50 protein-coding genes (1 of these 50 only partly in view) are annotated in these 57,671 nt (G+C 50.0%); 31 read left to right on the top strand and 19 right to left on the bottom strand.

All coding sequences use genetic code 11. From position 1 onward, the window contains the following. A protein-coding gene (locus tag CRO57_RS06450; RefSeq protein WP_170955972.1) for a DUF934 domain-containing protein crosses the window boundary here: on the top strand, positions 1–301 show its 3' portion. It extends 236 nt beyond the left edge of the window; the window shows 301 of its 537 coding nt (coding positions 237–537); its start codon lies off the left edge, out of view; the stop codon is at positions 299–301. A gap of 79 nt (positions 302–380) precedes the next feature. Here the strand turns inward: CRO57_RS06450 and CRO57_RS06445 are convergent, their stop codons facing one another. The 5 genes from CRO57_RS06445 to CRO57_RS06425 form a co-directional block, all read right to left on the bottom strand. Continuing rightward, positions 381–1,586 (bottom strand): molybdopterin molybdotransferase MoeA, encoded by a 1,206-nt coding sequence (locus CRO57_RS06445; RefSeq protein ID WP_097152491.1) that lies wholly within the window; start codon positions 1,584–1,586, stop codon positions 381–383. A 55-nt stretch (positions 1,587–1,641) separates the two neighbouring features. After that, on the bottom strand, positions 1,642–2,127 hold the full coding sequence (gene moaC / locus CRO57_RS06440) for a cyclic pyranopterin monophosphate synthase MoaC (protein WP_097152490.1): 486 nt from the start codon (positions 2,125–2,127) through the stop codon (positions 1,642–1,644). Between the two features lie 102 nt (positions 2,128–2,229). Continuing rightward, on the bottom strand, positions 2,230–3,030 hold the full coding sequence (gene trpC / locus CRO57_RS06435) for an indole-3-glycerol phosphate synthase TrpC (protein ID WP_097152489.1): 801 nt from the start codon (positions 3,028–3,030) through the stop codon (positions 2,230–2,232). 68 nt (positions 3,031–3,098) lie between these two features. Then, positions 3,099–4,115 (bottom strand): anthranilate phosphoribosyltransferase, encoded by a 1,017-nt coding sequence (trpD, locus tag CRO57_RS06430; RefSeq protein ID WP_097152488.1) that lies wholly within the window; start codon positions 4,113–4,115, stop codon positions 3,099–3,101. 174 nt (positions 4,116–4,289) lie between these two features. Then, entirely contained in the window at positions 4,290–6,164 is a 1,875-nt protein-coding gene (locus tag CRO57_RS06425) for a peptidylprolyl isomerase (protein WP_170955971.1), read from the bottom strand. A 303-nt stretch (positions 6,165–6,467) separates the two neighbouring features. Between CRO57_RS06425 and tpiA the strand changes: the two genes are divergently transcribed. The 5 genes from tpiA (at position 6,468) to CRO57_RS06400 (ending at position 11,085) form a co-directional block, all read left to right on the top strand. Continuing rightward, positions 6,468–7,226 carry a triose-phosphate isomerase gene (gene tpiA, locus CRO57_RS06420; protein WP_097152486.1) on the top strand — a complete coding sequence of 253 codons (759 nt, stop codon included), beginning with the start codon at positions 6,468–6,470 and terminating at the stop codon, positions 7,224–7,226. A gap of 203 nt (positions 7,227–7,429) precedes the next feature. Continuing rightward, a complete protein-coding gene (secG, locus tag CRO57_RS06415; RefSeq protein ID WP_097153245.1) occupies positions 7,430–7,810 on the top strand; it encodes a preprotein translocase subunit SecG in 381 nt (126 codons plus the stop codon). 278 nt (positions 7,811–8,088) lie between these two features. Beyond that, complete coding sequence (locus CRO57_RS06410; RefSeq protein ID WP_097152485.1) at positions 8,089–9,720, top strand: CTP synthase; 1,632 nt, start codon at positions 8,089–8,091, stop codon at positions 9,718–9,720. Positions 9,721–9,881: 161 nt separating this feature from the next. Next, entirely contained in the window at positions 9,882–10,718 is an 837-nt protein-coding gene (gene kdsA, locus CRO57_RS06405; protein WP_097152484.1) for a 3-deoxy-8-phosphooctulonate synthase, read from the top strand. Positions 10,719–10,902: 184 nt separating this feature from the next. Next, positions 10,903–11,085, top strand: a complete 183-nt coding sequence (locus tag CRO57_RS06400) for a hypothetical protein (protein ID WP_097152483.1) — start codon at positions 10,903–10,905, stop codon at positions 11,083–11,085. 102 nt (positions 11,086–11,187) lie between these two features. On the opposite strand, the gene CRO57_RS06395 is transcribed toward CRO57_RS06400, so the two are convergent. Then, positions 11,188–12,174, bottom strand: coding sequence for a DUF1835 domain-containing protein (locus CRO57_RS06395; RefSeq protein ID WP_097152482.1), 987 nt, complete (start codon positions 12,172–12,174; stop codon positions 11,188–11,190). Between the two features lie 78 nt (positions 12,175–12,252). Here CRO57_RS06395 and CRO57_RS06390 point away from each other — a divergent pair, with 78 nt between their 5' ends. The 3 genes from CRO57_RS06390 to CRO57_RS06380 all read left to right on the top strand — a co-directional run bounded on the left by CRO57_RS06390 (position 12,253) and on the right by CRO57_RS06380 (position 15,324). Further along, on the top strand, positions 12,253–12,765 hold the full coding sequence (locus CRO57_RS06390) for a GNAT family N-acetyltransferase (RefSeq protein ID WP_210200770.1): 513 nt from the start codon (positions 12,253–12,255) through the stop codon (positions 12,763–12,765). 122 nt (positions 12,766–12,887) lie between these two features. Then, the gene (gene eno, locus CRO57_RS06385) at positions 12,888–14,168 is read left to right on the top strand and encodes a phosphopyruvate hydratase (protein WP_097152480.1); all 1,281 of its coding nucleotides are present in this window, start codon (positions 12,888–12,890) and stop codon (positions 14,166–14,168) included. 211 nt (positions 14,169–14,379) lie between these two features. Further along, complete coding sequence (locus CRO57_RS06380) at positions 14,380–15,324, top strand: hypothetical protein (RefSeq protein WP_141401196.1); 945 nt, start codon at positions 14,380–14,382, stop codon at positions 15,322–15,324. Positions 15,325–15,960: 636 nt separating this feature from the next. On the opposite strand, the gene CRO57_RS06375 is transcribed toward CRO57_RS06380, so the two are convergent. From CRO57_RS06375 to CRO57_RS06365, 3 genes are all read right to left on the bottom strand, one after another. Continuing rightward, positions 15,961–16,536, bottom strand: a complete 576-nt coding sequence (locus CRO57_RS06375) for a UbiX family flavin prenyltransferase (protein WP_097152478.1) — start codon at positions 16,534–16,536, stop codon at positions 15,961–15,963. Beyond that, positions 16,533–18,095 carry a UbiD family decarboxylase gene (locus CRO57_RS06370; RefSeq protein ID WP_097152477.1) on the bottom strand — a complete coding sequence of 521 codons (1,563 nt, stop codon included), beginning with the start codon at positions 18,093–18,095 and terminating at the stop codon, positions 16,533–16,535. The genes CRO57_RS06375 and CRO57_RS06370 overlap by 4 nt, the downstream gene beginning before the upstream one ends. Before the next feature lie 200 nt (positions 18,096–18,295). Further along, a complete protein-coding gene (locus tag CRO57_RS06365) occupies positions 18,296–21,091 on the bottom strand; it encodes a DUF2339 domain-containing protein (RefSeq protein ID WP_097152476.1) in 2,796 nt (931 codons plus the stop codon). Positions 21,092–21,518: 427 nt separating this feature from the next. On the opposite strand from CRO57_RS06365, the gene CRO57_RS06360 reads away from it, so the two are divergent. The 4 genes from CRO57_RS06360 (at position 21,519) to CRO57_RS06345 (ending at position 25,829) form a co-directional block, all read left to right on the top strand. Then, on the top strand, positions 21,519–21,830 hold the full coding sequence (locus CRO57_RS06360) for an FtsB family cell division protein (RefSeq protein ID WP_097152475.1): 312 nt from the start codon (positions 21,519–21,521) through the stop codon (positions 21,828–21,830). A 168-nt stretch (positions 21,831–21,998) separates the two neighbouring features. After that, positions 21,999–23,051 carry a pyruvate dehydrogenase (acetyl-transferring) E1 component subunit alpha gene (pdhA, locus tag CRO57_RS06355; RefSeq protein WP_097152474.1) on the top strand — a complete coding sequence of 351 codons (1,053 nt, stop codon included), beginning with the start codon at positions 21,999–22,001 and terminating at the stop codon, positions 23,049–23,051. Positions 23,052–23,076: 25 nt separating this feature from the next. After that, positions 23,077–24,465, top strand: coding sequence for a pyruvate dehydrogenase complex E1 component subunit beta (locus CRO57_RS06350; protein WP_097152473.1), 1,389 nt, complete (start codon positions 23,077–23,079; stop codon positions 24,463–24,465). A gap of 11 nt (positions 24,466–24,476) precedes the next feature. Next, positions 24,477–25,829 carry a pyruvate dehydrogenase complex dihydrolipoamide acetyltransferase gene (locus tag CRO57_RS06345; protein ID WP_097152472.1) on the top strand — a complete coding sequence of 451 codons (1,353 nt, stop codon included), beginning with the start codon at positions 24,477–24,479 and terminating at the stop codon, positions 25,827–25,829. A 58-nt stretch (positions 25,830–25,887) separates the two neighbouring features. On the opposite strand, the gene CRO57_RS06340 is transcribed toward CRO57_RS06345, so the two are convergent. Further along, the gene (locus CRO57_RS06340) at positions 25,888–27,108 is read right to left on the bottom strand and encodes an MFS transporter (protein ID WP_097152471.1); all 1,221 of its coding nucleotides are present in this window, start codon (positions 27,106–27,108) and stop codon (positions 25,888–25,890) included. A gap of 169 nt (positions 27,109–27,277) precedes the next feature. Between CRO57_RS06340 and lpdA the strand changes: the two genes are divergently transcribed. The 4 genes from lpdA to CRO57_RS06320 all read left to right on the top strand — a co-directional run bounded on the left by lpdA (position 27,278) and on the right by CRO57_RS06320 (position 30,669). Beyond that, positions 27,278–28,675 carry a dihydrolipoyl dehydrogenase gene (gene lpdA / locus CRO57_RS06335; RefSeq protein ID WP_097152470.1) on the top strand — a complete coding sequence of 466 codons (1,398 nt, stop codon included), beginning with the start codon at positions 27,278–27,280 and terminating at the stop codon, positions 28,673–28,675. Positions 28,676–28,849: 174 nt separating this feature from the next. Next, positions 28,850–29,089, top strand: a complete 240-nt coding sequence (locus CRO57_RS06330; RefSeq protein WP_097152469.1) for a GlsB/YeaQ/YmgE family stress response membrane protein — start codon at positions 28,850–28,852, stop codon at positions 29,087–29,089. Positions 29,090–29,205: 116 nt separating this feature from the next. Continuing rightward, positions 29,206–30,186, top strand: coding sequence for a lipoyl synthase (gene lipA, locus CRO57_RS06325; protein ID WP_097152468.1), 981 nt, complete (start codon positions 29,206–29,208; stop codon positions 30,184–30,186). Positions 30,187–30,210: 24 nt separating this feature from the next. Next, positions 30,211–30,669: a type II toxin-antitoxin system RatA family toxin gene (locus tag CRO57_RS06320; RefSeq protein ID WP_097152467.1), complete on the top strand. Its 459-nt coding sequence runs from the start codon at positions 30,211–30,213 to the stop codon at positions 30,667–30,669. Positions 30,670–30,736: 67 nt separating this feature from the next. On the opposite strand, the gene ppk2 is transcribed toward CRO57_RS06320, so the two are convergent. Next, a complete protein-coding gene (gene ppk2 / locus CRO57_RS06315; protein WP_097152466.1) occupies positions 30,737–31,765 on the bottom strand; it encodes a polyphosphate kinase 2 in 1,029 nt (342 codons plus the stop codon). Between the two features lie 438 nt (positions 31,766–32,203). On the opposite strand from ppk2, the gene CRO57_RS06310 reads away from it, so the two are divergent. Further along, positions 32,204–32,998, top strand: a complete 795-nt coding sequence (locus tag CRO57_RS06310) for a tetratricopeptide repeat protein (protein WP_097152465.1) — start codon at positions 32,204–32,206, stop codon at positions 32,996–32,998. Positions 32,999–33,163: 165 nt separating this feature from the next. After that, on the top strand, positions 33,164–34,528 hold the full coding sequence (locus CRO57_RS06305) for an MFS transporter (protein WP_097152464.1): 1,365 nt from the start codon (positions 33,164–33,166) through the stop codon (positions 34,526–34,528). 80 nt (positions 34,529–34,608) lie between these two features. Here CRO57_RS06305 and xth read toward each other — a convergent pair whose 3' ends face one another. Continuing rightward, positions 34,609–35,394, bottom strand: a complete 786-nt coding sequence (xth, locus tag CRO57_RS06300; RefSeq protein WP_097152463.1) for an exodeoxyribonuclease III — start codon at positions 35,392–35,394, stop codon at positions 34,609–34,611. 62 nt (positions 35,395–35,456) lie between these two features. Then, the gene (gene erpA, locus CRO57_RS06295; protein WP_097152462.1) at positions 35,457–35,798 is read right to left on the bottom strand and encodes an iron-sulfur cluster insertion protein ErpA; all 342 of its coding nucleotides are present in this window, start codon (positions 35,796–35,798) and stop codon (positions 35,457–35,459) included. Positions 35,799–36,018: 220 nt separating this feature from the next. Between erpA and CRO57_RS06290 the strand changes: the two genes are divergently transcribed. The 12 genes from CRO57_RS06290 to CRO57_RS06230 all read left to right on the top strand — a co-directional run bounded on the left by CRO57_RS06290 (position 36,019) and on the right by CRO57_RS06230 (position 51,251). Then, a complete protein-coding gene (locus CRO57_RS06290) occupies positions 36,019–37,236 on the top strand; it encodes a deoxyguanosinetriphosphate triphosphohydrolase (protein ID WP_097152461.1) in 1,218 nt (405 codons plus the stop codon). An 88-nt stretch (positions 37,237–37,324) separates the two neighbouring features. Then, positions 37,325–39,082 carry an arginine--tRNA ligase gene (gene argS, locus CRO57_RS06285; protein ID WP_097153244.1) on the top strand — a complete coding sequence of 586 codons (1,758 nt, stop codon included), beginning with the start codon at positions 37,325–37,327 and terminating at the stop codon, positions 39,080–39,082. 71 nt (positions 39,083–39,153) lie between these two features. Next, positions 39,154–41,739 carry an SPOR domain-containing protein gene (locus tag CRO57_RS06280; protein WP_097152460.1) on the top strand — a complete coding sequence of 862 codons (2,586 nt, stop codon included), beginning with the start codon at positions 39,154–39,156 and terminating at the stop codon, positions 41,737–41,739. 329 nt (positions 41,740–42,068) lie between these two features. Continuing rightward, entirely contained in the window at positions 42,069–42,839 is a 771-nt protein-coding gene (locus CRO57_RS06275) for a segregation and condensation protein A (protein ID WP_097153243.1), read from the top strand. A gap of 61 nt (positions 42,840–42,900) precedes the next feature. Continuing rightward, complete coding sequence (gene scpB, locus CRO57_RS06270) at positions 42,901–43,635, top strand: SMC-Scp complex subunit ScpB (RefSeq protein WP_097153242.1); 735 nt, start codon at positions 42,901–42,903, stop codon at positions 43,633–43,635. 134 nt (positions 43,636–43,769) lie between these two features. After that, positions 43,770–44,885 carry an ABC transporter ATP-binding protein gene (locus tag CRO57_RS06265; protein ID WP_097152459.1) on the top strand — a complete coding sequence of 372 codons (1,116 nt, stop codon included), beginning with the start codon at positions 43,770–43,772 and terminating at the stop codon, positions 44,883–44,885. A 101-nt stretch (positions 44,886–44,986) separates the two neighbouring features. Then, positions 44,987–45,211: a twin-arginine translocase TatA/TatE family subunit gene (locus CRO57_RS06260; protein ID WP_097152458.1), complete on the top strand. Its 225-nt coding sequence runs from the start codon at positions 44,987–44,989 to the stop codon at positions 45,209–45,211. Between the two features lie 52 nt (positions 45,212–45,263). Next, complete coding sequence (gene tatB / locus CRO57_RS25355; protein ID WP_097152457.1) at positions 45,264–45,779, top strand: Sec-independent protein translocase protein TatB; 516 nt, start codon at positions 45,264–45,266, stop codon at positions 45,777–45,779. Further along, on the top strand, positions 45,779–46,579 hold the full coding sequence (gene tatC / locus CRO57_RS06250; RefSeq protein WP_097152456.1) for a twin-arginine translocase subunit TatC: 801 nt from the start codon (positions 45,779–45,781) through the stop codon (positions 46,577–46,579). The genes tatB and tatC overlap by 1 nt, the downstream gene beginning before the upstream one ends. A gap of 276 nt (positions 46,580–46,855) precedes the next feature. Further along, on the top strand, positions 46,856–48,136 hold the full coding sequence (gene serS, locus CRO57_RS06240) for a serine--tRNA ligase (RefSeq protein ID WP_097152454.1): 1,281 nt from the start codon (positions 46,856–46,858) through the stop codon (positions 48,134–48,136). 82 nt (positions 48,137–48,218) lie between these two features. Beyond that, positions 48,219–48,980, top strand: a complete 762-nt coding sequence (gene surE, locus CRO57_RS06235; RefSeq protein WP_097152453.1) for a 5'/3'-nucleotidase SurE — start codon at positions 48,219–48,221, stop codon at positions 48,978–48,980. A 123-nt stretch (positions 48,981–49,103) separates the two neighbouring features. Next, positions 49,104–51,251, top strand: a complete 2,148-nt coding sequence (locus tag CRO57_RS06230) for a peptidoglycan DD-metalloendopeptidase family protein (RefSeq protein ID WP_097152452.1) — start codon at positions 49,104–49,106, stop codon at positions 51,249–51,251. Positions 51,252–51,305: 54 nt separating this feature from the next. On the opposite strand, the gene CRO57_RS06225 is transcribed toward CRO57_RS06230, so the two are convergent. The 6 genes from CRO57_RS06225 to CRO57_RS06200 form a co-directional block, all read right to left on the bottom strand. Beyond that, on the bottom strand, positions 51,306–52,919 hold the full coding sequence (locus tag CRO57_RS06225) for a polyamine aminopropyltransferase (protein ID WP_097152451.1): 1,614 nt from the start codon (positions 52,917–52,919) through the stop codon (positions 51,306–51,308). Positions 52,920–52,997: 78 nt separating this feature from the next. Then, the gene (locus CRO57_RS06220; protein ID WP_097152450.1) at positions 52,998–53,594 is read right to left on the bottom strand and encodes a hypothetical protein; all 597 of its coding nucleotides are present in this window, start codon (positions 53,592–53,594) and stop codon (positions 52,998–53,000) included. Positions 53,595–53,676: 82 nt separating this feature from the next. Further along, complete coding sequence (locus CRO57_RS06215) at positions 53,677–54,984, bottom strand: GNAT family N-acetyltransferase (protein ID WP_170955970.1); 1,308 nt, start codon at positions 54,982–54,984, stop codon at positions 53,677–53,679. Positions 54,985–54,997: 13 nt separating this feature from the next. Then, the gene (speD, locus tag CRO57_RS06210; protein ID WP_097152448.1) at positions 54,998–55,405 is read right to left on the bottom strand and encodes an adenosylmethionine decarboxylase; all 408 of its coding nucleotides are present in this window, start codon (positions 55,403–55,405) and stop codon (positions 54,998–55,000) included. A 119-nt stretch (positions 55,406–55,524) separates the two neighbouring features. Next, complete coding sequence (locus tag CRO57_RS06205; RefSeq protein WP_097152447.1) at positions 55,525–56,022, bottom strand: CinA family protein; 498 nt, start codon at positions 56,020–56,022, stop codon at positions 55,525–55,527. 239 nt (positions 56,023–56,261) lie between these two features. Then, positions 56,262–57,509 carry a bifunctional 2-C-methyl-D-erythritol 4-phosphate cytidylyltransferase/2-C-methyl-D-erythritol 2,4-cyclodiphosphate synthase gene (locus CRO57_RS06200; protein ID WP_097152446.1) on the bottom strand — a complete coding sequence of 416 codons (1,248 nt, stop codon included), beginning with the start codon at positions 57,507–57,509 and terminating at the stop codon, positions 56,262–56,264. Positions 57,510–57,671: the final 162 nt, after the last annotated feature.

The raw sequence follows: 57,671 nt of genomic DNA, 5'->3' as shown, positions 1-57,671 counted from the left end.
TGAAGCCGTGGCGGTCAACTTCCCGGCTTTTGCTGATGGCCGTGCTTTTTCATCTTCTCGTCTGCTGCGCGAGCGTTACGATTATAAGGGTGAGGTTCGCGCGACTGGTGCTTACATTCTCGATCAGATGCCAATGCTGGTGCGCTGTGGTGTGGATGCCTTTGATGTGCAGGACCCCAATGTTCGCGCCGGACTTGAGCGTGGCGAGTGGCCTGATGTAACCAATTATTATCAGCCAACTGGCAATGACGAGCAGTTGGTCAACAATCCACGTCCTTGGCTGCGTCGCAGCTTTGGCTAAGCTCTGAAGATTTAAGTGGTGAGCAAAAAGAAGAGGGCGCTTGATGCGCCCTTTTTCATGGCTGATTGTGTTTGATCAATCAGAGCACCAATATGGTGCAGCTATCGTCTTTGTTTGCTGCTGGAGCAAACGGAGGACGAATGATCAGACAATCCGCATCCGCAAAACGGGCCATCATGGCACTGTCCTGCTTGGAGAATGGATGTGCAATCCACTGACCAGTTGCTGTGTCTTTTTCAAGACGGGCGCGTAAGTAATCCTGTCGCTGGTCATTCTCGCCCAGATCCATTGCCAGCTTTGCAGTCTGCAGCGGCTGGGTCTCATTCTGCCCCAACATGGCACGGATAAGGGGTTGCAGGAAAATATGCGCACAAACCATGGAGGAAACCGGATTACCCGGCAGGCCCAGTACCTGCATGGAACCGAGATTGCCAGCCATCAATGGTTTGCCCGGGCGCATGGCGATGCGCCAGAAATTGAGATCCATTCCCGCTTCAGTCAACACATCTTGCACCAGATCATGGTCACCAACGGATGCCCCACCGATGGTGACAAGGATATCTGCGCCCCAATCTTGTGCTTCCTTGATCTTGGCAGCGATCGCGTCTTTCTGGTCCTTGGCGATCCCGAGGTTAAGCGTCTCAGCACCCACCTGTTCGGCTTGTCCCGCCACTCCGAAATTATTGGATGAGATGATCTGGTCGGCAGCCGGTGTTTCTCCCGGGGGTACCAGCTCATCACCTGTTGCGAGAATGGCAACTTTGGGTCTGCTCAGGACCGGGATCTCGGCATAATTCATGGATGCGCCGAGGGCAACTTGACGAGGTGTCAAATGGATCCCTTTGGTCAGGGTGACTTCGCCTTCCTTGAAATCAAGGCCTGCAGGGCGGATGAATTTGCCGTTTGAGACTGGCTCGAGAGCCGTAACAAAATCTCCATCACGTTCTGTGTTTTCCTGAATGAGGATGGCATCAGCACCAGCTGGAACCGGTGCACCAGTGAAGATCCGTACAGCTTCCCCATCCTTCATTTCACCTGCGAAGGAATGACCAGCTGGGACTTCTCCAATCACCTTTAGTTTAGCCGGAAGGTCTTTCAGATTATCTGCCTTGACAGCATAGCCATCCATGGCTGAGGCATCAAAGGGTGGTTGGTTGCGGGTCGCAGCCATATCTTGTGCCAAAATACGGCCTGAAGCTTCTGAGAGTGGAACGGATTGAACCTTGGTGTTTGAAATTCCATCCAACAGGTGGTTCAGGGCGTCTTCCACTTTCATCAGGGCCATGATCTGGCTGCCTTTCCTTGTCTTGATGTCTTTATGTTGCGGATTGCGGATAAGACTATTCGTCTGCTTTCCAATGGCCGGATTTGCCTCCGGTTTTCTCTAGCAAGCGGATGTCTTTCAGAACCATGCCTTTATCGGCGGCTTTGGCCATGTCATAGATGGTCAGGCAGGCAACCGATGCTGCAGTCAGGGCTTCCATTTCCACCCCGGTTTGTCCGGTGACCTTGGCCATTGCTGTGATGACAAGGCCCGGCAAATCATTGTCGGCTTCAATGTCGATGGAAACTTTGCTCAGGCCCAATGGATGGCAAAGTGGGATCAGCTCATGGGTGCGCTTGGCGGCCATGATGCCTGCAATACGAGCGGTAGCGAGGACATCACCCTTCTTGGCGTTTCCAGACAAGATCAGATCCAGTGTTTCTTGCTTCATCTGCACAGCCCCGCGAGCAAACGCTGTTCGGGTGGTGGGATCTTTTTGCGATACATCGACCATATTGGCCGCGCCGGTGTCATCCAGATGGGTCAGGCGATTTTCCGTCACGGTGTCTGCTCCTTCAAAGGGCGAATGATGTCATTGCGTCCTTCTTGCCGTGTTACAGGCTTGTTGCCTTTGTCTTGGGTCAAATGCTCGGTCTTGAAGGGTTTAAATCCCCAGAAGAGAGCGGGTGGCCTCTTCCACATCATCCTTGCGCATCAGGCTTTCGCCAATCAGGAAGGTGTTGATGTTGGCTTCATTGGACAGCAGTTTCAGGTCTACTGGTGTGAACAGGCCGCTTTCACCGACCAGCAACTTGTCATCTGGCACATGTTTGGCAAGATCAAGGCTGGTCTGCAAGGTTGTCTCAAAGGATTTGAGATTGCGGTTGTTGATGCCGAGCAAAGGCGACTTCAAAGAGGCAAGCGCACGGTCCAGTTCTTCCTTGTCATGTACTTCAACCAGAACATCCATACCCAACTCAAGGGCCGTGTCTTCCAGCACACGCGCTTCATCGTCGGTAACAGATGCCATGATGATCAGTATGCAATCGGCTCCCCACGCCCGGGCCTCATAGACCTGATAAGGCACATAGAGAAAGTCCTTACGAAGGGCGGGCAGGGATACTTCTTTGCGGGCTGCGATCAGGAAATCCGGGTGACCTTGAAAGCTTGGGGTGTCGGTAAGGACAGACAGACAAGCTGCGCCGCCATTCTCATAAGCTTTTGCGAGAACAGGCGGATTGAAGTCTTCTCGGATCAGGCCTTTGGACGGGCTGGCTTTTTTGACTTCAGCAATCAGGGCATATTTGCCTGCGTCAACTTTTGCTTTAAGTGCACCGTAAAAGCCACGCGGTGCATCATCCTGATCAGCAATTCTGGCTTTCAAATCTGCAAGTGAGATCTGCGCTTCTGCAGCTTTGACTTCTTCGCGCTTATAGAGTTCGATTTTTTTTAAGATGTCAGCCATGGGATAAGTTCGATCTTTTAGTCTTGTCAGATTTGGAGGAGGAGGGTGATTGACCCGCTCTCAATTCATTAACTTTGGTTGGAAACGGCTACCAGTTTGTTCAGTGCATTCAATGCATCGCCATTGTCGATGATCTGCTGGGCGAGCTCGACGCCGTCAGCATAGCTGTCCACTTTGCCACCAATGAGTAAGCCTGCGGCAGCATTCATCACGACGATATCGCGATATGGACCCTTTTCACCGGACAGAATAGCGCGCAGTGCCACTGCATTGGCATCGCCTGTTCCACCGCGAATGTCTTCCATTTTGGCACGTGGAAAACCGACATCTTCCGGTGAGATGGTAAAGCGAGTTATTTCACCATCCTTCAGCTGCACGATCTGGGTTTCACCAAGTGTGGAGATTTCATCGAGGCCGCCTTCACCATGGATGATCCAAGCCATCTTAGACTCCAGATTCTTCAAGGTCTGAGCGAAAGGCTCCAGCCATTGCGGATCGAACACACCGATCAAGTGATGTTTGACGTTCGCCGGGTTGGCCAGCGGCCCGAGCAGATTGAAGATGGTGCGAATGCCCATTTCAACGCGGGATGGTCCGACAAAGCGCATGGAAGAATGGTGATTGGGGGCGAACATGAAGCCGATATTGGCTTCCTTGATGCAACGGGTCACACCTTGACTGTCCTGCTCCAGATTGACGCCGAGACTGGAGAGGACATCTCCAGAGCCGGATAGAGAAGACAGAGCTTTGTTGCCATGTTTGGCAACAGAAATGCCACCACCTGCCATGATCATGGCCGCACAAGTGGAGATATTATAGGTCTTGGTGCCTGTGCCACCAGTGCCAACGATATCGACGGCATTTTCAGGGGCATCTACCGTCGACATCTTTGCGCGCATCTGAGAGACCGCACCAGTGATTTCGTCTACCGTTTCGCCACGCAAGCGCAGAGCCATCAGAAAAGCGCCAATCTGGCTCGGTGTCGCCTTGCCCGACATGATGATGTCGAAGGCTTGCCATGCTTCGGATTGGTTGAGCGCGTTGCCGTCGGCCACTTTGGCCAAAAAGGGTTTCATTTCTTCCATGATAATTTCTCCCGATCGCTCAAGGCACCAGCTTGTATCATGCTGGTCTTCTCTTTTCTGAGTGGCCTAGTTGGGCAAATTTTCAGACAAAAAGAAAGCCCAAAACTGGGCTTTCCTTGTTCTTGTGTGGACTGGCCGTGACCAGTGCCGGATTTCATGCCAGATACTTGAAGACTAACGCACCAACTGGTTCAGCAGAGGTTGGTTGATCGAGATACCGAGATCCCGCTGCAGACCACCTACCAGCTGAGACAGCAGATCATTTTCCGCATTCTGATCCAGCTGACGACGTAGAGCATCATTTTCCAGGCCGTCAGCGTTGAATTCCGGCGCAGTGATGTCAGTGACTTTCAACAGCAGCTGAGAATTCTCCCCAGCTGCGGTAGCGGTATAACCAACGGGGCCGTTGAAGAGCTGATCGATCGCACTCTGCGGAACAGAGACGCCCTGGCTCTGACGGGTCAGGTCCTTGGCTTGCTTGACCTCAATGCCTTGATCGGCAGCAATATCTGCCAAGCTCTTGCCACCATCCAGCTCGCCTTTGAGCTTGGTTGCCAAGTCAGTCAATTGAGTTCTGCGTTTGTCAGCTTTCCATGCTTCGATCACTTTGGCTTTCACATCTGTCAAAGGACGATCCTGAGCAGGAGTGATGTCGATGACGTTGTACCAGGCAAAACCGGTACTACCGATATCGATCGGGTCAGTCTCCAAATCTACATCGCTTTCAAAGATACCAGTCAACAGTTTTTCCTGTTCTGGAAGATCGGTGACCTTGTCTTCGGTTTTCAAATCACCTGCTTTGGAAATGGAAGTAATCGTGCGCAGTTTCAGGTTCAGCTTGTCGGCGATCTCTTTCAGAGTGGATCCTCCAGCGCGCTCATCTTCCACACTGTCGAACATATCCAGCACTTCGCCATTGGCACGATCGGCAGCGATTTCTGCTTTCAGGATATCCTTGACCTCGTCAAATGGCTTGGAGGCTTCCGGCTGAATTTCCGTTACACGAAGCAACAGTTTTCCGAAACGGCCATCGACTACGTCAGATACGGTGTTCAGATCCAGCGTGAATGCAGCATCTGCCGCAGCAGGATCAGTCAGCTCGGTTTTGGTTAAAAGACCAAAGTCGGCATCTTCCGGCTTGATATTGCGTTCGGTCAAGATGTCATCAAAGCTTGTGCCGTCCTTGATTTTGTCGGAAGCAGCCTTGGCTTCCTCTTCAGAACTGAAGAGGATCTGTTGCACGCGGCGCTTTTCCGGAGTACGGAAGCGGTTGGAACCGGAGTCAAAAACGATTTTTGCATCTTCATCTGATACGGCAGATGGATCCGCGATATCGCCCGGCTCCAGCTTCAACAGCTCGAAAGAACGATATTCCGGTGCGCGGAAGGCGAGCTTCTTGTCTTTGTAATAGGTTTCCAGCTCTGCATCGGTCGGTTCCGCAACTTCTGGCAGTTTGCTTTCTTCCAGAATCAGATAGTCAGCAGAGCGTTTTTCATTGGCAAAGCGATGGAAGACCTTCAGGCTAGCGGTTGGCGCTGTGGCAAGACCTGCGAGACCACCACCAATCTGACGGCGGGCTTCCAGCTTTTCACGGCTGGTGACATAGCGATCTTCTGTGGTTCCGAGGCTACGCAGTACATTCTGCATATAAGCGCGATCAAAACGACCAAGGGTTTGGAAGCTTGGTTCCTCTGCAATGCGTTTGGCCAGTTCTTCCTTGGACAGGCCGACATTATACTTCAGAGCCAGATCATCCAGAGTGCCTTCTGCAATCATGCGGCCCAGCACCTGATTGGGGATGCCAAAGGTAGCAGACTGAGAAGGGGTGATGGTGCGGCCAAGACGATTGGACAGGATGTTGAGTTCTTTGTTCAACTCTACCTGATAGTCTCGCGCATCAATTTCAGCGTCACCGACAGTGGCGACTGCACCTCTGCCGAAGCCGTTGAAAATATCAGCGATACCCCAAACGGCGAAGCTGAGAACCAACAGGCCCATAAAAATCTTGGCAACCCAACCTGCTGCCATTGTGCGCATAAATTCCATCATGGAAGGATTTGTCCTTTTCATCCGGGGGCAGGTCAGCGGACCGAATATTGGCCCAAGCTGTTTGCCACACCGCAGTGATGTCTTTCCAACTTTGGGCGGATCATAGAAAGCTCAACCTCACCCTGCAAGCTTTGCTCGCTTAAAAGAGGGGACAAATCAGGGCAGAAATCGGGTTTGTAACCAAAATTTGAGGAAAAAGGCGAGGTGGTCCACTGCAAATGCGCTGGCAACTAGCAAGGCGAGATGAAGTTTGCTATGGCAGGCCCAGAATTTTCATCGGATTTGCATGAAGGGGAATGATCCATGAGCGCTGCTATCAAGCCACTCGTCGCTGGTAACTGGAAAATGAATGGTCTGAAAGCGGCCGCATCGGAGCTGGAAGCTCTGATTGGTGGATATGACGCTGATTTGGCATCCAAGGTTGATAGCATGATTTGCCCACCTGCCACGCTTGTCTCTCAGTTCGCCCAGACTGCTGGTGGTAGTGCTGTCGCAATTGGTGCGCAGGATTGTCATGTCAATGGCTCTGGCGCTCATACTGGTGATCTGTCTGCTGAAATGTTTGCTGATGCTGGTGCGTCTGCCATCATTGTTGGTCACTCCGAGCGTCGTGCTGACCATGGTGAGAGCAACAAAGTGGTCAAAGCCAAAGCCGAGGCTGTCTGGGCTCAAGATCTGGTTGCCATCATTTGCGTTGGTGAGACTGAGGGAGAGCGCAAGAGCGGTGAGACCCTTGATGTGATCAAAGCACAATTGGCTGGCTCCATCCCTTCTGGAGCAACCGCAGCCAACTCGGTGATTGCTTATGAGCCTGTCTGGGCAATCGGTACGGGCCTGACGCCAACCGCTGATGATGTTGCGGAAGTCCATGCTTGCATGCGTGAAGAGCTGAGCAAAGCCTTTGGTGACGAAGGTTCTTCCATGCGTCTTCTATATGGTGGTTCTGTAAAGCCCGGCAATGCATCCGAGTTGATGGGTGTTGCCAACGTAGATGGTGCTCTTGTTGGTGGTGCCAGCCTGAAGGCGGCAGACTTCCTCGGTATCATGGCTGCATACAAGTAACGATTTCTACATGTGAATTCTTTGTGTGGGGCAGGGGTTGCAAAGGCATCTCTTCCCACCCAAATGCATAAAAGCGCATGGAAAGACTGGAATCCTGCGGCGGCTTGTTGTAGAAGACGCCCAAGATGAATGATAATGCGGTCGCGGTTTTGAGCGAAAATGGCTCAAAACTGCGATTTCGCTATGATAGAGACGTAAAAAGCATGGAATCGGTAATTATTGTCATCCACCTGCTTGTTGTGGCCGCACTGGTTGTTGTGGTCCTGTTGCAGCGCTCTGAAGGTGGCGCTCTGGGCATTGGTGGTGGTGGCGGCGGCGGTGGCGGCGGTTTTCTGACCGGTCGTGGTGCAGCCAACCTGTTGACCCGGACAACGGCTATTCTGGCCGCTTGTTTCTTTGCTACTTCGCTGATTCTGACCATTCTGGCCCGTGTCAGTGACAAGCCAAGCGATGTATTGGACAATGTTCCTGCACAGACTGAAACCCAGTCTGGTGAAGGTCAGCCAGCAGCTGGCGGCAATGGCATTCTGGATGAGCTGCAGCAGCGTAGCCAGAGCGGCCCACAGGTTCCAACCTCTCAGTAAGGTTGAGACTGGGCTATGTTAGATGGCCTGATCATGAAGTTTCAAACCGGCTCTCGCACGTTTTCTTTTGATTCGAGTGGGGGCCGGTTTCTATTGTGCAAGTGCTGGATCGATCCTTGCCAGGTTGCCAAGAGCCTGGAAGTCAGGGGATGGATGCGGCCTTTTTCTTGAGATCATCCGGCTCGGGGGCTGGCTTTGACTTCCGGTCGTGATTTTCTTTTGGACGGTTTGGGAATTGATTTGGCATTTCCCACCAAAGAGAAGTAATCTACGAGTCCATGGCGCGATATATTTTCATTACTGGCGGTGTGGTGTCCTCGCTCGGCAAAGGGCTTGCGTCTGCGGCTCTTGGGGCGGCTCTACAGGCACGTGGCTATTCAGTTCGGCTACGTAAACTTGATCCCTATCTCAATGTTGATCCCGGTACGATGTCTCCCTACCAGCATGGGGAATGCTTCGTGACCGATGATGGCGCGGAAACAGATCTTGATCTGGGTCACTATGAGCGCTTTACCGGTCGTCCGTCCAATCAGCAGGACAATATCACGACGGGTCGGATCTATCAGAACATCATTACCCGCGAACGTCGTGGGGACTATCTTGGCGGCACGGTGCAGGTGATTCCGCATGTGACCGACGAGATCAAGAATTTCATTCTCGATGGCAACGAAGATTATGATTTCGTGCTGTGTGAGATTGGCGGCACGGTTGGTGATATCGAAGCGCTTCCGTTCTTCGAAGCGATCCGTCAGTTGGGCAATGAACTGCCACGTGGTCAAGCGGTCTATATCCATCTGACTCTGATGCCCTATATTCCAAGTGCGGGCGAGCTGAAAACCAAACCAACCCAGCACTCCGTGAAAGAGCTGCGTTCCATTGGTATTCAGCCAAATATCCTGCTGGTTCGCTGTGATCGTGAAATTCCGGTCAGTGAGCGTCGCAAGCTTTCCCAATTCTGTAATGTACGGCCGGAAGCGGTTATTCAGGCGCTGGATGTGAAGTCCATCTATCAGGTGCCACTTTCCTACCATGCCGAAGGGCTGGATAATGAAGTATTGGCGGCTTTTGGTATTGATGGTGCTCCAAAACCGAATTTCGAGATCTGGGAAGGCATCATGGATCGCATCAACAACCCTGAAGGGGAAGTTGAGATTGCGGTTGTCGGTAAATATACCCAGCTTTTGGATGCTTATAAATCCCTGATCGAAGCGCTTTATCATGGCGGCATCGACAATAAGGTGAAGGTCAATCTGAAGTGGATCGAGTCCGATGCCTTTGAAAAGGGACAGGATCCAGCCGAACAGCTTGGTGATGTGCATGGCATTCTGGTGCCAGGTGGATTTGGTGAGCGTGGTTCTGAAGGCAAGATTGAAGCTGTTCGCTATGCACGTGAAAACAAGATCCCGTATTTCGGTATCTGTTTTGGCATGCAGATGGCGGTTATTGAAGCAGCTCGCAATTTGGCTGGGATCCAAGACGCGACATCATCCGAGTTTGGTGATGCGAGGAACAGCGTTGTTGGTCTGATGACCGAATGGTCGAAGGGCAATGCCAAGGAAACCCGTAGTCAGGATGGGGATCTGGGTGGCACCATGCGTCTTGGTTCCTATGAGGCGCATTTGAAGCCTGGTTCCAAGATTGCGGATATCTATGATTCCGAAATTATCCACGAGCGCCATCGCCATCGTTATGAGGTCAATATCGACTTCAAGGACAAGTTGGAAGAATGTGGTTTGATCTTTGCGGGCCTCTCTCCGGATGGTGTATTGCCGGAGACTGTCGAGATTGCTGATCATCCATGGTTCGTTGCGGTCCAGTATCATCCGGAGCTGAAATCTCGCCCGTTTGATCCGCATCCACTGTTCTCGTCCTTTATTTCAGCCGCTCTTGAGCAGAGCCGACTGGTCTAGGATTTGGAAATATGAGAAGGCAGGGGTTACCCTGCTTTCTTGCTTTTGCTGCCATGTTTTTGCCGCGACTGCATTTCATGGTTCAGCCGTGATTCCTTTCGCTTCGATCCTGGGCTCATATGTCTTTGCGATCTGGCCCCACCAGCACAATGAGAGCTTTTATGTCTGCACCTAACTCAGTTGTTTCTGCCGGTTCTGTCAAATTCGGTAACGATTTGCCTTTGTCTGTCATGGCTGGTCCATGTCAGATGGAAAGCCGCGACCATGCCATGGAAATGGCGGCAGCATTGAAAGAGATTAGTGACAATCTTGGTATCGGCATTGTCTATAAATCCTCATTTGATAAAGCCAACCGAACCAGTCTGACTGCGGCACGCGGCATTGGTCTGGAGAAAGCGGTTGAGGTTTTTGCGGAAATCAAAGAGAAGTTTGGTCTTCCGGTCGTCACTGACATTCACGAGGTGCATCAATGTGCACCAGCGGCAGAAGTCGCCGATATTTTGCAGATCCCGGCCTTTTTGTGTCGTCAGACCGATTTGCTGGTTGCAGCTGCGAAGAGCGGCGCAGTTATCAATGTCAAAAAAGGTCAGTTTCTGGCACCTTGGGACATGCGCAATGTGGTCTCAAAACTGACCGAAAGCGGTAATGCCAATGTCATGCTGACGGATCGTGGGACCAGCTTTGGCTATAACACGCTGGTTACTGATTTCCGTGGCCTGCCAATCATGGCAGAGACCGGCGCACCGGTTATCTTTGATGCCACCCATTCGGTTCAGCAGCCTGGCGGGCAGGGCAGTTCGTCCGGTGGTCAACGTGAGTTTATCAGTACACTCTCTCGTGCTGCGGTTTCCGTTGGTGTTGCCGGTGTCTTTCTCGAGACCCATCAGGATCCTGATAATGCGCCATGTGACGGACCAAATATGATCCCTGTTCAAGAGTTGCAGGATCTGCTCAAGACCCTCATGGCATTTGATAATCTTGCCAAAAATGGTGCTTGATAGCCCTCGTTCAATCTAAAGTATATTCGAAATCGAACAACTAAACACTTGCACTGCGACCTATTGTTGCAGTGCAAAGGTTCCGTATGGACATGTTCGTTTTAATCCTTAGTGTGCGGACAAATTTTCTACGGCAAATTTCTTACGCAGTTTGCCATATATATCTAGCACCGGGATTTAGATTATGAGCGAAGCGACAAAAACTGAATTTACCAAAGGCTCACTACTGGCAACTCTTGTTGCTTTGCTGGTTCTGGCCGGTTGGGGTATGGCCATTTTCACTTTTGGCTATCCTGCAATTGTCATTCCTGCGGTTGCTTTGTCTTTCGGTTCTTTGTTCGCTCTGGTGATCATGACCCGAGGCTGAATGGATTTTATCTGCGTTTGTAGATGCAGACCAAAAAGAAAAAGGCGGCTCCTGATATCAGGGCTGCTTTTTTGCATTTCATGAATCTATATTGAATAACGCTTAGTGGGCCTTGTGATGAATGAGACTTGCGATCTCGTCATCCCAGCGCCAGTGATTGGTACTGGTTAGCTCGCAACCGCCCCACCAGCGATGCAAACCATTTTCCATCAGAAAATCTGCCTGTTGATCCAGTGTCTTCTTGCCGAAGTCGGTCAGGTGTAACTGGGATGTAATGAATTCCTTGCGTTGATCATCATTGGCAAAGATCTTGGGTTTGAATTCTTGTGGCAGGCCGGTAAGGGCGGGACGCGTGCAGAATTGCAGATCACTGAGGATCTTGAAGAAACTCCAATCGCCAAGGAAGGCAGCTTCCTCCATATTCAGGACCTGCGCAAAGAGCATACCTGGGCGATTGACGCCACGGTCCAGCGTGTAGAGAATCTGACGTTCGGTGCGTGAAAGGCCATCTTTACCGGGCAGTTCTTCCAGACAGCGTTTCAGGGCCTGTCCCATGAAGGGAAAACCCGGAATTGGCCCTTGGCGCAGGATGTTGATCTGGTTGGGGGCATCTGCTGTTCTATAGGCTTCCCAAGCTTTGCTGGCGAACGAGAACATGCTGTCGAGCACCGGAAGACCAAGCTCCTCGAAACGACCGATGTTATCGGGAGTTTGTGTACCCAGATATGTAGGGGCTTGGACCAGAAAAACGGAATGAACCCGCTTCAGACGGGCCAGATGATCGAGAATCTGCAAGATCTGCAACTGATCATAGAGATCGTGTTCAAACCATAACTCGATCCGATCGAATTCCTGATGGTTCTTGAGGATCTCATTGCGGTCTCTGAAATCCTGAAAGATATCATCTGCGTTTTGGCTGGCGCCGTTGGCATGATGTTTGGCTCGGATTTTGGCAAACAGATCATCATCGGCATCAGGAATGGGCCCTTCATGTAGAACATCCCGCCATGGCAGGATGGTATCGCCAATGCCTGCTTCTCTCAGAATGCCCGCAGCGCTGTCGCCGTTGGTGATGATGAGCGTTTTCATAATTCGTCCTGCCAATTAATCTAGGTTTATCTCCTACCTGATTCGGCCAGTCTTGGTCTCATCCTTTGAGGTATTCAAATGATTGCAAAATCCGAACGTCTTGTGTTGCGCAAGATTGATGAGCGTGATGCTGCCTTTTTGCTCGAACTTATGAATGAGCCTGCCTACTACGCCATGATTGGCGATAGGGGATTGAGAACGCTTGATGATACCATTGAGCATTGTCGAGAAGTGTTCATGGCTAGCTATGATAAGAATGGGTTCGGCATGTATCTTATCTGCCTCAATGATGAGGGTCAGACGCCAGTTGGATTTTGCGGTTTACTCAAGCGCGATTGGTTGGAGCTGATTGATATTGGATATGCCATTCATTCCAATCACTGGCGAAAAGGATATGCGTTTGAAGCTTGTCAAATGGTGCTTGCTCATGCCTTGAATGATTTGGGTATGAGGGAACTGATGGCAATAACATCATTGGAGAATGACGCGTCGCTCTCCCTTCTCAAGAAATTGGGTTTTCATGTTACCGGTGAGAGGGTCCATCCTGAGAGCGGAGATGGCCTTCACGTTCTCCAAAAGAGACTGGTTTAACGCTATCGCTGTGCATATGGGTGTGATGCTGTAAATCTCGCATTTTTCACTAGGAATCTCGGTGGTTTTTGGGTAGACAGCAAGCATCTGAACTCCCTTGATCCACGTAATGAGGATATACCATGACCGCTATCATCGACATCTTGGGTCGCGAGATCCTGGACAGCCGCGGCAATCCAACCGTAGAAGTTGACGTTATTCTGGAAGACGGCTCTTTTGGCCGTGCTGCCGTTCCATCTGGCGCTTCTACTGGTGCTCACGAAGCTGTTGAGCTGCGCGATGGTGAAGAGCGTTATCTGGGCAAGGGCGTCCGTAAAGCTGTTGAAGCTGTCAATGACGATCTTTTCGACGCTCTGATTGGTCTGGAAGCTGAAAATCAGATCCAGATTGACGAAGCGATGCATGATCTCGACGGTACCGACAACAAAGGGCGTCTTGGTGCAAATGCGATCCTTGGCGTATCCATGGCAGTTGCAAAGGCTGCAGCAAATGCCGCTGGTCTTCCGCTATATCGTTATGTTGGCGGCACCAATGCTCGTACCCTGCCGGTTCCAATGATGAACATCATCAATGGTGGTGAGCATGCGGACAACCCGATCGATGTACAGGAATTCATGATCATGCCTGTGGGCGCCGAAACTATGGCAGATGCTGTTCGTATGGGCGCGGAGGTGTTCCACACCCTCAAGAAGGGTCTGCAGAAAGCTGGTCACAACACCAATGTTGGCGATGAAGGTGGTTTTGCTCCAAACATCGAATCCACGGAAGCTGCTCTGGATTTCATCATGGAATCCATCGAAGAGGCTGGCTACAAGGCTGGCGAAGATATCTATCTTGCTCTTGATTGCGCTTCCACTGAATTCTTCTCTGATGGCAAGTATCACTTGAAAGGTGAGGGCAAAGAGCTGGATAGCGCTGGCATGTCCGACTATCTGGCTGCACTCGTTGATAAATATCCAATCATCTCCATCGAAGATGGCATGGCAGAAGATGACTGGGACGGTTGGAAGTTGCTGACCGAGAAGGTTGGTGATCGTTGTCAGCTGGTCGGTGATGATCTGTTCGTAACCAACTCTGCTCGTCTGCGCGATGGCATCAATATGGGCGCTGCAAACTCAATTCTCGTGAAAGTGAACCAGATCGGTTCCCTGACCGAAACTTTGGATGCTGTTGAGACAGCTCATAAAGCTGCTTATACCGCTGTTATGTCTCACCGTTCTGGTGAAACCGAAGACGCGACCATTGCCGATTTGGCCGTTGCGACCAATTGCGGCCAGATCAAAACCGGCTCCTTGGCTCGTTCCGACCGGTTGGCAAAATACAATCAGCTGATCCGCATTGAAGAAGAGCTCGGCCCAATGGCAATCTATGCTGGTCGCTCCATTCTGAAAAAGCGCGACTAGCCTTTCATTCATACCCTTGGTATTTGAGTGATCTGATAAACTAAAGATCCGGCACTTCGTTCGAGTGCCGGATTTTTTTGCCCGACGAATCTCTTTTGAGAGGGGCCGATCGAGAGATATTTCCACTTGCTTAGCGCTGCGATGCATGCGACATGACAAGTCCCACCTGCAATTTCGATTGCCCTTATTTCTCATTTTCATGAGCGATGTGATGACATCCTATCTCGTCAAACTGACGCGGCTGAGCCTTTCTACATTTTGGGAACTTATCAAGATCATGCTTCCCATCATGATTATGCTTCGTGTTGCTGAAAGTATGGGCTGGATTGATTTACTTGTTCCATGGTTTGAACCAGCAATGTCGTATGTAAATTTACCTGCTGAGGCGGCGTTGATTTTCATTACATCGGCTTTGATGGGGGTATATGGCGCGATTGCTGCCTTTCCGGTTTTGATTGGTCACGAAGTAACCGCCGCTCAAATTACATCAATCTGTATGTTCATTCTGATTACGCATGCCCTGCCAATTGAACAGGCCATTGTTCGTAAGGCAGGAGCTAGTTTTTGGGGCACTGTCATCTTGCGTCTTGCCGTTGGAATTTTGGCGTGCTGGCTGATTGATCTGATCGCAAAAACAACCGGCTATTTGAATGAGCCTCAATCAATTGAGCATTTCAAATATCTTGGCCAGCCTGATGTTGGACATCTGGAATGGGCAATGACCAGTTTGCAGGGATTGGGCTTTCTCTTTATTATTCTTGTCGCACTTTTGGTTGGATTGGATCTTCTTGATTGGTTGAATGTCACCAAATGGATCAACAAGTTGCTGGCTCCATTGCTGAAGATTTCCGGGCTTGATCCATCTGTTACGCCAATCACGACAACCGGGATTCTGCTGGGGCTTTCCTATGGGGGCGGACTGATCATTGCCCGCGCCAATGATGGATCCATTTCCAAGGAAGCCAGATTCTACTCGCTTTGCTGGTTATCGCTTTGTCATAGTTTGATTGAAGATACTGCAATCATGGTCGCTGTGGGTGGAGATGTCTGGATGCTTCTATTCGGCCGCCTGGTTTTGACGTTCCTTGTTATCCGATTGCTGATGTTGTGGTTTGACAAGAATCCATTCCGCCGCAATCGGATGCTCGAAGCCTGATGAGTTCGCGTCCTAAAATTGCTCTTGTTCAGGTATGACGTAAGTTTTTCAGATTATTTGGAACTTATTACATCGGCTCATTCTTGGTGGTGAGTTGGTCGTTTCTCCGAGTTATGGCGCTTGTTTGGCCAACCAAATTTTTGGTTGCTCAGATTATGTCGTTTAATGAACCGATTGAACGATAAAGACTGCTATCCGCTCATTAAGGTGAGTGGAGTTGCTGTATCGATTTCTCATGAAAATTTCAAAAGAACTCTGAGTCTTGCTTCAACTGCAAACGAAGGACATTTTTTGTTTCGTATGCAATGAAAATATATCATTTCATTTTATATGAAATTTAACATCAAGTGTCGGAGCGAGTTTTGAGGAGATGCAGATGTCTAACCGCGTTGTGTTTAACACGACGTAAATAGATTTGGTCTTTCCCATATATGATTGATGCTGTGGCCAAGAGGGCTGATCTGCGAAGCCTGAGTGATGTTGTTTTGATCGATGCAACAAGACGAAGGTTGCCTCAGGCAACGATATCTGCGAGGGCAAATATATGCTCGATCGCCGTAAGATCTTGGTCTTCAGAGTTTTGTGATCTAATGGGAGCTAGCCTGGATTATTGTGCCCATCGCGCCTTTGGCTGGGTTAGCGTTCCCAGCGAACCAATTGCTGTTGCACGTTGCATCCCGCCAGGTTGAGCACGCGCGCTGCATTCTGCAAGGCAATTTCTTCAATTGTCTGCGGTTTCAGGTAATAAGCCGGGACCGGTGGTGCAATGATGCCGCCCATTTGGGTTACCTGCTGCATGGATTGAAGATGACCGGAATGAAGTGGGCTCTCTCGCACTGCCAGAACGAGCGGCCGGCGTTCTTTCAGCATCACATCAGCAGCGCGGATTGAGAGCCTGTCGGTTTGTCCATAGGCAATTGCGGATAGTGTTCTGATGGAGCAGGGCAAAATGATCATGGCATCCAGGGCATTTGAGCCACTGGCGATGGATGCTGCAAGATCCTGTTCCTCATTGACCTTCTCTGAAAGATATGGGATTTCGGAGACTTCTTCCGGTTCGAGTTCCAATTCCAAGGTGCGTTGTCCGCCTTCAGTAACGATCAGGTGGCTTTCAGTGTTCGGTAAATCTGCCAAAATGCGCAAGGCAGACAAAGCAAGAATTGATCCGGAGGCGCCGGAGATGACAATGCCGATTTTTCTTATTTGCGTCATTGCTTTGTCTCCTGATTGAGCTCTGCCATGAGTTGATCAATCTTATTAACAGTCCGTTCGTCCATCGCCAATTCTTCACCCCATTCCCGATCTGTCTCGCTGCCAATCTTGTCAGTCGCATCAATGCCCAGTTTGCCACCCAGACCTTCTTTGGGTGAGGCGAAGTCGAGATAATCTATGGGAGTGTCGTGAATGGTGACGAGGTCGCGTGAAGGATCTGACTTGGTTGCCACGGCCCACATGATGTCTTGCCAGTTTCTGGCGTGGATGTGCTTATCGACCACGATGATCAGCTTGGTATAGTTGAATTGCGGCAGCATCGACCAAAGCCCCATCATGATGCGCCGTGCCTGTCCGGGATAGCGCTTGTCGATGGAAATGACAGCGATGCGATAGCTTGATGCTTCTGGTGGAAGCCAGCAATCGACGACTTCCGGGAAGGTTTGTTTCACCAGAGGCAGGAAGACATCATTCAAGGCTTCAGACAACACCGCAGGTTCATCTGGCGCTCGGCCGGTAAAAGTGGAGAGATAGATCGGGTTCTTGCGGTGCGTAATGGCTGTAATGGTGAGAACGGGAAAGGGCTCTACACTATTATAGTAGCCTGTGTGATCGCCATAGGGACCTTCGGGCAGAGTGTCTTGCGCACTCACAGTTCCTTCGATAATCATCTCGGCATTGGCCGGGACCAAAATGTCCTGGCTAACAGCCTTGGTGAGCTCAGTGGGTTTGCCGCGATAGAGACCCGCGAACTGAGATTCCGAAAGCGTTTCCGGGACCGGTGTCACTGCGCTCAGAATGGTTGCAGGATCAGAGCCAATCGCGATGGCAATAGGCATGGCACACCCTTTGCCACCGTTCAGCTTTTGCCATTGTCTATGATGCGCCGCGCCGCCTCGATGGGCCAGCCAACGCATGATGGCTTTGTCTTTGCCCACAGTTTGAATGCGGTAGATGCCCCAATTATAGGATTTTATGGCCTGTTTACTGCAGCCTGCTTCGCTGCTGCCACCTTCTTTTTCGAGTGCATTTGGCGGGCGGGTAATGACGATAGGCCAAGTGATCAGTGGGGCAGGTTCTCCCGGCCAGCAGCCTTGTATGGGCCATTGTTCAAGATCGAGATTGTCCCCAGTCAGAACAACCTCCTGACAGGATGCCTTGCGGCTAACTTTGCCACGAAGAGAGCTTGCAGCCTTCAGCAAGGATGTAGCGCTTTGAACGAGCTCAGACCGTGCTGGTGGAGAAGGTTGGCGAAGAAAGGCGAGGAATTCTCCGAAGTCTTCCAGTTCGGAAGGTTCACAACCGAGGCCCCATGCTACACGTTCGACGGTTCCAAACAGATTGAGCAGGACTGGAACCTTGCTTGGCTTGCCATTGGCCAGAATTGGATTGGTTAGCAAGAGAGCGGGGCCCTTTTGCTCCAGAAACCGTCTCTGCAATTCGGTTGCTTCCAGATGCATCGAGACGGGTTCCTCAATGACCTTCAGGGCATTGCGCTTTTGGCAATAGTCCAAAAACTCTCGCAAGCAGGTAAAAACTGGTTTGGTGCGCGAATACATATTCGCCCTCGGTTTTACGGGTGATGCAACCTGGCTCTTCCAATGTATCCGTGATGAAGAAGAACTTCATGATAGGAAGGCTTCGAAGAAGGTTGCCCTAATTTGGGCAAGTTTCTCACTGCGGCGAGTTTTCGTCTTTGACTGGGATCAAGTGCAAAGTATAAGTTTTTTCAGTATGTTAAAATCCTGTTGGTCGCTTGCTAGGCTGGCTTTTTCTGGCTTTTCTGACCAAACAATAGACGTTGATAGAGTAAGCCGATCCCAATCAGAACCACGCCAAGACCGATAAAGGACAATGCACGCAGTACGCCTTCCAGTTGAGCCGTATCGAGAACAAAGATCTTTAATACCGCAAGAATTATCAGTGCTGCAGAGATTTTTCGATAGAGGAAATTTTGACGGAAAATTCCAACAACGAGTAACAGTATACCACTGAACAACCATGCTGCCGAGTAAGAATAGAATTCACCGTCGGGAATGCCGTCTGTCAGGAGTAGATTATCGCCTTGCCAAGCATGACGAACCGTCAAATTGAGCCATAAAAACAAAAATAACCCAGCAACGCTTTTTGTGATGATCGTGAAATGGATCGGCCTGTTCAGAGTTTGAGATTCTCTTGCCAACCAAGCCGTTAACAGGCCAGGTAGCAAATAGCCTAAATTGACGAGGTTAAAGATATGACCCTCGCCAACGGATTGCGACGATAAGGCGGGATTGTATCTGATTGCAAGTAGGATAACCATCATGACGAGGCCAATGATGGCCAGGCAAAGGCTCCCTTGTCTCATAATCAAGTTGGACATACGAGAAGATATTCGACCATAACCAATCGAGAGGCTGAGTGCCATCATGCTTTGTATGGCGACTTCGGCAAGACCTGTCGTGGTGATGAAAATAGCGCCGTCATTCATTGTGTGTCGGACCTGAAAACCGACCAATGCAGCAACGGCAACCATAGATAATGCATCAAGGACTTGAGTGGGCCATGATGGAGCATTTTTCATGCGCAAATAGGATGCACTGACATAGAAACAAAGAGCTGGAGTGCCATACCCCCAAAGAAGCCAGTTGAAAATGGGTGTCCTGCCAACGTCGGTACCAACGATCAATGGATCGAGGAAAAGTCTGATGCCGACTATGAGTGCCAATAGGGCTGCAAATGGGCCAATTTGCCAGATTTTGAGACGATGGGCAGTGAAAGCTGCTCCAAGTGTGGTGAAAGCCAGGGCAACAGTAAGCCAGCCCTTCTCCATTGCGATTGTCAGACCAAGTGCGCCACTGCTTAGTGCGGCGATGATATATATCGCGGTGATCAATCTGCGCCCGGCTGCTCCTTGTAGCAATTCACGCGATATCCATGAAAAGATTAGGCCCAGTCCGATAGCTACGATGGCAAAAGGCATTGAGGTTTCGAAACGGGTCAGGATCAGATAAACGGCAATCAGAGTAACTACTGGCAGAATTGTCCCTGCCAGAGCCCAACCCGTTGCTGTTCTGGTTGCATATGGTAAGAGCCTGGGAATGGCAATTTTTGCAACCCCTCCAAAAAGAGCTGCAACGCTGATTGCCTTGAGGATCAGTGCCATGCGCTGTTCGGAATAGATCTGCAGAATGAATACATCCGCTATCCGTTCCAGATTACTTGCTTGTTCAATTATATCCGGGCCTGCGAGGATCGCGAGAAAACCAAGCAAACCTGCCGATCCCAACAAACTGTTTGCGGCGGACCATTGCCAAACCAGACCAAGCTGTAACAAGACCAATGTGGTTATCATTGCTTGCAGCGCCAGATCATTCGGAGCACTGGCGTAATGCGCAAAAGCTAATGCAGATAGCGCTGCAAAAGTAGCAAATGCCATCCAATCCTGGCCTTGATCGTTTTTATTTTCGTTCAATGTTGGGTGGAGAGACCAAAAAAGGGCTGCCGAGAATATCAAGCCCAACGCTATCAGGTAAAGCGCATGACTGACAGTTTCATGGCCATATTCGCCGAGCAGAGTGAGCAGCGCCCAACCGAGTGTTGCGATGATCACGCTTCTCATGAGCCATAACCAGAGGCGAATGCGAGCCAGGATGATGACGGGAATGGAGATGGCTATCAGATAAAAATAGAGTGAGGGAATATCGCCACTGCCGGTGGAAGCTAGTATTGGGGTTGCATACGCACCGAGAAAGCCAGCACCTGCGAGAAACGGGCCATGTAGTAAAGATGTGATGAGGGATAATGCAGAGATTGCTGCCATGACAGCGAAGGCCGTACCTGCGCCAATAAAACCATATAGAGCAAATGCTGCATAGGCTACACCGTAAAGGGCCACAATGCCGGCGGATGTAAGAATGGGCGGTATGGATGCTGCCTCAAGACCAGAGATTGGCGAGGCTAGCTCCTTGCGTCGGAAAAATTCTCCTGCACCCATGAGGATAAAGCCCAAAATAGCAGCCAAGGTTAGTCTTACCGTTGGGCCAAAGAAACCTGCTTCCAATGAATACCGAATAAGGAAAACACCACCAAGCGCGAGTGCCACTCCACCAACCCACACGGCCCAGCGTGTACCGATCTTTTCTTCTATTGAAGGAGTGGAGGGTGAGAGTACCAGTTCATCTTGGTTTGTTGGCTCCGTATCGATTGCTGTTGTCGCTTCATGAGAGGATTGGATGATGCTTTGCGAGGTTTGTGCTGCCAAAATCTGGTTGTCTTCATGGCTATGAGCTGGTTGGTGACTTGTTGCTACTTGCTCTTTTTGGTCGGACTGACCTTGTCTCTGAGGAACAGTCGCCTCCTGGTTAGAGGGAATGGGTTGCTCATCAGTTGTTTTTTGATGCTGAGCGGAAACCAATGATTTAATCTTCTCTTTGTGTAGCTGAGTTTCCTTTTGCAGTGAATCAAGCTGCGTGGAAAGGTAGTCAACCTTTCGCCAGGCAATGATCGAGATCACGATAGGACCGAAAACAACACCGAGGGCGATTAGCCCAATGAGAACCAAACCTGAATCCATATCGCAGAACCAATATATTGAATATCTGTGCTTGCCAGTTTTGAGTTAGGGGGAAGCATAGGTCAAGAGTGGTGTTCAGATCCAGCACAGTAAATTACCCGGGATGCAGATCGACGAAAATGATTGGATCAAACAGATGGAGGGTGTTGTCAGATATTGAGATGGGGATTGGCATCCAATTATATACCGGTTTCAAATATGCGGAATATGCGTGATTGACCGCGAGTATTTGGAATTTACACCTGCTATTTTTTTGTCAATCAATCATTAACTTGTTGTTTTTGTTAATAATTCATATACCAAAAAAATCACCCTTTTTTATATTCGGAAAGCCTTTGTTAACGCTGTGAGGGCTAAATAGGTCCTGAACCGGGGCGGATTTGGTTTTGCGTACCACCCTGGTAGCCGAAAGTGTAGGGTGTACGGCATGGCAACTCGCCAAAGAAAAAATTCTGCATTGCGCCAGATGGTGCTACCATTTCTCTTTCTTCTGCTGATTGGCTATTTCGTCTTTCATTCGCTGAATGGCGGCTATGGCGCCTATGCGCTTGCGGACATGAAATTGAAGGTTGATGTGCTGGAAGCTGATTTGCTGGCTCTGCGTCAGGAGCGAGAAGTGCAAGAGCATCGCATTGCTCTTTTCCGTCGGGAGACACTTGATCCTGATATGATGGATGAGCGGGCGCGTCTTTATGTGAATATGGCTCATCCTGATGAGATGGTTATATTTAATAATTAACTTGAAATAAGTTTATTTTTTATAATGAACTTAATTTCAGTTAATATGAATTTCCTGTAATTTTTCCATAATTTAGGTAAGTATTGCTGCCATTTTCAATGTTTGCAGGGTTTGGGAATCTGCTTTATTCTCTCACCCACGGGAAACGCTTGAAGGGGGCACATATATATGCCAGCATCCGCATCTGGAGGCGCAAAGAAAAGCGCCGATAAAGGGGGCGCTCGCTCCGCAATCAATCGCACAATTGTAGAATTCGATAAGGATCAGGAACTTCACGCTTATCGTGAAATGTTGCTCATTCGCCGTTTCGAGGAAAAGGCCGGCCAGATGTATGGCATGGGCCTGATTGGCGGTTTCTGTCACCTTTATATTGGTCAGGAGGCTGTTGTCGTTGGTATGCAGATGGCCTCCAAAGAAGGGGATCAGGTTGTTACCTCCTATCGTGACCATGGGCATATGCTGGTATGCGGAATGGAGCCAAAGGGTGTGATGGCCGAATTGACCGGTCGTCGTGGCGGTTATTCGAAGGGTAAAGGCGGCTCCATGCACATGTTCAGCCGCGAGAAAAACTTCTTCGGTGGCCATGGTATTGTAGGTGCTCAGGTTTCCATCGGTACCGGTCTTGCTTTCGCCAACCACTATCGCGGTAATGACAATGTCTCCATGATTTATTTCGGCGATGGTGCGTCCAATCAGGGACAGGTTTACGAGAGCTTCAATATGGCCAAGCTCTGGCACCTGCCAGCAATCTATATCATCGAAAATAACAAGTATGGTATGGGAACCTCGATTGAGCGTTCATCATCCAATACCGATCTTTCCGAACGCGGCGCTTCCTTCGGCATTCCAGGTGAGCAAGTCGATGGTATGGATGTTCGCGCTGTGATGGCTGCTGCCGAGCGTGCCATTCAATGGGCTCGTGAAGGCAAGGGCCCTTACATCCTTGAAATGCTGACTTATCGCTATCGTGGTCACTCCATGTCTGACCCTGCGAAATATCGTTCCAAGGATGAAGTGCAGAAGATGCGCAATGATCACGATCCCATCGAACAGGTTCGTCAGCGTCTTGTTGACGCTGGTATGGCGTCCGAGGCCGATTTGAAATCCATCGACAAAGAGATCCGCGCCATCGTTTCCGAGGCTGCTGAGTTCGCGCAAACCGATCCGGAGCCAGAAGAATCTGAACTTTGGACCGACATTACCATTGAAGAAGATCTCTAAGGCGAAATTGAGAAGGACATAAGACATGCCAATTCAAGTTTTGATGCCAGCTCTTTCGCCAACCATGGAAGAGGGCAATCTGGCCAAATGGGTCAAGCAAGAAGGTGATGAGGTCGCGATTGGTGACGTAATCGCGGAGATTGAAACCGATAAAGCCACAATGGAAGTGGAATCTGTCGAGGAAGGTACTCTCGGCAAGATTCTGATCGCCGAAGGCACCGAAGGCGTAAAGGTCAACAGCCTGATTGCGTTGATCCTGGAAGAAGGCGAAGACGCTTCTGCTTTGGACGATGCTGCGACTGCAGCTCCTGCAGCAACAGCCGCTGATAGCGCACCTGCGGTAGAAGCACCAGCTGCAGCTCCGGTTCCAGCTGCACCTGTGACTTTGGAAGATGTTCAGGAAGAGCCTGAAATTCCAGAAGGCACTCCAATGAAGAGTACCACCGTTCGAGAAGCACTTCGTGATGCGATGGCAGAAGAAATGCGCAAGGACGACCGCGTCTTTGTGATGGGTGAGGAAGTTGCTCAATATCAGGGTGCTTATAAAATCACCCAGGGCATGCTGGACGAGTTTGGTGCCAAGCGCGTGATCGATACTCCGATTACCGAACATGGCTTTACTGGTCTTGCTGCTGGTGCTGCGATGGCTGGCCTTCGCCCGATTGTCGAGTTCATGACATTCAACTTTGCCATGCAGGCGATTGACCACATCATCAACTCTTCTGCCAAGACACTTTATATGTCTGGCGGCCAGATCACCAACCCGATCGTGTTCCGTGGCGCCAATGGTGCAGCGGCTCGTGTGGCAGCTCAGCACAGTCAGGACTATTCTGCTTGGTACAGTCAGGTGCCAGGTCTGATCGTTATGCAGCCATATAGTGCAGCGGATGCCAAAGGCATGCTGAAAGCAGCGATCCGGTCTGACAATCCAGTTGTCTTCCTTGAGAACGAAATTCTCTATGGCCAAAGCTTCGATGTTCCGGATATCGATGATCATATCGTGCCGATTGGTAAGGCCCGCATTGCGCGCAAGGGTGATGATGTGACCATCATTTCCTTCGGTATCGGCATGACTTATGCCTTGCAGGCTGCTGAAGAGCTGGCCAAGGAAGGCATCAATGCCGAGGTCATCGATTTGCGTACCTTGCGTCCTTTGGACATGGATACCGTTCTGCGCTCTGTCATCAAGACCGGTCGCTGTGTGACCGTGGAAGAAGGGTGGCCACAATGCTCCATTTCTTCCGAGCTTGGTTTCCGCATCATGGAACATGCGTTTGATTATCTGGACGCACCAGTAGCTCGTGTGACCGGCAAAGATGTGCCGATGCCGTATGCTGCAAATCTCGAAAAGCTGGCTCTGCCAAATGTTGGCGAAGTGATTGCTGCGGCCAAAGCGGTTACCTATAGCGCCTAAGGAGAAAGAAAATGCCCATCTCTATTACGATGCCTGCCCTTTCTCCGACCATGGAAAGTGGCAATCTGGCCAAATGGCTGGTGAAAGAAGGTGACGAGGTTACCGCCGGCGATGTGATCGCTGAGATTGAGACCGACAAGGCGACCATGGAAGTGGAAGCTGTTGATGAAGGCACCATTGGCAAGATCCTGATTGCTGAAGGTACAGAAGCGGTGCCGGTCAATGAAGTGATTGCCATTCTTCTGGAAGAAGGCGAAGACGCATCTGCCGCTGACGCTGCTCCGGCGGCGGCACCGGCTCCTGTAGCCAAGGCGGAAGAAGCTCCAAAGGCTGATGCTGCTCCTGCTGCAAATGGTGCAGATGTCTCTGCTGGTCCTGTAGCAACCTCTGCTGCCGGTGATCGCATCTTCTCTTCACCGCTGGCTCGTCGCCTTGCGAAGCTGAATGATCTGGATCTCTCCAAGATCACTGGCACCGGTCCAAAAGGCCGCATTGTGAAGCGCGATGTGGATGCTGCAATTTCTTCCGGTACCGCTTCTGCAAGTGCACCAGCGGCTCAGGCCGCAGCTTCTGCTTCTGCAACTGCACCATCTGCGCCTGCTGCTGCAACTGCACCATCTGCTCCGTCTGATGATGCCATCAAGGCGCTTTATGAAGATGGCACCTATGAGGAAATGGCTCATTCCGGTATGCGCAAGGTTATCGCCAAGCGTTTGCAGGAATCCAAGCAGACTGTTCCTCATTTCTATCTGAGTGTGGATGTGAAACTGGATGCTCTGTTGGCTCTGCGCTCGCAGGTCAATGGTCAAGCCCCGGCTGATGAAAATGGCAAGCCAACCTACAAGTTGTCCGTCAACGACTTCATCATCAAGGGCATGGCTCTCGCGCTTCAGAAAGTGCCGATGGCCAATGCAACATGGACTGAAGGCTCTCGCCTGATTCATAAGCATTCCGACGTTGGTGTGGCGGTTGCCATTCCTGATGGCCTGTTCACTCCAGTTATCCGCAAGGCCGAGCAGAAGTCTCTGTCTGCCATCTCCGGCGAGATGAAAGACATGGCTGGTCGTGCTCGTGACAAAAAACTGGCTCCGGAAGAATATCAGGGTGGTACAACTGCGGTTTCCAACCTCGGTATGTTCGGCATCAAGAACTTCTCGGCTGTGATCAACCCACCACATGGCACCATTCTGGCTGTCGGTGCGGGTGAAAAGCGTCCGGTTGTTGATGGTGATGAGCTGAAAGTAGCGACCGTGATGTCAGTGACCTTGTCCTGCGATCACCGTGTGGTTGATGGTGCATTGGGTGCTGAGCTTCTGGCTGCCTTCAAGGGCTATCTGGAAAGCCCAATGGGCATGCTGGTTTAAGTTTCAGCAAAAAAGGCAAATCTCCAAGGGCGACCAGCCCTTGGAGGGCAATATTATCTTAGCGGCGACCATTTGCCAGCTGCTGGGATTGGGGGAGTTGTCTCAGTTTTAGCATGGAGGCGATTCCGAAAACCGGGCCTGCAACCAGCGGGGTGAAGGCCCATTGCCAGCCAACAAGGTCGATCCAATGTGGCATGAGTTGTACAGAGACAAGAGCGAGGGTGAAGCCGATGGCTGTTTGCATGGTCAGCATCGTGCCTCTGTGCTCTGGTTTGGACAATTCACCAACGGATGTCGAGAATTGAGCGCTATCGGGGGAGACAGTTGCACCCCAGAACAGAGCGATCAGGCTGACAAGAACAATCGATCCGCCGAAGGCTGGACCTATGATCAAGCAGCAGAATCCCGACATGGCAAGCACGGCACTGGTCATAACCGTACGGCCAACGCGGTCTGCGATCATTCCACCAAGAACGGAGCCGGGCATGCCGGCCGCAATGGAGAAGAAGGCCATCAGGGACGCCCAGCTTTGGGCATTTTCCAGACCGGCAGCTTCAAAGCTGGCACCAAGGAAGATGCCAATCCAGGCCCACATGGCATAGACCTCCCACATATGGCCGAAATAGCCAAAATTAGCGAGGCGAATGGGCTTGTTCGTCCAAGCCTGAAAAGCCAGACCCATTTGGAATTTTGGCGATTTGGCATAGTTCGGGCCGATGGCAACCAAAAGAACAGTAAGGCCGCCGAGGCCAGAAATCCAGCTGGTTGCAGAGAGCACCGCGCGCCAGTCTACATTTCCCCAAAAGGCGAGGAGATGGGGGGCCGCAGAGCCGATCATCAGCGAGCCAACAAGTGCTCCAACCAGAAGACCTGCATCTTTGCCCGCCCAGCTCATGGCGATTTTCATCCCAACGGGATAGACCCCAGCTATGACTGCGCCGGTAAGCAAACGCAAGAAAACGGACAGGCTGGTGCCTGGTTCTACATAAATGAATGCGTAGTTTGCGGCGGCACCGGTCAGCGCGCAAATGGCGTAAAGCAGGCGCGGGTCGGTTCGATCAGCCAGGCCAAGTGCGGCGCTGATCAGGCAGCCGACGACAAAACCAGCTTGAACCATGGACGAAAGCAACGCGATGTCGCTGCCGGAGAGATTGAATTCTTGAGCAAGGCTTGGAGCAACGGCGGAAGCTGAGAACCAAAGAGAAAGGACAGCCACCTGACTAAGGCAAAGCAGGATCAGGGATCGGGGCTTGATTGATGTGATCGATGCGAACGACATTGGCTGGTTTACCTGAAAGTTATGAATCTCGAAGTGAGATTGCAACCAAGAAATTGAAGACGGGCAGGGGCAAGTTGGCTTCTTGTACCGGCTTTTTGGAAAGAAACAAGAGAACTTGGGTTGAAACGGCCCTAACGGAATTGACAGGCAATATAAAGGGATCTGGGATATGGCACAAAGTGAATTTGATGTGATCGTTGTGGGCTCTGGCCCTGGGGGCTATGTGACTGCGATCCGCGCTTCACAATTGGGTTTCAAGACCGCGATTGTCGAAAAAGGTGATCTAGGCGGCATTTGTCTGAATTGGGGTTGTATCCCGACCAAGGCCCTGCTGCGCTCAGCGGAGATCTTTCACTATATGAACCACGCTTCTGACTATGGCCTCTCTGTCAAAGACCCAAGCTTCGATCTCAAGGCCGTTGTTGCCCGTTCCCGTGGTGTTTCCAAGCAGCTGAATACCGGAGTTGGCTTCCTGCTCAAGAAGAACAAGGTCACCGTAATCAAAGGTACTGCAGAACTGGCAGGCAAGGGAAGCCTGACTGTGAAGGGTGATGATGCTGGTGCATATCAAGCCAAGCATATCATTCTGGCAACCGGTGCGCGCCCTCGCGTATTGCCGGGTCTGGAGCCTGATGGCAAACATATCTGGACCTACTTTGAAGCGCTCAATCCGGATAAGATGCCAAAATCTCTTTTGGTGGTTGGATCAGGTGCCATCGGCATCGAATTTGCCAGCTTCTACAAAACCATGGGCGCGGATGTGACCGTTGTTGAGCTGGTACCTCAGATATTGCCTGCCGAGGATAAAGAAATTGCAGCGCTTGCTCGAAAGCGTCTTGAGAAGCAAGGCATCAAAATTCTTACCGAAGCCAAGGTAACCGGTGTAGCCAAAGGTTCAGGCAATGTGGTTGCTACGATTGAGAAAAAAGGTGGCAAGACTGAAACGATGAAGGCGGATCGTATCATTTCCGCCGTTGGTGTTGTCGGTAATGTCGAAAATCTGGGTCTTGAGAAGTTGGGTGTAAAAACTGATCGTGGCTGTGTTGTCGTTGATGGTTATGGTCGTACCAATATTCCGGGTATTTACGCTATTGGTGATGTCGCGGGTCCTCCGATGCTGGCTCATAAGGCAGAGCATGAAGGCGTGATATGCGTTGAAAAGATCAAGGGTCTTCCAAATGTTCATGCCATGGATAAGAACAAGATTCCTGGCTGTACCTATTGTCACCCTCAGATTGCATCTGTCGGTCTGACAGAGGATCAGGCAAAAGCAGCTGGTCATGAAATTCGTGTGGGTCGCTTCCCGTTCATTGGGAATGGAAAGGCGATTGCACTTGGCGAGCCAGATGGTTTGATCAAAACGATCTTTGACAACAAGACCGGCCAGTTGTTGGGTGCTCATCTCATCGGCGCTGAGGTAACAGAGCTTGTTCAGGGCTTTGCTATTGCCATGAATCTGGAAACAACAGAGGAAGAATTGATCCATACGATCTTCCCGCATCCAACACTCTCTGAAATGATCCATGAAAGTGTGATGGACGCTTATGATCGTGTGATCCATACTTAATTTGCGCTCCATGATGTCATGCTTCTGATTGCATACATTCTGATCGGCAGCGCCTCACATGCAATGGATGTTTGTGAGGCGCGGTAAGGTTCGCTTGAACCTTGGTCAAAAGATGCTATGTAAGAGCTAATTGGGTAGGGTACGTCTTTACATCAGATATAAGGAATTGCGGTCATGGGTTTTCTAGGCTGGATTGTTATCGGAATCATTGCTGGCTTTATTGCTGAGAAGGTCACCAAGTCAAATCATGGCTTGTTCATGAATTTGGGTGTTGGCCTTGTTGGTGCTTTTGTTGGCGGCTATCTAGCTGATTTGTTGCAACTGCGCTTGGCGGGTGGAATTATCGATACCATGATCGTGGCTACTGTCGGTGCAATCCTGGTGCTGTTTATCTATCAGAAGATCAGAAGTTAAACGGATCCTTCCTTGAAGACCGTCAGACTTGGACCAGATCGGGACTATTGATGCCAATTCGGACCAATTGGCATCACCCGGTCATGTGAACCCTTATCGGGTCAGGAAATATATGCATGGTTACACTTATCGATACCGTTTCAAACAAATCAGGCGTCGAGCCTGCTGTTGATCGTGTGCGTCATCCAGAGAAGGCCCATAAGCCGGACAATCCCGTATTGCGTAAACCAAGCTGGATTCGCGTGAAGGCACCAGGCTCTCCGGTCTATAAAGAGACGCGCGGTATCGTGAAGGAGAACAACCTCACCACTGTGTGTGAAGAGGCTGGTTGTCCAAATATGGGTGAATGCTGGTCTCAGCGCCATGCGAGTTTCATGATCATGGGTGAGATCTGCACCCGTGCTTGTGCCTTTTGCAATGTCTCGACTGGTATCCCGGGCAAACTGGACGAGAAGGAACCAGAGAATACTGGCAGGGCCGTTGCGCAGATGGGCTTGAAGCATGTCGTCATCACTTCTGTTGATCGTGATGATCTGACTGATGGTGGTGCAGAGCATTTCGCCAAAGTAATCCATGCTATTCGTGAAGCATCTCCAGAGACGACCATTGAAGTTCTGACACCTGATTTCCTGCGTAAGCCGGGGGCTTTGGAAACCGTGGTGGAAGCCAAGCCAGATGTGTTCAATCACAATCTGGAGACGGTGCCATCCAATTATTTGAAAGTACGCCCGGGTGCTCGTTACTTCCATTCCATTCGCCTGCTGCAGCGGGTAAAAGAACTGGATCCGACCATGTTTACCAAATCTGGTATCATGGTAGGTCTTGGCGAGGAACGTAATGAAGTTCTGCAGTTGATGGATGACCTGCGCGTTGCTGATGTGGATTTCCTGACTATCGGGCAATATCTGCAGCCAACGAAGAAGCATCATCCGGTAAAGAGTTTTGTGACACCAGAAGAGTTCAAGGGTTATGAGACCATCGCCTATACCAAAGGTTTCTTGTTGGTTTCAGCTAGCCCGTTGACCCGCTCCTCGCATCATGCTGGCGAAGATTTCGCCAAACTCAAAGCAGCGCGTCAGACAAAACTCGGTCACTAAGGGCAATGTGAAAGTTCGAAATCCATGCCTAAATTTGACACCAGCCACAAGGTAAAGCATTCAGCAGATCGTATGTATGCACTTGTGGCTGATATCGAGAGATATCCGGAATTCGTTCCGCTTTGTCAGGCACTGCATATACGGGGTCGCAAATGTGTTGGTGATGATGAAATCATTGTTGCCGACATGACAGTTGCTTACAAGATGATCCGTGAAAGCTTTACTTCCAAAGTTACCATGCGCCCAAGCACACGGGAGATTTTGGTTGAATATCTTGACGGTCCATTCAAGCATCTGGAGAACCGCTGGACATTCACTCCTGTCGAGGAAGAGGGAAATGCTTGTCGGGTCAGGTTCTATATCGATTATGAGTTTCGCAATCGTGTGCTGGCTGGACTGATGGGGGCTGTTTTTGATAAGGCCTTCAATAAGTTTTCTGTTGCCTTCGAACAGAGAGCTGATGCCGTTTATGGTTCCGCCTGAGCCAGATGATTGGACAAAAAAGCCGCGTTCATTATGAGCGCGGCTTTTTATCTGTTGTATCTGTTTTCTAGCGTTTCAAGTTCGGATGCAGGCTTTTCCCAAGTATATGCGCATCCTCACCAATCACATGACTGGAGTGTCCCACAATCAACGGATCTGGTCCATTTACGATGCGTGGATCCTTGTTTGGATATGGCAAGGAGGACAGAAAGTGCTGCATGGTGTTCAGGCGAGCACGTTTCTTGTCATTTGATTTGATCACCGTCCAGGGAGCGTCCGCCGTATCGGTATAGAAGAACATGGCCTCTTTGGCCTCGGTATAGTCATCCCACTTATCGAGTGATGCCTTGTCAATTGGTGAGAGCTTCCATTGCTTCAATGGATCCAGTTCACGAGATGCAAAACGACGACGTTGCTCTTCCTGAGTAACAGAATACCAATATTTGAACAATCGGACACCGGAGCGACAGATCATACGTTCAAAATCAGGTGTCTGACGCATGAATTCCAGATATTCAGAAGGTGTACAGAAGCCCATGACCCGTTCCACACCTGCTCGGTTATACCAGGAGCGGTCAAACAGCACCATTTCGCCTGCGCTTGGCAGATGCTCGATATAGCGTTGATAATACCATTGGGTCTTTTCACGCTCAGACGGCTTGTTCAAGGCAACCACACGAGACGTACGCGGATTCATGTGTTCCATGAAACGTTTGATGGTGCCGCCCTTGCCAGCCGCGTCTCGTCCCTCAAAAATAACGACGATTTTCTGACCAGTTTCTTCGACCCAGCGCTGTACCTTTAACAACTCCACCTGAAGGAGAGCCTTTTGCTTTTCATAAGCAGGGCGCTTCATTTTGGTTTTGTAAGGATAAACGCCCTGCTCAAAAACGCGGCGTGCATCACCTGGTTCACCGGCAGGGTTTGGAATCTCAGCCTCTTGCGATCTGGCCTCTGCAGCAATAGATGCAGGTTTGGTTTCCATCGACTTGGAAGTCGCAGATGAGGCCTTATTGCTCTCAGAAGCCGATACAGTGGAAGTTGGCTTGACCGAGGTGGCTGTGGCGGTTGGTTTTGTGGATGGTGTTTCCTGCATTCTCTCTCCCACTTGACTAAAAAGAACTGGTTAAAATGTCTATGAGATTTATCTGCATTTTTCCTTATATTGGCTATGACATGTATCAATTGTCACTGTGGTTTTACGAATTCATACACTGTGAAAGTTGCAGAAAAGTCACGACTGGTTAAAAAAGTCTCAAGACATGTAATGAGGCTTGGATTTGCCTGCCTTCGAACACATTATGCGGCCATATCTCCATTCGCCCGAGACACAGGATGGCATCTTTCTCTGATGCTTGTTGCGCTTTGGGCACTCGTTGGGTGTGGCATCATGGTTTGGGTTGGGTCTGTCTTAACATTTTTGTGACAGACTTGCCGCAATTGAGCCATAGCCATGGGTTAGACAAGAGATAGAGCGGTGGTGTAGCGTTGCCAGCTTAGACAGCGCATTGCCGGAAGATGGACGAAAAAAGTTATGATGTGTACTTTTCGAAACATAGCTTGTGCAGGTCTGCTTGCCTTGGCGACAGTGAATGTTGCACATGCGTTTGATCCATCTTCTATGACGAGTGGAGAAACCGCGACAGTTGATGCCTTTCGTTTTGGTACACAAGCCTATCAGAATGGTGACAAAAGCACTGCTTTTGAAGCACTGACTTATGCAGCTTCCAATGGACATATGGCCTCGCAGTGGAAACTGGGCCGGATGTATGCAGATGGCGACGGGGTCGAGCGGGACAATGGCCGGGCATTCGATATTTTTCAAAAAATCGTTGTAAGGTTTGGTGATGCGCGTCCAGGTTCTGTTGAAGCGCGCTATGTGTCCAATGCCTTCGTCAAGCTAAGCGAATTTCTGACCATTGGAATCGATAAGAAGGTTCAACGGGATCAAGGCAAGGCACGAGAGTTCCTGTATTATGCTGCTTCCTATTTCCGTGATCCTGATGCGCAATATCATCTGGGGCTGGACTATCTTGGCCGCAGTGGCGCCTCTGAAGATCCAAAACAGGCTGCTCGCTGGCTGAATAAGGCCGCACGCAAGGGTCATATCATGGCGCAATTGCAATTGGGTGATTTGTTGTTGGCCGGTGAGAAAATTCCACGTCAGCCCGTCAATGGTCTGAAATGGCTGACCATTGCCCGTATGCTGGATGGAGAGAATGTCGATGTTCGTGATCGCCAGGAAGCCGCCTTTGCTCTGGCCGATGGTGAAACCCGTCGCATTGCTGTCTCCTTGGCTGAAGACTGGGTGAACGGCAAAGGGCGTTAAGCTGCTCGGCGCCATCTCTGACTATCTGTAATTTTCTGAAAAATTGTATTGCCGATTGAGCAAAATTCTCGTTATGCAAAAAATCTGCTCGACATTAGGCTAAAAATGCAGTCAAGCTTTCTGACCGTGTTGTTTTGGCCTTTGGTCTAGCAGGTTGAACCTCCCATGATCCAGACATTCGCTCCGATTGCGTCATTGCTTTTTTCCGTTGCCCTGCTGATGGCAGGGCATGGACTGCAGTCGACAATTGTTCCGCTGGCCTCAAAGGGTATGGCCTTTGCTGATTTTTCTATTGGTCTTGCAGCGTCGGCCTATTTTGCCGGCTTTGTGCTGGGAGGTATCATAACTCCGCATGTGGTGGTGAGGGCCGGACATATCCGCGGTTTTGCTGTAATGGTATCAAGCATGTCGGCCGCCGCGCTGCTGCATCCATTAGTCAGTGATCAATATGCATGGATCTTTTTCCGGCTAATCACCGGATTTTCCATGGCCGGATTGTATCTGATTATTGAAAGCTGGTTGAATGAATTTGCAGATAATACCAATCGCGGCTTGGTGATGTCGGCTTATATTATCGTCAACTATGCCGCTTACACCTTTGGACAATTGCTTGCGACCGTGGCAGAGCCTGAAAAGTTCTTTCTTTTTGCCATTGCGTCCATCATCATTTCCGTCGCCGTTGTTCCTGTTGCCATGACCAAGGCTGCTCAACCGGCTCCGATTGCTGTGGTGAAGCTCGAATTGCGAAAGGTGTTCCGGATTTCGCCTGCAGCGATTGTCTCAGCCACGGTTGTGGGGCTGGTGCAGGGATCTCATGTTTCCTTTGCTGCCATTTATGCCGTCGATAAAGGATATGATTCGCTGTCACAAGCTCCGATCTTTGCTGCCATCCTTGGGATTGGTGGAATTGCTGGACAATGGCCAATTGGTCGTATTTCAGATCGATTTGATCGTCGCCTGGTGCTGATTGTCATCAGCTTGTTCGGAATTGCGGGCTCCTTTGCCATTACCTTGGTCGAGGAGGCTAGTTTTGCCTCGCTGTTGTTGGCTGGCTTCTTCATAGGTGCCATGATCCAGCCGGCTTATTCATTGGCAGCAGCACATGGTTATGACCACGCAAGCGATAGCGGCTATGTGCGCATGGCTGCGGGCCTGCTGGTGGCGTTTGGTATTGGATCCTCCATCGGTCCGACAGTTACCTCGCTGGCCATGAGTGCATGGGGGCCGGAGGCGCTATTCCTTCTTCCATCCGTTGCGCTGGCCACATTATGTCTTTTCCTCACCAAACGTATCCTTACTCAGGAAGCCATAGAGCTGGACGACAAGGATGACTTCGAATTTGCTTCTACGACAGCAGCTATAGGTGCGGTTGTTACGCCTGAGTTGCTAAGTGAGGAAGACAAATACGTTGTTGTTCCCGATGAGTGGGAAGCAAGTGAAGATGAAGAGCCAGAAGAGGCCGGGCAGGAAGGTAAAGAACCGGTGCAAGAAGATTCGCAAGATGCCCAACCGAGTGCAGAGCCAGCGTGATTGTCTGAGAAGGCTTCGCAAGGTTTGAAAAACAAAGGCCGGGAAAGGATCCCGTTTTTATCTGTCCTTGAAGTGATGTCTTATTCGCAATCCAGCGTCAGCATGACTGGCACATGATCTGACGGCTTTTCCCAATCACGTACATCTTTCAGGATCTCACAGCCTTTGAGCAGATCTGCTGCTTCCGGGGAGAGCAGATGATGGTCGATACGGATGCCCATATTGCGCGGCCAAGCACCTGCTTGATAATCCCAGAAGGAATAGAGGTGAGGGGTATCATTGCAGGCGCGGAAGGCTTCGGTCAGACCTGTTGCCAAGAGTTCCCGGAAGAGATCCAGAGTTTCTTCGCGATAGAGTGCATCGCCCCACCAAGCATCATGATCGTGAGTATCATGCGCGGTTGGGATGACATTATAGTCACCAGCCAAAACAAAGGCCTCTTCAAGTTCAAGACGTTGTTTGGACCACTCAATCAGGCGCCGCATCCATCCCAGCTTGTACGGGTATTTTTCGGTTCCCACCGGGTTGCCATTTGGCAGATAAAGACTGACCACCCGCAGGGGGCCTTTATCGGTCGACAGAATCCCCTCGATGAAACGGGCTTGCTCATCACTATCATCACCGGGCAGGCGACGATTAATTTCTTCAAAAGGCTTTTTGGAGAGAAGCGCCACGCCATTGAAGCTCTTCTGGCCATGGGTTTCCAGGTGGTAGCCCAGATCTTCGATTGCCTTGCGCGGAAAATTCTCGTCAACCGACTTGATTTCCTGCAAGCAGGCGACATCGGGGCTTTCCTGTTCCAGCCAACGCAGCAAATTGTCGTGACGGGCTTTGATGCCGTTGATATTCCAGGTGGCAATGCGCATTGTCTTTTCCTGCTGTCAGGCTGGGTCAAATCGAAAAGCAGATAAGCTTTTCAGGAATAAGATCAGATAGCAAAGGAAGTGCCGCAACCACAAGAGGCAGTTGCTTGCGGATTGGTGATCTGAAAAGACTGTCCCATGACATCGTCGACAAAGTCGACCTGCGAGCCTTCCATATAGGCTTGGGTCATCGGATCAATCAGCACCACTGCGCCATCTCTCTCGATAACCATATCATCATTCTCACTGTCTTTGGTCAGGTCGTAATTATATTGGAAACCTGAACAGCCACCACCAGAGACAGAGATGCGCAACATTGTGCCTTGGTCTTCTTTGGACAGGATCGTTGCGATTCGCTTCATAGCGCTTTCAGTGACAGATATTTCAGGTGTCATAGCGTTTGTCATCGGTCTTGTGTCCGTGGAAATTGCAAGATAAGGCAGTTCTGTTGTGGGTATGTACGCCATGCTACAGCATAATATCACTTAAATGCTGCCAGACTGACTTCCATGCACATTATATATGTCTTTATCCGGATAGTTAAGGTGCAATGATCCGATGTCAATATGCTTGGGTCTCCGAAAAAGCCAAAAGCAAATTAATGTGGTTCGGAATTAGGGGGTAGGGATGATTGCGACACTTGGATTTGGTGCTCAGCCACGGGCCGCCTATGCGGTAGATCCTTTCAAGAGCAGAGGGCGTCTTTTTTCGGAAGATGACAGTCCGACCCGCACACCTTTTCAACGTGATCGTGACCGGATCATTCATTCCTCGGCCTTCCGCCGGTTGAAGCACAAGACTCAGGTTTTCATTTATCATGAGGGCGATCTCTATCGCACCCGGCTGACCCACACCATCGAAGTATCGCAGATTGCCCGTTCGCTTGCCCGCTCCATGACGGTTGATGAAGATCTGGCAGAGGCGGTAGCGTTGGCACATGACTTGGGTCACACGCCCTTTGGCCATGCAGGTGAGCGCGCCTTGCATGATCTGATGGAACCTTATGGTGGTTTTGATCACAATGCCCAGTGCCTACGGGTGGTGACCTCGCTCGAACGCCGTTATGCGCGCTATGACGGATTGAATCTTGCGTGGGAAACTCTGGAAGGCATCGTCAAGCATAATGGCCCGTTGGAAGATTATGACGGCAACCCGGTTGGGGCATATGCGGAGGCGGGGCTTCCTTTTGGTATTCGCGCCTATCAACCCTATCAGGATCTGATGTTGGGGAGTCATGCAAGCCTGGAAGCCCAAGCGGCTGCGATTGCTGATGATATTGCCTATAACGCGCATGATATTGATGACGGATTACGCGCGGGTTTGATCAAGTTGGAGCAGCTGGAAGATGTGCCGTTGGCAGGTAACGCGCTACGTCAGGTGCGAAGCCTGTATCCTGATCTCGAAGAGTTTAGAATTGTGCATGAAATCGTACGTCGCTTGATCACACAGATGGTGGAGGATGTGATCCGGACCTCTGCCGGGAATATCGAACGCGTCAAACCAGAAAGTGTTCATGATGTACGCGAATGCGGTGAAACGCTGGTCTGTTTCTCTGAGGAGATGGCTAAAATCGAGGCAGCTATCAAGCGCTTTCTGTTTGAAAATGTCTATCGTGAAGCCAAAGTAACGCGGATCATGAATGAGGCAGAACAGGTTCTTTCCGATCTGTTTGGTTATTACTTTGAGCGTCCATCGGAAATGCCGGATGAGTGGCAGTTTGGTGATGATGAGGGGTTGCTGCCAGTGCGCGCAAGACGGGTTGCGGACTATGTTGCGGGGATGACTGACCGTTTTGCCCTGTTGGAACATCGACGATTGTTTGACGTAACACCAGAATTGCGCTAGTCCCACTATCAAATTTAGAGAAAACCGCCCGGCGGCCTCATGGGATTGAGTGCCGCCCTTTTGGCGTGTGTAAGAGACAGGTATGACGATGAACGTCTTTACGGAATTTACCGCCCGCGTTGTGGAGGCAATTAAGCAGACTGATCTGACAGGCAAAGATGGCGCTGAGCTGGATTTGAGTCGCGTCGGCGTCGAGCCTCCACGCGATGCTTCCCATGGTGATCTGGCGACAAATGCCGCCATGGTTCTGGTCAAGCAGGTTGGTATGAAACCGCGTGATGTAGCAAGCATGATCGCGGCAGTTCTCGAACAGGACAGTGATATCGGCAAAGTGGATGTCGCCGGTCCCGGTTTCATCAATATGACTTTGTCTGATTCCTTCTGGCGTGGCGTTGTTCTCGACATTCTGGCATCTGGCAAAGATTTCGGCCGTTGCGATCTGGGCAAAGGCGCCAAGATGAATGTCGAATATGTTTCGGCCAATCCGACTGGGCCAATGCATGTGGGTCATACCCGTGGCGCCGTCTTGGGAGATTGTATCGCCAATCTTCTGGATTTTGCCGGTTATGATGTAACGCGTGAATATTATATCAATGATGCCGGAACACAGGTGGATGTGTTGGCACGCTCCGCATATCTGCGTTATTGCGAAGCGCTTGGCGAAGAAATCACAATTCCGGAAGGTCTTTATCCCGGTGACTATCTGAAGCCAATTGGTCAGGCTCTCGCTGATAATCATGGCGATGCCTTGAAAGGCAAGGATGAAGCTGAATGGCTCGCTGATGTTCGCGCCTTTACCATTGATGCGATGATGGATCTGATCCGGTCTGACCTAGGTGCGCTCAATGTTCGTCATGATCTATTCTTTTCTGAGCGCTCCCTGATCGAAGGCGAGACTGATCGGGTTGAAGAAGCGATCAAATGGCTTGAAGATCGCGGTCAGGTCTATGTTGGCAAGTTGCCTCCTCCGAAGGGCAAGCTGCCAGATGACTGGGAAGATCGTGATCAAACCCTCTTCCGCTCAACAGATTTTGGTGATGACGTCGATCGGGCGCTGAAGAAATCTGATGGCTCCAATACCTATTTCGCCAATGACATTGCTTATCATTTCGACAAATATAAGCGTGGTTTTGCGCATCAAGTCGATATCCTTGGTGCTGACCATGGTGGCTATGTCAAACGTCTGAAAGCTGCGGTGAAAGCGATCACCGAAAGCAAGGGTGGTCTGGAAGTCAAAATCTGCCAGTTGGTCAATCTGATGCGAGATGGCGAGCAGTTGAAGATGTCAAAGCGGGCAGGGACCTTCGTGACCTTGCGCGATGTGGTTGAAGAAGTGGGTGTAGATGCGGTTCGCTTCATGATGATGTATCGCAAGTCCGAAGCCACCATCGATTTTGACTTTGCCAAAGTAACTGAGCAGAGCAAGGACAATCCGGTATTCTACGTTCAATACGCTCATGCCCGGACCGCATCCATCTTCCGCCAGGCAACGGTTGAAGTTCCTAACCTCTCTTTGGGTCGTGAAAACTTGCGTGCTGCCAGTCTGGAAGGTTTGCAGGATGAAGTTGAACTGGCGTTGATCCGCAAACTTTCAGAGTACCCGCGTATTGTTGCTGGGGCGGCAGAAACCCAAGAGCCACATCGGGTTGCATTCTACCTTTATGACCTTGCCGGATACTTCCATAGCGTGTGGAATAAAGGCAAGGAAATGCCGCAATTACGGTTTATTAACGCTAAAGATGAGAAATTAACTCTAGCGCGCTTGGCTCTTGTGCAAGCTGTTGCTGATGTTCTTGCTTCTGGTCTTGGGCTTTTGGGTGTGAATGCTCCAGAGGAAATGCGATAGGACAGAAAGCAGTTTTGCCGCCATCTATGCCAAGCTAGTAACTATGTGTTTGATAAAAAAGGCAAATCGTCATGTCTGATACCAATGACAAGAAGCCAGGCCCAAATCTCTCTGATTGGCAAACTCCCGCTGCTACCCCACAGCAGGGACAGGCTTTTGGACATGTGGCCGAGGATCCGCTGGCTGCTCTGGAGCGAATCGTAAGTGAAGGGCAACCTGCTGAACGTGAAGATAATTTTCTTGGTCAACAGGGAAATAGTGACGATTTGCGGGCTTTGGAAGAAGAGCTGTTGAAAGAATTGCGTGGTGAACAACCGCCTCTGGTTCAACCTGCGCAACCGGCACCCACATCTTCTGCAGCTCGTGAAGAGCCATTTGTCCATACTCCAATGCCAACGAGTGATAATTCATCATTGGCTCCACAGGAACCAATGATTGAGGATTTGCCCCCTCTGCGTTTTGGTTCAGGTGCGGGTGTGACCGATGCACCTGCGGCATCCACGCCTTCTGCTCCTGCCGGGCCTGATCTGAATTTCGGGTTGGGTCAAGATGACGGGTTTGCAAGTCCATCTGCTGTGGCTCCTTCTCAAGCTCCGCCCCCTCCTTCTGCTGATCAATGGGCGGATTTTTCTGCTCAACCTGCTGCTCCAGAAATGTCGACCCACGAAGAGGTGCCTGCCGTTTCTCCTCCGGTTTCCAGCTATCAATCAAATGAACCCAGAACCGGATCTTATGGTCAATTGAAGGATCGTGTTGCGGCGACATCAACAGGTGCCGAACCCGCTGCGCCAGTACAAACCACTGAGCCATCCCTGTCTTGGCCTCAAAACGCAGTTCCCGCGACGGAGCCTCAAGTTGATTTGAGTGATGCGTTAGCCCAAGCTGTCTCGGAGCAGACACAAGTAGAGAATTCTGCCTCTTCGCAGGCATTTGATGCTAATCGCTTTTCCAGGCCAACTCCGCAGCCTTCAGCAAATTATGAAACAGCAGAGGTTCCGACATCACGACAAACCCCTGCATCTTCACATATTCCAGTTCCCTCGACACCGGCGCCTTCTGCACCTGTCGATAGCTATGTGCCATCCAGCCTGACACCTGAAGGGCAGTCAGTAGAGGATCCGTATGCAGCTTTTAATCAACCAGTAACGTCACAACCAACAGCTGATCCGATGAATGCGCCAGCTTTGGGTGGTGCGCCCTTGGTTGATCCCATGGCCGCCGGGTACAATCCGGCACCTGCTCCACAAGCTGATGATGGATATTATCATGCTGATCCCGCGGCGGGAGCACCATCAGTGAATGTGACTGGTCAAGATGAAGCAACTGCTTATGCTGACGTCTACAACACAGGCTATGAACCAACTGCTACCAATCAACCGGCTGGATATGGTGAAAGTCCGGTTTATGGTGGTACATCCGCACCGATGGCTAGCGGTCCGCACGGCACCTATGCGGATCCAGCAGTGTCTCAGGCTGCTGCCGAAAGTATGCCTTATCTGGCTGATGAAGGTGGAATGGGCTATCAGCAAGGAATGGGAACTGATGCTGATGAGCCAAGATCCGGAATGTCCAAGGGCAAAAAAGGTCTGTTGGCAGCTAGTGTTGCACTTGGCATTGCCGTTGTTGGTGGCGCAGCTGTTTGGGGTTTGACCGGTTCAAGCTCGAATAATGGTGAGTCTCCTGTTCTTGTTGCGAATACCGATCCTGTCAAAGAGGCACCTGAAGATCCCGGCGGCAAGGTCATTCCGCATCAGAACAAGGAAGTTTATGATCGTATTGATGGCACCCAGTCCGACGAAGGTCCCGGGAACCTGATGCCAGCAACCGAGAAGCCACTAGCGATGACCTCTGATGGCAGAAGTCCTCGTGTGATCTCCTTATCCGGTGGTGAGACATCAGTCCCTCAGGCATCTGAAGGAAATACCGCAATCACCCCAAACACCGATCGCAGCATCGCACGCCCCAAAGAAGTTCGGACTGTAATCGTACGCCCCGATGGTACTATTGTTAAAAGTAGTCAGGGTAACTCTGATTCCAACAATCAGCTAGGTTCGGTTGATCAGCAGATGATGGCTTCAACACCATCTGAGCAGGCAATGAGCCAGAGCCTGAATTCTACACCAGGTGGCGGCTTGCAGGGAGCAAATGGCAGTAGCCAGCTTGCTGGTGATGGAGTTACTACCTCTACTTTGCCGAAGCGCAAGCCGAATGGCCTGACAAGTCAGCAGGCATCACTTGCACCGACAGCTCAACCTGTTGCGACAACTCCGGTTCAGCCTGCTGTTGTTGCTCCTGCAGTTCGTAACACAACCAATCAACCTTTGTCGTTGTTGCCGCCAGCGAGTGGTGTGCCAGCTGTAAGTCAACCAACAGCACCGGCTCCAACAGCTAGCAATAGTGGTGGTGTGGGCGGGTATACTGTTCAGGTAACTTCGCAGAGGACACCAGAGCAGGCGCGCGCAAGCTATTCGAACATACAATCTCGTCTGGCAGGTGTTCTGGGCAATTATCAACCGGATATCAAACGTGCGGATCTTGGTAGCAAAGGCGTGTATTATCGTGTCCGGGTTGGCTCTTTCTCAGACCGATCAGGAGCGATTAATTTCTGTCAGTCAATCAAGGCTGCCGGCGGAGATTGCCTGGTGGCAAGGAAATAGCCCTGCCTGTTTTGTGTATGTATCGACCATTAAAAGGCCTCGCTCGACTGAGTGGGGCCTTTGTTCTTTTCAATGTGATCTGGAAAAAGCCGGAATATCAACCCTAGTCGACAAGAGAAATATTCGCTAGGCTCATGAAAAGCACTTGAATCTCGTAACCTTTCGTTCCTGTTGGTCAGGATTCCGCTCTTATGAACCAAGACCCGAAATTGGATGATCGCGATCCAGAAATAGCTGCACCGGCAGAAGCGGATGGTTCTGTTACGAATGAAGGTGCAAAGTCAGCCTCTTCATCTGACGGAGATAACAAAGACATTCACTGGGAGCAGATGGAACAATATCGTCTGACGAACGGGCCGCGCTCTGAAGGGGAACCCAATCTGATTGTCGATGTCGATGGATTTGAAGGTCCTCTGGATTTTCTTCTGATGCTCGCACGACAACAAAAGCTGGATCTAACCAGGATTTCCATTCTGGCACTGGCCGAGCAATATCTGGATTTCATCGAAGAGGCGAGAAAGCTTCGGCTGGAGCTTGCTGCGGACTATCTTGTCATGGCCGCCTGGCTTGCCTATCTGAAATCTCGACTGTTGCTTCCTGATCCCGAAGATGAAGATGAGCCAAGTGGCGAAGAACTGGCCGCGATGCTAGCCTTTCGTTTGAAGCGGCTGGAAGCCATGCGCGAAGTGTCAACCAGTCTGATGGAGCGTTCTCAGTTGGGGCAGGATTTCTTTGTTCGCGGTGCACCGGAAGATATGTCCTTGCGCAAGAAAGTCCGCTTCTCAGCCAATCTATATGATCTATTGACATCTTATGCAGCTCAACGTCAACGGCAGGCGGTTTCTCTGGTGCATGTACGCAAACGGGAAGTGTGGTCCTTGCAGGAGGCGCGAGAGATCTTGCAAAGACTGATTGGTTCTGTTGCCGATTGGACACCGGTTGATGTTTTGCTTTCCAGTTATTTGCGTTTGGATGACATTCGTGCAACGGCTTTGGCCAGTTCCTTTGCAGCCTCGCTTGAGCTGGTACGTGAAGGTCATTTGGAAGTAAGGCAGACAGAAGCTTTTGGACAGATCATGGTCAGATCTGCAAAGAAATAGGTCAATCCGAGCTTTTAAAAGTGAGAGTGGTCGAATGATAGAGCAAGAGCCGGGTTCACAGATGGCTGACATCTCTGGCGAAATGGATGAAATTGCTGCGCTCAAAGCTGAAGCGAATATGCAGATTCGTCGTATGATCGAAGCTTTGCTGTTTGCCAGCGCGCGACCGATTGGCATTGAGGAAATTCGCCAGCGGGTTCCTGATTCAGCAGATGTCAAAGGCATGATCGCGGACCTGCAGAAAGATTATGCCAATCGTGGTGTCAATCTTGTTCAAGTTGAGGGTAAATATCTGTTTCGTACGGCTCCCGATTTGTCCTTCCTATTACAGGGCGAAAGTGAGGAGCCGCGCAAACTGTCTCGCGCTGCTTTGGAAACGCTTGCCATCATTGCCTATCATCAACCGGTCACTCGTGCTGAAATTGAGTCTATCCGCGGTGTCGGAACATCCAAAGGCACGCTCGATGTTCTGTTGCAAACCGAGTGGGTGAGATTGCGTGGCCGTCGTCGTACGCCAGGTAGACCGGTGACATATGGCACTACCGAGCATTTTCTGGTTCATTTTGGTTTGGAGAGCATACAGGATCTACCCGGATTGGAAGAGTTGCGAGGTGCCGGTATGCTGGACTCGGCGCTGCCGCCAGCCTTTTCCATGCCTATTCCGAATGATGATGAAGATCTTGCCCCGGACGAAGATCCTCTGGATGAAGGTGATCTGGTTGCTCTGGCACTGGAAGAAGATGGTGAGGAACTGGCTCAGTCTGATTCTGATCAAAGCGCAGGACCGACTGGCTGATTTATCTATTTCGAAAAGATTGTTGAGTTGTCCTTCCAAGTTAGGCTAATAGAGTTGCCTGTTGTCGGGAAAGATCCTGCTTGGTCCTGTTGGCGCTTCGGGATCGATCAGTAATGTGAGTGGAGCCACGATTTATGAAAAATGCGATCGAAAATGGTCACTGGGGAAGTCGTGGTACCGCTGGTGCAACCATCGCAGCTGGACTCACTTTTGAAAATATCGGAATGACCTTTGGTGACAAAGTCGCTTTGGATGGCGTGGATCTGTATATCGAACCGGGCGAGGTTGTCTCTTTGCTCGGTCAATCTGGTTCAGGTAAAACGACCTTGTTGCGTATTGCTGCGGGAATTGAACGTCCAACACAAGGACGTTTGCTGATTAACGATATTGTTGCAAGTGATACACACACATTTACGCCCCCGGAAAAACGCTCTGTTGGTTTGATGTTTCAGGATTATGCGCTCTTTCCGCATTTGAGCATTTTGCAAAATGTAATGTTTGGCCTTAATGATCTTTCCAAACAGGATGCCGAGTGTGAAGCCAAGGTCGCACTGCAACGTGTTGGCCTCGAAGATTATGTCGAGAAGTTTCCTCATATGCTGTCAGGTGGGCAGCAGCAGCGTGTAGCGTTGGCTCGTGCCATCGCACCGCGTCCGAGCGTCCTTCTGATGGACGAGCCTTTTTCCGGCCTGGATAACCGTTTGCGAGACCGTGTACGCGACGAAACATTGGCTGTTATTCGGGAAATCGGAGCGACTTGCATCATTGTGACCCATGATCCAGAAGAAGCGTTACGTATGAGTGATCGTATCGTGCTGCTGCGTGATGGACAGATCGTTCAGAATGGTGGGCCGGATGATCTCTATTATAATCCAGTGGACTATTGGGCAGCTCGGTTCTTCTCGGAACTCAATGAGGTGGATGGGGTCATCCAGGGCGGAAAGGCGCAAACACCAATAGGTACCTTTACCACTGAGCAGTTTGATGAGGAACAGGATGTGCGGGTTTGCGTGCGTCATCATGGCCTGAAAATGCATCATGAAATCTCGGAAGATTACGTTGCCGGACATCCAGGTCGCATTTTGCGGCGCATGTTCCTTGGAGAAGTCGAACTTTATGAAATAGCGTTAAAAGGCATCGATTATCCTTTCTTTGCGCGGATTGGCGGGGGCAAAATTTTCGCTCATGGAGACAATATCGGTGTATCTTTTCGCAAAAAACATACGCTGATATTTGCTAAAGACGGATAAAATGCTTAAGTCTTGGGCTAGAAACAGATTTTGGGGTCTTGTACAAAGACTCAGGGAACAGCATTGCGGTGAGTTTTGCCGCACATTAGAGGTTTGAGTAAATGGGACAAATTGGTATTTGGCAGATAGTTATCATCGCCGTTGTTGTGGTCTTGCTGTTTGGTCGTGGCAAGATCTCCGAGTTGATGGGTGATGTTGCCAAAGGCATCAATAGCTTCAAAAAAGGCTTGAAAGATGAAGAGCAGGCCGAAAAGGCAGACAGCATTGAAGATAAGTCTTCTGAAAATGTTGCTGTAAACAGTGAAAGCAAGGACAAGGTTGGTTAAGCCCTTCACGCTTGATTGACATTTTTCCTGAAGCAGAGCTGGAAGCACATCAATGTTTGATATCGGTTGGAGTGAACTCCTTGTGGTCGTGATCGTCACCATACTGGTGGTCGGCCCCAAGGAATTGCCTGGCTTGTTGCGTACTATCGGTAAGACAGTGGGTAACTTGCGCCGTATGGCAGGAGATTTTCAGCATCAATTCAATGATGCCTTGAAAGAGGCTGAGTTGGATGAGGTGCAGAAAACAATCAGTGATGTGCGCAAGCTGGATCCAACGACTGCAGTCAAGGATGCGGTGAAGAAGCAATTGTCTTCGGTGGACGATTTATCCGAGGATCTTTCCAGTCAAATGGCATCCAGCACCCAAGATATAAACGAGGCATTGTCTTCCAATGCGGGGGATGATGCCGAGACTTCCAAAGATGAGCCGAGGATAGGCAAGTTGGTTGAAGACCATCATGCAAAGATGCCGCCTGAACTGGCACAGTCAGACACAGCCGAGGCAGTGCAGGGGAATAATGATGACCAACCCCAGCCCGAGCAGGCAGAGACGAAGAAAGCTGATTGATGGTTCAGGATGAACAGGATCATATTGAAGGCAGCAAAGCACCTTTGATTGAACATTTGATTGAGTTGCGCAAGCGGCTACTCAAAACAGTGATTGCTGTGGCAATTGCGTTTTTAATCTGCTTTTTCTTTGCCGAAGACATTTTCAATATTCTTATTCTTCCTTACGAGCAAGCCGTGGGAGATAATCGTCAGGTAGAGATGATTTTCACAGCTCCCCAGGAATATTTCTTCACGCAATTGAAGCTGGCCTTGTTTGGTGCGTTGTTCTTTGCATTTCCGGTTATTGCAAGTCAGATCTATATGTTTGCGGCACCTGGACTCTACAAACATGAGCGCGAAGCATTTTTGCCATATCTGATTGCTACACCCATTTTGTTTATCATCGGTGCAAGCCTGGTCTTCTTTGTCATCATGCCGTTGGCTTTGCAGTTTTTCCTGTCCATGGAACAGACCGGGGCAGGGGTGGCACAGATTACTCATTTGCCCAAGGTGAGCGAATATCTCAGCCTTGTGATGACACTGATCTTTGCATTTGGTCTGGTCTTTCAGTTGCCGGTTGTTTTGACGCTTCTGGCCCGTGCGGGTTTGGCAACCGCCGAAGGATTGGGAGCAAAACGTAAATATGCAGTTGTTGCTACTTTTGTGATGGCGGCAGTCTTGACACCTCCGGATCCTATTTCCCAGCTTGGCTTGGCTGTTCCAACGCTACTCCTTTATGAGCTCTCCATCCTGTCCGTGAAGATGGTTGAGAAAAAAAGATTGGAAAAAGAGTTGGAAGGTGAGGAGTTTGATGCCTAGTGCATGATTCTCGTTCTTTGTCTAATGTAGAGAATGGAATTCAGGGCCTTTGAGGCCCTGTTTCTGTTTGATACGAGGCTCATCTCTTCTTGGGTTTTGATAAACTGTCCCGAAAATGGCACTGAGATGAAAATTGACCGCAAAAGGGCGTGATAAGCCAAGTCTATTGGGTTGCATATCACTTGCCGCTTCCGCTATTTTGCCGCGGTAGTCAATCATCCATCCATCCTGCTGCCCGTCGAAAGTGAAAGGCGGGCCTGACCCGGATAAAGAAACATGTTCGATATCAAATGGATTCGCGAGAATGCCGAGGCATTCGACAAAGCCCTTGTCACGCGTGGAGCAGAAGCTTCCTCCGAGCGCCTGATTGCTTTGGACGATGAGCGTATTGCTCATGTTCAAAAGCTTCAGGAAGCCCAGCAGCGTCGCAACTCAGCATCCAAGGAAATCGGCAAGGCCAAGGGGGCAGGGGATGAAGAGAAAGCACAAGCGCTGATGGCTGAAGTGGCAGAGTTGAAAAGCTTTGTTCAAACCGGTGAGGCCAAAGGCAAGGAACTTCAGGAAGCTCTGAATGAGGCTTTGGCTGCCCTGCCAAACATTCCTCTTGAGGGTGTACCCGTTGGTGAGGATGAAGAAGACAATATCTTGCTGCATAGCTGGGGTGATGTTCCAAGCTTCGACTTCGAGCCAAAGGAGCATTATGATCTTGGCGAAGCGCTGGGTGGAATGGATTTTGAGACTGCTGCAAAACTTTCTGGTTCCCGATTTGTTGTGCTAAGAAGCAAACTGGCACGCCTTGAACGAGCAATTGGTCAATTCATGCTGGATCTGCATGTCAATGAGCATGGCTATGAGGAAGTATGTGTTCCAACATTGGTGCGCTCGGAAGCAATGTTTGGTACAGCTCAGTTGCCGAAATTTGCTGAAGACTCTTTTCATACGGATGATGACCGTTGGTTGATTCCAACTTCCGAGGTTCCTCTTACCAATCTAGTGCGCGAAAGCATTCTGGACGCTGATGTTTTGCCACTACGCTTTTCAGCTTTGAGCCAATGTTTTCGCTCCGAAGCTGGTTCTGCTGGTCGTGATACCCGCGGTATGTTGCGTCAGCATCAGTTCTCTAAAGTAGAGATGGTTTCCGTCACTGATGAGGATAACTCCGTAGCTGAACAGGAACGTATGCTTGGATGTGCCGAGAAGGTTTTGCAGCTGTTGAAGATCCCTTACCGTGTCATGACCCTCTGTACTGGTGATATGGGCTTTGGTGCGCGCCGTACCTTCGATATTGAAGCATGGCTGCCGGGGCAGCATGCCTATCGCGAAATTTCATCTGTCTCTACTTGTGGTGATTTTCAGGCTCGCCGCATGAATGCACGCTATCGTGTGACGGGTGAGAAAGCGGTGAAATATGTTCACACTCTGAATGGCTCTGGTGTTGCAGTTGGTCGCTGTCTGATTGCAGTAATGGAGAATTACCAGACTGAAGATGGCTCCATTGTCATACCAGAGGTTTTGCGTCCATACATGGGCGGGCTGGAAGTCATTTCAACCAAATGATGTTCAGAGAGAGGCAGGCTTTGATCTGCCTTTTTCTTTGCCGGGTTTCAATTTGTTTCAAAGTATTTAAAGGGGAATAAACGTGCGAATTTTGCTGACCAATGATGATGGCATCCATGCTCCTGGCCTTGAGGTGCTAGAGGCTATCGCGCGTGAAATTTCTGACGATGTTTGGGTTGTTGCCCCTGAAACAGAACAAAGTGGCATGTCGCATTCTCTAACACTTCATGATCCTCTGCGTCTCCGACAAATGGGTGAGAAGCGATATGCGTGTAAAGGGACGCCTACGGATTGTGTGATTATGGGGGTAGGACATGTATTGGACCACAAACCCGATCTGATCTTGTCTGGCGTGAACCGTGGGCAGAATATAGCAGAAGACGTCACTTATTCCGGTACCGTTGCAGGAGCCATGGAAGGAGCCCTTTTGGGCATCCGCAGTTTTGCGCTTAGCCAATCGTATGGTTGGAATTCCAAGGATCGAGTCGACTGGAGCTGTGTTGAGGCGCATGGGGCTGATGTTGTGCGCAAACTCTTGAAACATGATCTGCCAGATCAGACGCTTTTGAATATCAATTTCCCGGATTGTGCGCCTGATGAGTTGGCCGGCATCACGGTTACCTCTCAAGGGCGGCGAGATCAAGCGCAATTGAGTGTGAACGAACGCCATGATGGGCGTGGTCACCCCTATTACTGGCTGGGATTTGAAGGGAGGCGCTCGGACCCTCAAGATGGAACTGATCTTCATGCTGTCGCCCATATGCAGGTTTCTGTTACCCCTCTTAAAATTGATCTTACGGATCGATCATTTCTGTCCCGTTTGCGGGAGGACTTCTCGCACTGATCAGTCTGGGGACATAAGGGAAAAATCTGTCTGGTTCTTGCCATTTTAAACCTTTGGAAAGGTTACTGAGTTCTAATCACACTTAGGTAATTTTGGGTAAAGTGCGTAAAGACCGGTGTTGGTATGAGCTATTCTGTATTGCGTAAGTTTCTGTCGACGACGGCATTGTTTGCTGTTGCATCAACTATTTCTGCTTGCAGTGGAGAGGTTGAACGATTTGGTTCTCCTGCATTTGGTGGGTTTACTTCCAATCAAAAAGAGATTTTCACGGCTTCAACGGGTCGCCCGGCAGGGCAGCCCGTTTACAATCAGCCAATGCCCGCAGCGGTTCCTGTTCGTCCGCAGGCTACTTATAGAGCTCCAGTTTATCAGGCCCCGGTTTATAACGCGCCGCGCGCTCAGGTTCCGACAGTCCAGGCTCCCCTGACAACGGGTTCAATTGCCCGTCAGCCCGTCTATAATGCAGCACCTGTTCCAGTTTACGCAGCTCCTGCTCAGGCTGCCGCACCTGTTTATGCCGCTCCGGTCTATAATGCTCCAGCGCAGCGTGTGCCGGTTTATCAACCGCCCGTGCAAGCGATGCGTCCAAATGCTGATTATCTGGCAACAGGTTCCATTGCCAAGGTAAAGCTTGATCCCAAGCCTGTTGTGATTTCCAGTTTTCATGCATTGCCAAAAGCAGCGCCGCGGCGTCGCGCCGGTGTGGACTACGCTGCTACCGCCGCTACCAGACCAGCAATCAATCAGCCAATGCCAGCTCGGCCGATAGCCAATCGTCCGTCTCAGCCGGTTTATACTCAGCCAAACTACGGGCAAGGTGGCTATCAGCAAACTGCTCAAGTGCAGCCGAAGCGAAACTTTGCGACCGTGATTTCAAATTTCTTCTCGCTTCCCAAAGCCGCGCCTCGTACCAAACGTGGCGTTGACTATGGTTCAACAGCTGCGATCAACAAGACTGTCTATTCTCCAAATGCCGGCCTACCAACACGCCCTGCATCATATGGTCAAGGCAATCGGGTGGCTTCCGTCGCTCCGGTTTCATTGAATAAAAATCAGGTGCAACCACGGATGTCAGGTCGCTGGAGCAGTGTTGGTGGCACCATGGTGCAGGTTCGCCCCGGTGAAGATCTGAATGCATTGTCTCGCCGCTATGGTGTGCCATCCAAGGCAATCGCTGAGGTCAATGGCCTGCCAGATCGTAGCTTCATTGCTTCTGGTCAACAGGTTCTCATCCCGGTTTACCAGCAAGTTCCCAATTATGGGGCTGGGTCCAATGGAGGGGCTCAGAGAGTTGCGTCTTTGAGCCAGGCTATAAATGTACCATCTGTTATTCGCACTCCAAAAGCCAACCCGTTGCGTTTGCAAAGCCGGACACCATACGGGCAACGGATGATCCGTATGCAGCAGCAAGCAAACGCTTCGCAGCGTCATATGGTGATGCCTGGTGACACTTTGACCGGTATTGCTCGCCGCTATAGTGTTCCACTCGCGGATTTGGCAGCAGCTAACAAGCTGTCTACATCGTCGCCTGTTCGAATGGGTCAGCAATTGCATATTCCTGCAATACGGAATACAGGTGTCGATTACACCTCTACTGCATCGATTGGATCCAACCCGTATCATGTCAATAGTGGCATCGCTTCTTTGACGCGTTTGCCTTCAGCGAAGCCGCGCCAATTGGTTAAGGCAAGTCTTCCTGTGGTTCGTGTTGAACCAACTGGTCCAATTCGCGCATTGCCAAAGCGCAAGATGCGTGTCGCTGCAGTCCAACCTAGAGGAATTCCTGCCCAAACCAAACCGGTCATGTCGGATGCACAACCACAACAAGTTGCTAACCGTTTACCAGCCAACAATAACGGACTTGTTGCAGCTCCTAGCGTTTCTGCTGGTGCACCGAAGTTCCGTTGGCCGGTTCGGGGGCGGATTATTTCAAATTTTGGCCGTAAACGTGATGGCGGCCGTAACGATGGAATCAATCTGGCCGTACCAGCGGGAACGTCTGTTCGAGTCGCTGAAGGAGGCAAGGTCATCTATTCCGGTAGCAAACTGAAGGGATATGGCAATTTGGTTCTGGTGCAGCATGAAAATGGCTGGGTTACAGCATATGCTCACAACGAAAAGCTGTTGGTTAGCAAAGGTCAAATGGTTCGACGTGGGCAGATCATTGCTCAAGCTGGCAAGTCCGGCAATGTCGATAGCCCGCAGGTGCATTTCGAACTGCGCATCAAGGGCGACCCGGTCGATCCTGTTCCCTATCTGGTTGCTTCTTGATTGGCTTCCACATATCAAATACAAAAAGGCTCCCAAATGGGGGCCTTTTTCGTTTCAGGGTTTGAGACCGAGAAAGCCTGTTCTGGGATCGCCCAGGGGGCCTTCCTTCAAATCATTCAGATAGACCTTGTAAAGATCAGGTTCGAAAATGGAATTGACAGCCAGCTTTTCCGGCCGTTCTATATCGACCGGGAAGATCTTTGAAGCCTGAAACACGGAATTGGACATGAATTTCAAACTGTCAGGCATCTTTGTGATGGTGCTTCTTTTTGTTCCGTCCGGAACAAAGGCCATGTTGAACCCCCAGACACCGAAGGAAGGAATGGCGATATTGTAGTTTGTGGTCGGACCGAAGATCTCTTCCATGGTTCTGGCAATGGACCAAAAAGTGTTTTTGGTGAGGAAAGGAGAGGAGCTTTGACTGACCACGACAGCGCCGGAGTTCAGGCGGGTGCGGACCATTTGATAGAACTCGACTGAATAAAGCTTCGCGATTGCTTCGTTGTGCGGATCCGGAAAGTCGATGATTACCCTGTCATAAGTTTTCTTTGCATGCTGAATGAAGACAAAGGCATCTTGATTGAAGATTGTGACCTTTGGATTGGACAAGCTTTCCTCGTTCAGGCGGCGAAAGGGTTCGTAGCCTTTACCAAGCTTGGTCATGTCCGGGTCAATGTCTACAAGATCAATGGTTTTGACATCGTCATATTTCAGAATCTCACGAACCGCCAAGCCATCTCCGCCACCAAGGATGAGTATATTCTCGCGCTTTCCCTGCCATGACATTGTCGGATGAATCAGGGCCTCGTGATATCGGTGTTCATCTGTTTCGGAGAATTGCAAATGTCCATCAATGAAGAGGCGCATATCATGCTTGACCCAGTCAGATGTGATGACAAGGCTTTGATATTTTGTTTGTTTCTCCCAGACTATGCGGTCGAAATAAAGATGCTGCTGAGCAAATGCGGTGATCCGTCCGGCATAGACTGTCAAACCGATCAATAGGGCCAATGTCAGCATGACCAAACCTGCAAGGCGTTTAGGGTATCTCAGATAATCCCTTAGCCAGAAAACATTGATCAGAGCGACAAGGCAGTTGATCAGGCCAATAGCGAAGGAAGAGGTGATAAGGCCAAGGGTTGGAAGCAGGAATAGAGGAAAAGCAACTGAGCCTATCAGTGCGCCGATATAGTCAAGCGACATGACATCGGAAATGGAATCTCTGGTTCCCTTCACATCTGCCAGAACTCTCGTCAGCAATGGAATTTCCAACCCCACCAGTATGCCAATGACCAGAATGAAGGTAAGCATTGCGGTCTGGTAGATCCAGGGTGCATAGGGGAATGTCATGAACAGGCTGATCGAGCAGATGCCCCCGACAATGGCGAGTATCAGTTCAACATAGATGAATGCCTGAATGAGCCAGCTATTGAAAAATCGTGAGAGATAAGAACCGATGCCCATTGCGAACATGAAGAAGCCGACTGTCAGCGAAAACTGATAGACGGAATTACCGAGCAGATAGCTGGATACAGTCCCGATAATCAGTTCATAAACGATACCGCATAGAGCCACGACCAGAATGGAGACAAGTAGAATTCTCGCCTTGGCTGGTGGGAGGGTATCGTAGCTTGTTGGAGCTTTGGTCGGTTCTTGTTGATCCAGCATTTTGAAACTCGAATGTGTCGGACTGCTTGAAAGTGAGAAGGGGCCTTTGAGGCCCCTTCATGCGTTATCTTGTTTTGTCTATTTGCCGGAACCGAGGCCACCAGAACGTGCACCGGAGCGCGCACTGGATGGTGCGCGATAAGAACTGCGTGGAGTTGTCTGGCGATTGTTGAATGAGCCAGGTTTCACGCCAGCAGAGCGTTGGCGGCTCAATAGATGGCCAATCAGCAAACCGGTCAGAAGACCTGAGCCGGAGAAACGTGTATCGGAAGAAGCCCCGTTTCCGTCAGAGGCGATAATACGCTTGTTCTCGCTGTCAATCTCCACAGTGAATACGTCACCTTCACCCTCTTCCTGAGTGCCATTCTTATTCTTGTCTGCAAAACCCTGAAATGCTGCGTCTTTGCGTAACTTGATGCCCAGTTCTTCGTCATAGAAACGTGGGTTTGAGTTCATGACCTGTGCCAGAAAGTTACCGAACTCAGCCATATTGTCATCGGTAAGCTTTGTTGCATTGAGCTTTTGCGCGTGGTTCTCATATTTCTCAATTGCGAACATGGTGCGATCAAGAACCTGACCGAGATCAGCAGTTTGCTCGCTCTTTGGGCTAAAGAAAAATGTATAGGCCAGGAAGCCGAGCACGGCAACGATGGCTAAATTTTTAAGAGATGACATAGAATTCTCCAATATTCACTTGTCTTGTTCTATTGGTCGACAATTTGTCAAACCGACATTTTAAATCTTATGGTTTTCCGGATCAGTGGTTGCTTCTCTTTCGTTCCCACCAGATTTGATCAAGACCAACTTCATAGAAATCCGTCAAAGATCCCACTTTTTCAAAACCTTGGTCTTTTAGATCAGTAGCTGTAAACTTCGAAACGTCCGCTGGTAGAACCACATAAACGGGTGAGAAATACTGTTTATCCGCCTCTGCGATTGCTGTATCCAATCCCGAGATTCCTTCGCCTTTTACGGCCCAATGAAGAGCAAAACCGTTTTTGGATTCTTCGGCACGGATAGGATTGGAAAACTCAATTCCCTTGATTGGATCGAGAGTGCTTGGTGGTGCGGCTTCCTGAGACGTGTTTATCAGGCTGTATATGATCTTGGCCTCACCTTCGTCGTGATAATCCTCGACGATCAATTCCTTTTGCGCTCCAAGGCTCTCATACATTTTATGGGCAGCGGCATAAATGCATTCACCATCTTCCTTGTAGTCGGAAGAGGAAATGAAAAGCTTACGGACGCCAATATTGGATAAATGCTCCAAAAGACCGTCCAATAAAAATCTGCCGAGACCTTTTCCCTGTTGAACTTCATCGAGATATGTCCACGAAAGCCACGCGCTGTCATTGGAGCCATCAACCGGTGTAAAGCCTGTTACTCCAAGAACCTTGCCACGTTCGAGTAGAACGAACATGTTCTGGCATTGTTTGTTTTTGAGATCCTCAAAAGCTTCATCTGCATCATCGTCATCCGTCTGAGCAATGATGGCTACAGCCTCATTCAGGTGTGTCACGTTCATCGGCTTTACTGTTGGCTTGGACGAACCAAATAGGGAGCCAAACATTGAGAAAAATCCTCCACATAGAATTGCAGTTCCGTGAGATGCCATGGCTATTTCGTTATCTGCGAGCAATGGCTCTGCAACGAAGCTGAAAAAAAGCCAGATTGCACCGAATATTCTGAGATAGAAATCGGTCAGGTTGAAGATAGCATAGGTCGCCAAACCATAAGCGACGCCAGACAAGCCGATAAAATTGGCACCAAAAAAGAGATATTCGAACAAGGTTGGAATGGTCAGAAGAGACCCAATGATTATCATCCAGATTTTTGAAGGAAGTTGAGGCTCAAGGTTCCAGCCAAACAGGCCAATAATTGCGATATTGCCGGACAGATGAATGAAGTTTCCATGATGAAAGATGTTCTGTGCAATAGTCGATATCAACTCCAACCCATGCAGACCCTGTGTTGGTAGACCGCCAGCGCCATAATATGCATAAGCAGTCAATGCACCAAGAGTGAGAGAGGCAGTTACAGGAGCCTTTAATAATATATCGCGCATTGCATTCTGCACATCATAATCCCAACGCATCAGGAGCAGACATGTCCAGATTTCGGCCACGGGGAATTATCTGTATGACAGCATCTTCTGCGTTGAAGAATTCTTTCAGATGGTCAGCGCTCGCTTTTGGATTGGTCGAACCACACATAAACACATCGATTGCCGCGTAGCGAAACTCAGGCCATGTATGAATGGATATGTGGGATTCTGCCAACAAAGCAACGCCAGTTACTCCTTGATTTTCACCAAAATGGTGGAGCTTGCAGTCCAATACAGTCGCTCCGGCCTTGCTGGCAGCGGTTTTCATAGCATGAGCTATGGCTTCACAATTTTCCAGATTATCGGCGCCATATAGTTCGATAATCCAGTGGTAGCTTTCAGGGGACGGTGCGGAATTCACAAAACCATAAGGGGCGGTCATTCAAAATACACCAAAATAGAATCAATATATATTGCGGGATGGTAGGTATGGGGGGTGTCATAATCAATATGAATATCAGAGGATCCAGAGCTGTTTTATGACAGGTAAGTGGTGAAAAATCAGATTTCCTGCAGCCTCTGTATGATCATCGCAAGAGCATGATCAACTGTCAGCGCGCGAACCTGTGCTCGATTGTGGTTTTTGAAAATCTGTATGTCATTGATTAGATCTTGTTCTGTTGCGAGACCAAAATGCACCAAACCAACCGGTTTATCCTCACTACCACCCCCAGGACCAGCGATGCCCGTAACGGAAATACTAAGGCTGGCTTGTGAATTGGCAAGAGCGCCTCTGGCCATAGCCTTGGCTGTTGGTTCACTAACGGCTCCATGTTCGACAAGGATATCTTCAGGTATTGTGAGCATATCCATTTTTGCTTCATTGGAATAAGTCACAAATCCGCGATCAATGACCGCTGATGAACCTGCTACTTCCGTCAAGGTAGCTGCAATCAGACCAGCCGTACAGGATTCAGCTGTTGCAATCATCCATCCACGTTGACTGGCTAGAGAAATGATCTGTTCCGCCTTGGAAATTGAGCTATCGAGCAGGTGCATGGTTTGTCCCCCGGTCACTAGTGTGGTGGAATTGAAATAGGTATCATTAAAGCCTTTTGCATGATTTCTGAATCAGCTGAAAGGCTTTAACTCATTGTTCTGAAGCGAGTTCTTATCCGAAAAGTGCTTCAACTTTTCGGGAGCGCGCTTTAATCCGTTCACCCTTTTTAATCCAAGTGTCGTTTGGTGATGGCTGATCAAGTTGACGAACTTTAGATTCGAGTGTCTAGAGGTTTTGATCAATCATACTCAGGCAGTCTGATACAAACGGTTGCAATAGCTGCGACACCTTCCTTGCGACCAGTAAAACCGAGACGTTCGGATGTAGTTGCTTTCACAGAAACCCGATTGATTGAAATGCTGCAGATATCAGCAATTGCCTCTCTGATGGCAGGTCGGTGGGGGCCTATTTTCGGTTCCTCACACACGATGGTCATGTCGATATTGGAAATTTTACCTCCAAGGTCATTAACCCGTCTGACGGCATCTTTGAGGAAAATATCGGATTTTGCACCTTTCCATTGTGGGTCCGATGGCGGGAAATGGGTTCCGATGTCTCCATCAGCGATAGCTCCGAGGATAGCGTCAGTGATAGCATGAAGGCCTACATCAGCATCAGAGTGCCCTTTGAGTTTCTTGTCGTGGGGGATGGCAACGCCGCCGATAATGCAAACATTGCCGGGATCAAATGCATGAACATCGTATCCTGTCCCGACGCGGATATCGGTAAGAAGGGCAGATGAGAATTGGCCTAAGGTTTGCTCTGCCATGGTCAGATCTTCCTGGGTTGTGATCTTGATATTGTTGCGACTGCCTTCAACCATTTGCACCGTTGCTCCTGCCCATTCAGCCACTGCGGCATCATCGGTGAAGTCTGAGATGCCTTCAGCATGGGCTTTTTCATGAGCGGTCAGGATGAAGGGAAGTTGAAAAGACTGGGGCGTTTGGGCGGACCAGAGATTGGTTCTATCCAGTGTGACCTCGATCTCTTCCAAATTGTTGGTTCGCTTGATGGTATCGCTCAATGGCATACCCACCAGACAAGCGCGGTTCCGGATAAGGCTCTCTTCACAGCGTTGCAAGATATCGTTGTTGACGAATGGGCGTGCTCCATCATGAATATGAACGTGATCAATCTCTGCTGGCTCATCTTTCGGCCTGGCATTTTTTAAAGCCTGGAGGCCGGCAAAAACAGATAATTGTCGCGTGCTGCCACCATGGCATGGTGGCAAGAGCTTGGTTTTTGCCAAGTTTGCCAGATGACAATTGTCTTGAGTGGCATGCAAAACTGTCTGATAGAGATCGTCATCGGAAGCAGAGATAACGACTTGGATATGATCAATGTGATCGGAAGTCAGAAAGCTTTCCAATGTCCAACTCAAGACTGCTTTGCCGCCGACTTTCACATATTGCTTAGGCACCTGATCTTTGTCGCGCTTTGCGCGGGCGCCTTTGCCTGCTGCGACTATGATTGCATAAGAAGTCATTCAGGGGTCTTTCAGCCTAATAAATCTTGTTGGTTGCTATCGTTTGCTTCGCTTGTTGGTCAGTTCGACGAACAGGTCAAGGTCTACGCATGTTTTTTATGCGGGAGAATTTGCATTTGCTCATTTTTTAATCAGTTCTTCTCTTTGATTATTTATTGTGCA

It is taken from the genome of Cohaesibacter gelatinilyticus (assembly GCF_900215605.1).
GTDB lineage: Bacteria > Pseudomonadota > Alphaproteobacteria > Rhizobiales > Cohaesibacteraceae > Cohaesibacter > Cohaesibacter gelatinilyticus.
The sequence above is the reverse complement of the archived record's forward strand: the minus strand, read 5'-3'. Positions and strand labels throughout refer to the sequence as shown.

Coding starts and splice junctions, on each gene's coding strand:
- CRO57_RS06445 (WP_097152491.1), bottom strand. CDS start 1,586: ATGGCCCTGATGAAAGTGGAAGACGCCCTGAACCACCTGTTGGATGGA.
- trpC (WP_097152489.1), bottom strand. CDS start 3,030: ATGGCTGACATCTTAAAAAAAATCGAACTCTATAAGCGCGAAGAAGTC.
- trpD (WP_097152488.1), bottom strand. CDS start 4,115: ATGGAAGAAATGAAACCCTTTTTGGCCAAAGTGGCCGACGGCAACGCG.
- CRO57_RS06425 (WP_170955971.1), bottom strand. CDS start 6,164: ATGATGGAATTTATGCGCACAATGGCAGCAGGTTGGGTTGCCAAGATT.
- tpiA (WP_097152486.1), top strand. CDS start 6,468: ATGAGCGCTGCTATCAAGCCACTCGTCGCTGGTAACTGGAAAATGAAT.
- secG (WP_097153245.1), top strand. CDS start 7,430: ATGGAATCGGTAATTATTGTCATCCACCTGCTTGTTGTGGCCGCACTG.
- CRO57_RS06410 (WP_097152485.1), top strand. CDS start 8,089: ATGGCGCGATATATTTTCATTACTGGCGGTGTGGTGTCCTCGCTCGGC.
- kdsA (WP_097152484.1), top strand. CDS start 9,882: ATGTCTGCACCTAACTCAGTTGTTTCTGCCGGTTCTGTCAAATTCGGT.
- CRO57_RS06400 (WP_097152483.1), top strand. CDS start 10,903: ATGAGCGAAGCGACAAAAACTGAATTTACCAAAGGCTCACTACTGGCA.
- CRO57_RS06395 (WP_097152482.1), bottom strand. CDS start 12,174: ATGAAAACGCTCATCATCACCAACGGCGACAGCGCTGCGGGCATTCTG.
- CRO57_RS06390 (WP_210200770.1), top strand. CDS start 12,253: ATGATTGCAAAATCCGAACGTCTTGTGTTGCGCAAGATTGATGAGCGT.
- eno (WP_097152480.1), top strand. CDS start 12,888: ATGACCGCTATCATCGACATCTTGGGTCGCGAGATCCTGGACAGCCGC.
- CRO57_RS06380 (WP_141401196.1), top strand. CDS start 14,380: ATGACATCCTATCTCGTCAAACTGACGCGGCTGAGCCTTTCTACATTT.
- CRO57_RS06375 (WP_097152478.1), bottom strand. CDS start 16,536: ATGACGCAAATAAGAAAAATCGGCATTGTCATCTCCGGCGCCTCCGGA.
- CRO57_RS06370 (WP_097152477.1), bottom strand. CDS start 18,095: ATGTATTCGCGCACCAAACCAGTTTTTACCTGCTTGCGAGAGTTTTTG.
- CRO57_RS06365 (WP_097152476.1), bottom strand. CDS start 21,091: ATGGATTCAGGTTTGGTTCTCATTGGGCTAATCGCCCTCGGTGTTGTT.
- CRO57_RS06360 (WP_097152475.1), top strand. CDS start 21,519: ATGGCAACTCGCCAAAGAAAAAATTCTGCATTGCGCCAGATGGTGCTA.
- pdhA (WP_097152474.1), top strand. CDS start 21,999: ATGCCAGCATCCGCATCTGGAGGCGCAAAGAAAAGCGCCGATAAAGGG.
- CRO57_RS06350 (WP_097152473.1), top strand. CDS start 23,077: ATGCCAATTCAAGTTTTGATGCCAGCTCTTTCGCCAACCATGGAAGAG.
- CRO57_RS06345 (WP_097152472.1), top strand. CDS start 24,477: ATGCCCATCTCTATTACGATGCCTGCCCTTTCTCCGACCATGGAAAGT.
- CRO57_RS06340 (WP_097152471.1), bottom strand. CDS start 27,108: ATGTCGTTCGCATCGATCACATCAATCAAGCCCCGATCCCTGATCCTG.
- lpdA (WP_097152470.1), top strand. CDS start 27,278: ATGGCACAAAGTGAATTTGATGTGATCGTTGTGGGCTCTGGCCCTGGG.
- CRO57_RS06330 (WP_097152469.1), top strand. CDS start 28,850: ATGGGTTTTCTAGGCTGGATTGTTATCGGAATCATTGCTGGCTTTATT.
- lipA (WP_097152468.1), top strand. CDS start 29,206: ATGGTTACACTTATCGATACCGTTTCAAACAAATCAGGCGTCGAGCCT.
- CRO57_RS06320 (WP_097152467.1), top strand. CDS start 30,211: ATGCCTAAATTTGACACCAGCCACAAGGTAAAGCATTCAGCAGATCGT.
- ppk2 (WP_097152466.1), bottom strand. CDS start 31,765: ATGCAGGAAACACCATCCACAAAACCAACCGCCACAGCCACCTCGGTC.
- CRO57_RS06310 (WP_097152465.1), top strand. CDS start 32,204: ATGATGTGTACTTTTCGAAACATAGCTTGTGCAGGTCTGCTTGCCTTG.
- CRO57_RS06305 (WP_097152464.1), top strand. CDS start 33,164: ATGATCCAGACATTCGCTCCGATTGCGTCATTGCTTTTTTCCGTTGCC.
- xth (WP_097152463.1), bottom strand. CDS start 35,394: ATGCGCATTGCCACCTGGAATATCAACGGCATCAAAGCCCGTCACGAC.
- erpA (WP_097152462.1), bottom strand. CDS start 35,798: ATGACAAACGCTATGACACCTGAAATATCTGTCACTGAAAGCGCTATG.
- CRO57_RS06290 (WP_097152461.1), top strand. CDS start 36,019: ATGATTGCGACACTTGGATTTGGTGCTCAGCCACGGGCCGCCTATGCG.
- argS (WP_097153244.1), top strand. CDS start 37,325: ATGAACGTCTTTACGGAATTTACCGCCCGCGTTGTGGAGGCAATTAAG.
- CRO57_RS06280 (WP_097152460.1), top strand. CDS start 39,154: ATGTCTGATACCAATGACAAGAAGCCAGGCCCAAATCTCTCTGATTGG.
- CRO57_RS06275 (WP_097153243.1), top strand. CDS start 42,069: ATGGAACAATATCGTCTGACGAACGGGCCGCGCTCTGAAGGGGAACCC.
- scpB (WP_097153242.1), top strand. CDS start 42,901: ATGGCTGACATCTCTGGCGAAATGGATGAAATTGCTGCGCTCAAAGCT.
- CRO57_RS06265 (WP_097152459.1), top strand. CDS start 43,770: ATGAAAAATGCGATCGAAAATGGTCACTGGGGAAGTCGTGGTACCGCT.
- CRO57_RS06260 (WP_097152458.1), top strand. CDS start 44,987: ATGGGACAAATTGGTATTTGGCAGATAGTTATCATCGCCGTTGTTGTG.
- tatB (WP_097152457.1), top strand. CDS start 45,264: ATGTTTGATATCGGTTGGAGTGAACTCCTTGTGGTCGTGATCGTCACC.
- tatC (WP_097152456.1), top strand. CDS start 45,779: ATGGTTCAGGATGAACAGGATCATATTGAAGGCAGCAAAGCACCTTTG.
- serS (WP_097152454.1), top strand. CDS start 46,856: ATGTTCGATATCAAATGGATTCGCGAGAATGCCGAGGCATTCGACAAA.
- CRO57_RS06230 (WP_097152452.1), top strand. CDS start 49,104: ATGAGCTATTCTGTATTGCGTAAGTTTCTGTCGACGACGGCATTGTTT.
- CRO57_RS06225 (WP_097152451.1), bottom strand. CDS start 52,919: ATGCTGGATCAACAAGAACCGACCAAAGCTCCAACAAGCTACGATACC.
- CRO57_RS06220 (WP_097152450.1), bottom strand. CDS start 53,594: ATGTCATCTCTTAAAAATTTAGCCATCGTTGCCGTGCTCGGCTTCCTG.
- CRO57_RS06215 (WP_170955970.1), bottom strand. CDS start 54,984: ATGCGCGATATATTATTAAAGGCTCCTGTAACTGCCTCTCTCACTCTT.
- speD (WP_097152448.1), bottom strand. CDS start 55,405: ATGACCGCCCCTTATGGTTTTGTGAATTCCGCACCGTCCCCTGAAAGC.
- CRO57_RS06205 (WP_097152447.1), bottom strand. CDS start 56,022: ATGCACCTGCTCGATAGCTCAATTTCCAAGGCGGAACAGATCATTTCT.
- CRO57_RS06200 (WP_097152446.1), bottom strand. CDS start 57,509: ATGACTTCTTATGCAATCATAGTCGCAGCAGGCAAAGGCGCCCGCGCA.